Source organism: Pseudomonas sp. BJa5 (assembly GCF_030272875.2).
Classification (GTDB): domain Bacteria; phylum Pseudomonadota; class Gammaproteobacteria; order Pseudomonadales; family Pseudomonadaceae; genus Aquipseudomonas.
This window is the reverse complement of sequence record NZ_JALRNG020000001.1, coordinates 56285-112409: the sequence shown is the minus strand read 5'-3', so window position 1 is coordinate 112409 and position 56125 is coordinate 56285. Positions and strand designations below refer to the sequence as shown.

The 56125-nt window shown below is 59.5% G+C and carries 53 protein-coding genes and 2 pseudogenes (2 of these 55 cut by a window edge); 26 read left to right on the top strand and 29 right to left on the bottom strand.

Annotated features, from left to right (window positions below):
* Both M2D63_RS00540 and M2D63_RS00535 read right to left on the bottom strand, forming a co-directional pair.
* Positions 1–323, bottom strand: the 5' portion of a protein-coding gene (locus tag M2D63_RS00540) for a phage major capsid protein, P2 family (RefSeq protein ID WP_285860726.1). The gene continues 685 nt to the left of window position 1, outside the view; the window shows 323 of its 1008 coding nt (coding positions 1–323); it begins with the start codon at positions 321–323; the stop codon falls past the left edge of the window.
* Positions 324–353: 30 nt separating this feature from the next.
* A complete protein-coding gene (locus M2D63_RS00535; RefSeq protein WP_285860725.1) occupies positions 354–1208 on the bottom strand; it encodes a GPO family capsid scaffolding protein in 855 nt (284 codons plus the stop codon).
* Between the two features lie 151 nt (positions 1209–1359).
* Here M2D63_RS00535 and M2D63_RS00530 point away from each other — a divergent pair, with 151 nt between their 5' ends.
* Positions 1360–3114, top strand: coding sequence for a terminase ATPase subunit family protein (locus M2D63_RS00530; RefSeq protein ID WP_285860724.1), 1755 nt, complete (start codon positions 1360–1362; stop codon positions 3112–3114).
* Positions 3114–4148, top strand: coding sequence for a phage portal protein (locus tag M2D63_RS00525; protein ID WP_285860723.1), 1035 nt, complete (start codon positions 3114–3116; stop codon positions 4146–4148). The genes M2D63_RS00530 and M2D63_RS00525 overlap by 1 nt, the downstream gene beginning before the upstream one ends.
* 2 nt (positions 4149–4150) lie before the next feature.
* On the opposite strand, the gene M2D63_RS00520 is transcribed toward M2D63_RS00525, so the two are convergent.
* From M2D63_RS00520 to M2D63_RS00505, 4 genes are all read right to left on the bottom strand, one after another.
* Entirely contained in the window at positions 4151–5059 is a 909-nt protein-coding gene (locus tag M2D63_RS00520) for a DUF6236 family protein (RefSeq protein ID WP_285860722.1), read from the bottom strand.
* A 41-nt stretch (positions 5060–5100) separates the two neighbouring features.
* Entirely contained in the window at positions 5101–6336 is a 1236-nt protein-coding gene (locus M2D63_RS00515) for a hypothetical protein (protein WP_285860721.1), read from the bottom strand.
* Between the two features lie 227 nt (positions 6337–6563).
* A complete protein-coding gene (locus M2D63_RS00510; RefSeq protein ID WP_285860720.1) occupies positions 6564–7361 on the bottom strand; it encodes a BRO family protein in 798 nt (265 codons plus the stop codon).
* Positions 7362–7598: 237 nt separating this feature from the next.
* Positions 7599–7817, bottom strand: a complete 219-nt coding sequence (locus M2D63_RS00505) for a hypothetical protein (RefSeq protein ID WP_285860718.1) — start codon at positions 7815–7817, stop codon at positions 7599–7601.
* 724 nt (positions 7818–8541) lie between these two features.
* Between M2D63_RS00505 and M2D63_RS00500 the strand changes: the two genes are divergently transcribed.
* Positions 8542–8964 carry a hypothetical protein gene (locus M2D63_RS00500; RefSeq protein WP_285860717.1) on the top strand — a complete coding sequence of 141 codons (423 nt, stop codon included), beginning with the start codon at positions 8542–8544 and terminating at the stop codon, positions 8962–8964.
* Positions 8965–9002: 38 nt separating this feature from the next.
* On the opposite strand, the gene M2D63_RS00495 is transcribed toward M2D63_RS00500, so the two are convergent.
* A complete protein-coding gene (locus M2D63_RS00495; RefSeq protein WP_285860716.1) occupies positions 9003–12695 on the bottom strand; it encodes a hypothetical protein in 3693 nt (1230 codons plus the stop codon).
* A 509-nt stretch (positions 12696–13204) separates the two neighbouring features.
* Here M2D63_RS00495 and M2D63_RS00490 point away from each other — a divergent pair.
* The gene (locus M2D63_RS00490; RefSeq protein WP_285860887.1) at positions 13205–13543 is read left to right on the top strand and encodes a hypothetical protein; all 339 of its coding nucleotides are present in this window, start codon (positions 13205–13207) and stop codon (positions 13541–13543) included.
* A gap of 78 nt (positions 13544–13621) precedes the next feature.
* Here M2D63_RS00490 and M2D63_RS00485 read toward each other — a convergent pair whose 3' ends face one another.
* A complete protein-coding gene (locus M2D63_RS00485; protein ID WP_285860715.1) occupies positions 13622–13954 on the bottom strand; it encodes a YceK/YidQ family lipoprotein in 333 nt (110 codons plus the stop codon).
* Positions 13955–14075: 121 nt separating this feature from the next.
* Here M2D63_RS00485 and M2D63_RS00480 point away from each other — a divergent pair, with 121 nt between their 5' ends.
* Positions 14076–14489: an MAPEG family protein gene (locus tag M2D63_RS00480; RefSeq protein WP_285860714.1), complete on the top strand. Its 414-nt coding sequence runs from the start codon at positions 14076–14078 to the stop codon at positions 14487–14489.
* Here the strand turns inward: M2D63_RS00480 and M2D63_RS00475 are convergent.
* Entirely contained in the window at positions 14475–15392 is a 918-nt protein-coding gene (locus tag M2D63_RS00475; RefSeq protein WP_285860713.1) for a LysR substrate-binding domain-containing protein, read from the bottom strand. The two genes, M2D63_RS00480 and M2D63_RS00475, sit on opposite strands and share 15 nt — an antisense overlap.
* 147 nt (positions 15393–15539) lie before the next feature.
* Between M2D63_RS00475 and M2D63_RS00470 the strand changes: the two genes are divergently transcribed.
* Genes M2D63_RS00470 through M2D63_RS00445 form a run of 6 tightly spaced genes read left to right on the top strand, consistent with a single transcriptional unit; the run spans position 15540 to position 19932 of the window.
* Positions 15540–16664, top strand: a complete 1125-nt coding sequence (locus M2D63_RS00470; RefSeq protein ID WP_285860712.1) for an FAD-binding oxidoreductase — start codon at positions 15540–15542, stop codon at positions 16662–16664.
* Complete coding sequence (locus M2D63_RS00465; protein ID WP_285860711.1) at positions 16654–16995, top strand: (2Fe-2S)-binding protein; 342 nt, start codon at positions 16654–16656, stop codon at positions 16993–16995. The genes M2D63_RS00470 and M2D63_RS00465 overlap by 11 nt, the downstream gene beginning before the upstream one ends.
* Complete coding sequence (locus M2D63_RS00460) at positions 16985–18391, top strand: FAD/NAD(P)-binding oxidoreductase (protein WP_285860710.1); 1407 nt, start codon at positions 16985–16987, stop codon at positions 18389–18391. Before M2D63_RS00465 ends, M2D63_RS00460 begins: the two co-directional genes overlap by 11 nt.
* Positions 18388–18762 (top strand): RidA family protein, encoded by a 375-nt coding sequence (locus M2D63_RS00455; protein WP_285860709.1) that lies wholly within the window; start codon positions 18388–18390, stop codon positions 18760–18762. Before M2D63_RS00460 ends, M2D63_RS00455 begins: the two co-directional genes overlap by 4 nt.
* Before the next feature lie 22 nt (positions 18763–18784).
* Positions 18785–19570: a transporter substrate-binding domain-containing protein gene (locus M2D63_RS00450; protein WP_285860708.1), complete on the top strand. Its 786-nt coding sequence runs from the start codon at positions 18785–18787 to the stop codon at positions 19568–19570.
* A 17-nt stretch (positions 19571–19587) separates the two neighbouring features.
* Positions 19588–19932, top strand: a complete 345-nt coding sequence (locus tag M2D63_RS00445; protein ID WP_285860707.1) for a hypothetical protein — start codon at positions 19588–19590, stop codon at positions 19930–19932.
* A gap of 9 nt (positions 19933–19941) precedes the next feature.
* Here the strand turns inward: M2D63_RS00445 and yghU are convergent, their stop codons facing one another.
* Positions 19942–20781, bottom strand: a complete 840-nt coding sequence (gene yghU, locus M2D63_RS00440; protein WP_285860706.1) for a glutathione-dependent disulfide-bond oxidoreductase — start codon at positions 20779–20781, stop codon at positions 19942–19944.
* A gap of 33 nt (positions 20782–20814) precedes the next feature.
* On the opposite strand from yghU, the gene M2D63_RS00435 reads away from it, so the two are divergent.
* Positions 20815–21234 (top strand): VOC family protein, encoded by a 420-nt coding sequence (locus M2D63_RS00435; RefSeq protein ID WP_285860705.1) that lies wholly within the window; start codon positions 20815–20817, stop codon positions 21232–21234.
* 162 nt (positions 21235–21396) lie between these two features.
* Positions 21397–22845, top strand: a complete 1449-nt coding sequence (locus M2D63_RS00430; RefSeq protein WP_285860704.1) for a HAMP domain-containing sensor histidine kinase — start codon at positions 21397–21399, stop codon at positions 22843–22845.
* Between the two features lie 62 nt (positions 22846–22907).
* On the opposite strand, the gene M2D63_RS00425 is transcribed toward M2D63_RS00430, so the two are convergent.
* Genes M2D63_RS00425 through M2D63_RS00410 form a run of 4 tightly spaced genes read right to left on the bottom strand, consistent with a single transcriptional unit; the run spans position 22908 to position 27112 of the window.
* Positions 22908–24017: an agmatine/peptidylarginine deiminase gene (locus tag M2D63_RS00425; RefSeq protein WP_285860703.1), complete on the bottom strand. Its 1110-nt coding sequence runs from the start codon at positions 24015–24017 to the stop codon at positions 22908–22910.
* 32 nt (positions 24018–24049) lie between these two features.
* Positions 24050–25147, bottom strand: coding sequence for an extracellular solute-binding protein (locus M2D63_RS00420; RefSeq protein ID WP_285860702.1), 1098 nt, complete (start codon positions 25145–25147; stop codon positions 24050–24052).
* A gap of 1 nt (position 25148) precedes the next feature.
* Positions 25149–26054, bottom strand: a complete 906-nt coding sequence (gene aguB / locus M2D63_RS00415; protein ID WP_285860701.1) for an N-carbamoylputrescine amidase — start codon at positions 26052–26054, stop codon at positions 25149–25151.
* A complete protein-coding gene (locus tag M2D63_RS00410; protein ID WP_285860700.1) occupies positions 26051–27112 on the bottom strand; it encodes an agmatine/peptidylarginine deiminase in 1062 nt (353 codons plus the stop codon). The genes aguB and M2D63_RS00410 overlap by 4 nt, the downstream gene beginning before the upstream one ends.
* Before the next feature lie 137 nt (positions 27113–27249).
* On the opposite strand from M2D63_RS00410, the gene M2D63_RS00405 reads away from it, so the two are divergent.
* Positions 27250–28125, top strand: a complete 876-nt coding sequence (locus M2D63_RS00405) for a LysR substrate-binding domain-containing protein (RefSeq protein ID WP_285860699.1) — start codon at positions 27250–27252, stop codon at positions 28123–28125.
* On the opposite strand, the gene M2D63_RS00400 is transcribed toward M2D63_RS00405, so the two are convergent.
* The 6 genes from M2D63_RS00400 to M2D63_RS00375 all read right to left on the bottom strand — a co-directional run bounded on the left by M2D63_RS00400 (position 28097) and on the right by M2D63_RS00375 (position 33809).
* A complete protein-coding gene (locus tag M2D63_RS00400; protein ID WP_285860698.1) occupies positions 28097–28771 on the bottom strand; it encodes a polysaccharide lyase family 7 protein in 675 nt (224 codons plus the stop codon). The genes M2D63_RS00405 and M2D63_RS00400 overlap by 29 nt on opposite strands.
* Positions 28772–29308: 537 nt before the next feature.
* The gene (locus tag M2D63_RS00395; protein ID WP_285860697.1) at positions 29309–30661 is read right to left on the bottom strand and encodes a glutamine synthetase family protein; all 1353 of its coding nucleotides are present in this window, start codon (positions 30659–30661) and stop codon (positions 29309–29311) included.
* Positions 30662–30684: 23 nt separating this feature from the next.
* On the bottom strand, positions 30685–31242 hold the full coding sequence (locus tag M2D63_RS00390) for a helix-turn-helix domain-containing protein (protein ID WP_285860696.1): 558 nt from the start codon (positions 31240–31242) through the stop codon (positions 30685–30687).
* 12 nt (positions 31243–31254) lie between these two features.
* Positions 31255–32544, bottom strand: coding sequence for an FAD-binding oxidoreductase (locus tag M2D63_RS00385; protein WP_285860695.1), 1290 nt, complete (start codon positions 32542–32544; stop codon positions 31255–31257).
* A gap of 80 nt (positions 32545–32624) precedes the next feature.
* Entirely contained in the window at positions 32625–33290 is a 666-nt protein-coding gene (locus M2D63_RS00380; RefSeq protein ID WP_285860694.1) for a S24 family peptidase, read from the bottom strand.
* A gap of 69 nt (positions 33291–33359) precedes the next feature.
* Positions 33360–33809, bottom strand: a complete 450-nt coding sequence (locus tag M2D63_RS00375; protein WP_285860693.1) for a multidrug/biocide efflux PACE transporter — start codon at positions 33807–33809, stop codon at positions 33360–33362.
* Positions 33810–34300: 491 nt separating this feature from the next.
* Between M2D63_RS00375 and M2D63_RS00370 the strand changes: the two genes are divergently transcribed.
* Positions 34301–36586: a restriction endonuclease gene (locus M2D63_RS00370; RefSeq protein ID WP_285860692.1), complete on the top strand. Its 2286-nt coding sequence runs from the start codon at positions 34301–34303 to the stop codon at positions 36584–36586.
* 130 nt (positions 36587–36716) lie between these two features.
* Here M2D63_RS00370 and M2D63_RS00365 read toward each other — a convergent pair whose 3' ends face one another.
* The 4 genes from M2D63_RS00365 to M2D63_RS00350 all read right to left on the bottom strand — a co-directional run bounded on the left by M2D63_RS00365 (position 36717) and on the right by M2D63_RS00350 (position 40890).
* Positions 36717–37979: a hypothetical protein gene (locus M2D63_RS00365; protein WP_285860691.1), complete on the bottom strand. Its 1263-nt coding sequence runs from the start codon at positions 37977–37979 to the stop codon at positions 36717–36719.
* A 3-nt stretch (positions 37980–37982) separates the two neighbouring features.
* Positions 37983–39116: a nucleoid-associated protein gene (locus M2D63_RS00360; RefSeq protein WP_285860690.1), complete on the bottom strand. Its 1134-nt coding sequence runs from the start codon at positions 39114–39116 to the stop codon at positions 37983–37985.
* Positions 39117–39569: 453 nt separating this feature from the next.
* Positions 39570–39911 carry a DUF6124 family protein gene (locus tag M2D63_RS00355; RefSeq protein ID WP_285860689.1) on the bottom strand — a complete coding sequence of 114 codons (342 nt, stop codon included), beginning with the start codon at positions 39909–39911 and terminating at the stop codon, positions 39570–39572.
* A gap of 319 nt (positions 39912–40230) precedes the next feature.
* A complete protein-coding gene (locus tag M2D63_RS00350) occupies positions 40231–40890 on the bottom strand; it encodes a TetR/AcrR family transcriptional regulator (protein WP_285860688.1) in 660 nt (219 codons plus the stop codon).
* Between the two features lie 47 nt (positions 40891–40937).
* On the opposite strand from M2D63_RS00350, the gene M2D63_RS00345 reads away from it, so the two are divergent.
* A complete protein-coding gene (locus tag M2D63_RS00345; RefSeq protein WP_285860687.1) occupies positions 40938–42011 on the top strand; it encodes a sugar phosphate isomerase/epimerase in 1074 nt (357 codons plus the stop codon).
* Positions 42008–42898 carry an alpha/beta fold hydrolase gene (locus M2D63_RS00340; RefSeq protein ID WP_285860685.1) on the top strand — a complete coding sequence of 297 codons (891 nt, stop codon included), beginning with the start codon at positions 42008–42010 and terminating at the stop codon, positions 42896–42898. Before M2D63_RS00345 ends, M2D63_RS00340 begins: the two co-directional genes overlap by 4 nt.
* Before the next feature lie 64 nt (positions 42899–42962).
* Here the strand turns inward: M2D63_RS00340 and M2D63_RS00335 are convergent, their stop codons facing one another.
* Positions 42963–43220: a hypothetical protein gene (locus M2D63_RS00335; protein WP_285860683.1), complete on the bottom strand. Its 258-nt coding sequence runs from the start codon at positions 43218–43220 to the stop codon at positions 42963–42965.
* A 117-nt stretch (positions 43221–43337) separates the two neighbouring features.
* On the opposite strand from M2D63_RS00335, the gene M2D63_RS00330 reads away from it, so the two are divergent.
* The 3 genes from M2D63_RS00330 to M2D63_RS00320 all read left to right on the top strand — a co-directional run bounded on the left by M2D63_RS00330 (position 43338) and on the right by M2D63_RS00320 (position 47018).
* The gene (locus M2D63_RS00330) at positions 43338–44210 is read left to right on the top strand and encodes a WYL domain-containing protein (RefSeq protein WP_285860682.1); all 873 of its coding nucleotides are present in this window, start codon (positions 43338–43340) and stop codon (positions 44208–44210) included.
* A gap of 132 nt (positions 44211–44342) precedes the next feature.
* Positions 44343–45407 carry a hypothetical protein gene (locus M2D63_RS00325; RefSeq protein ID WP_285860680.1) on the top strand — a complete coding sequence of 355 codons (1065 nt, stop codon included), beginning with the start codon at positions 44343–44345 and terminating at the stop codon, positions 45405–45407.
* 12 nt (positions 45408–45419) lie between these two features.
* Positions 45420–47018, top strand: a complete 1599-nt coding sequence (locus tag M2D63_RS00320) for a hypothetical protein (RefSeq protein ID WP_285860679.1) — start codon at positions 45420–45422, stop codon at positions 47016–47018.
* Positions 47019–47026: 8 nt separating this feature from the next.
* Here the strand turns inward: M2D63_RS00320 and M2D63_RS00315 are convergent, their stop codons facing one another.
* Entirely contained in the window at positions 47027–47791 is a 765-nt protein-coding gene (locus tag M2D63_RS00315) for a hypothetical protein (protein WP_285860678.1), read from the bottom strand.
* A 140-nt stretch (positions 47792–47931) separates the two neighbouring features.
* Between M2D63_RS00315 and M2D63_RS00310 the strand changes: the two genes are divergently transcribed.
* The 4 genes and pseudogenes from M2D63_RS00310 (at position 47932) to M2D63_RS00295 (ending at position 51273) form a co-directional block, all read left to right on the top strand.
* A complete protein-coding gene (locus M2D63_RS00310; RefSeq protein ID WP_285860677.1) occupies positions 47932–48390 on the top strand; it encodes a GNAT family N-acetyltransferase in 459 nt (152 codons plus the stop codon).
* Positions 48391–49186: 796 nt separating this feature from the next.
* Entirely contained in the window at positions 49187–49693 is a 507-nt protein-coding gene (locus tag M2D63_RS00305) for a CAP domain-containing protein (protein WP_285860675.1), read from the top strand.
* A gap of 145 nt (positions 49694–49838) precedes the next feature.
* A pseudogene (locus M2D63_RS00300) lies at positions 49839–50165 on the top strand (sterol desaturase family protein); the annotation flags it as partial.
* A gap of 379 nt (positions 50166–50544) precedes the next feature.
* The gene (locus M2D63_RS00295) at positions 50545–51273 is read left to right on the top strand and encodes a lytic transglycosylase domain-containing protein (RefSeq protein ID WP_285860674.1); all 729 of its coding nucleotides are present in this window, start codon (positions 50545–50547) and stop codon (positions 51271–51273) included.
* A gap of 11 nt (positions 51274–51284) precedes the next feature.
* Here M2D63_RS00295 and M2D63_RS00290 read toward each other — a convergent pair.
* The 3 genes and pseudogenes from M2D63_RS00290 to M2D63_RS00280 form a co-directional block, all read right to left on the bottom strand.
* Positions 51285–52205: pseudogene (locus M2D63_RS00290) on the bottom strand (pyridoxamine 5'-phosphate oxidase family protein); the annotation flags it as partial.
* A gap of 52 nt (positions 52206–52257) precedes the next feature.
* Positions 52258–52884: a glutathione S-transferase family protein gene (locus M2D63_RS00285; RefSeq protein ID WP_285860673.1), complete on the bottom strand. Its 627-nt coding sequence runs from the start codon at positions 52882–52884 to the stop codon at positions 52258–52260.
* A 95-nt stretch (positions 52885–52979) separates the two neighbouring features.
* Positions 52980–53882 (bottom strand): LysR family transcriptional regulator, encoded by a 903-nt coding sequence (locus M2D63_RS00280; protein ID WP_285860672.1) that lies wholly within the window; start codon positions 53880–53882, stop codon positions 52980–52982.
* A 135-nt stretch (positions 53883–54017) separates the two neighbouring features.
* Between M2D63_RS00280 and M2D63_RS00275 the strand changes: the two genes are divergently transcribed.
* Positions 54018–55226, top strand: a complete 1209-nt coding sequence (locus M2D63_RS00275) for an MFS transporter (RefSeq protein WP_285860671.1) — start codon at positions 54018–54020, stop codon at positions 55224–55226.
* A 156-nt stretch (positions 55227–55382) separates the two neighbouring features.
* Positions 55383–56125, top strand: partial view of a patatin-like phospholipase family protein gene (locus M2D63_RS00270; RefSeq protein ID WP_285860670.1) — the 5' portion only. 454 nt of this gene lie beyond the right edge of the window; only the first 743 of its 1197 coding nucleotides appear in the window; it begins with the start codon at positions 55383–55385; its stop codon lies beyond the right edge, outside the window.

Below are 56125 nucleotides of genomic sequence, written 5' to 3'. Positions count from 1 at the left end.
GTGTCAAAGTCGGTCTTCTTGCAGCTGTAGGTGTCCTTTTTCAGGTTGGCCACGTTTGCCGGATTGCGGCGGTTGCCGCCGGCGGTGTTGGTGCGGCTGGCAGTCGGGCCATTTACGCCCAGGGCAATGGCTTCGCCCTCCTGGTCGTTAACGCCGATGATGTTGATGCGCTTGAGGAAGTCGCTGGACTCCTGAATTGCCGTCTCCAGTTTCTGCTGGACGGACGGGGTAACACTGAAGCTCTCGGCAGCATTGGGCACGCTGTTCAGCTTGGCGATGTGGGCCAGCAGGCCGTTGTAGACGAGGCGAGTTTCGTTACGCATGGGTAATTCTCCGGTGATCGGTCGGGCGGGTTAGAAGGAAGACAGCACGGCACCATCGCCGCCCGTTGCCGGCGGTCGTTGCGTCTGGCTGTGGTCTTCGGTGTCACCCAGGCGCTTGACCAGATCGCTGAACTTGGATTCGAGCTGCTCGAACTTGGTTTGCAGTTCCTGGCGGGCTTTCTGCTCGGCAGCGAAGGCGGCGGCTTGCTCGCTGCCGTGAGTGGCCAGGCTTTCGATCATTTCGCCCAAGGCGGCGAAGCTGGCGGCGTCCTTGCCATCTTTTTCCTTGCTCTTGCCGAGGAGCTCGCCAACTTTGTCTTTTAGCGCGGCGAACATGCCGGGGGTGTCGGCGACCTCCTCAAACGCCAGGGCCGTTTCTTCCGCAGCGGTAAACAGGTTGTCTTTGTCCTGTTTGCGGCCGGTCAGGGTGCCGTGCTGCGCACTGAAGGACAGCGCCTCGGTTCCGAGGCTGGCCGGGGTGTCGGTGATGGCGAGGCCGACCAGGTAGGCCTTGCCGCTGTCGGCGAACTTCGGCTGAACTTCGATCGAGGTGTAGATCTTCTGGCCGGCCTTGTTCAGGGCGAGCAGGGCATCGTTGGGTTGGAGTTGACCGAACAGGGCCAGCTTCTTGACGCCGGCAATTTCGACTTCTTCAGCCTTCAGCGCTAGGACGTCGCCATAGGCACCAAACTCGCCACCGGGCCAGTAGCCCTTGATGTGCTCGCAGTTGATCCGGGCGCCGTAGGTGTTGGGGCTGTAGGTGCTGGCCATGTCCTCGATCCAGCTGCGCTCGATGTTGCGTCCGTCGGTGGTGGCGCCTTCAACGGCGATTCGGGTCCATTTGGAGCGGTACTTCTTGGCTGGAGTGTCGGTCTTGCCGGCCATGCTGGGAGTCCTCATTGCGGTGGCGTTGTGCCTGGCGATGAGGGCATGGTCGGCATCGCGCGATGGCGCGGCAATGCGGTGGAGTTGTAGCGGGGCGGTCTACAGGGCACGGCGATAGGGCTCCGCGCGCGCGAACGGCAGCATCTGCGGCATGAACGCTATCTGCGAATTGCCAACCGACCACCGCCGCCACGCCAAGCATCTGTATTGGCAGGGATACCGTGTGTGCGAGATCGCCGAGCTCATCGGCGAGAAGGAGAAGACCCTTCACAGCTGGAAGGCCCGCGACGAATGGGACCGGGCCACGCCGCTGCAGCGCATCCAGGCGGCTACCGAGACGCGCCTGGTGCAGCTGCTCCTCAAGGACCCCAAGTCTGGCGCGGACTTCAAGGAAATCGACCTGCTGCACCGGCAACTGGAGCGGCAGGCCCGAATCCAGCGTTACCAGGAGGGCGGTACCGAGACGGATCTCAACCCTGAGCTGGCCAAGCGCAACGCCGGGGAGAAGCGTAAGCCCAAACGCAACGATATCCCAGAGGAACTGGTCGAGAAGCTGGTAGAGGCGTTTCTAGACGGGTGCTTTGACTACCAGAAAGACTGGTACCGGGCGGGCAATCAGCGCACCCGTGCGATTCTGAAAAGCCGGCAGATCGGTGCAACCTTCTACTTTGCCCGGGAGGCCTTGATCGACGCGCTGACTACCGGGCGCAACCAGATTTTCCTGTCGGCCAGCAAGGCCCAGGCGCATATCTTCAAGGCCTACATCCAGGCGTTTGCCCGTGACACGGTGGGCGTCGAGCTCACCGGTGACCCGATCATCCTGCCGAACGGCGCTGAACTGCACTTCCTCGGTACCAATGCCCGGACTGCCCAGGGCTACCACGGCAATTTCTACTTCGACGAATTCTTCTGGACCTTCAAGTTCAACGAACTGAACAAGGTCGCGTCCGGCATGGCGATGCAGAAACAGTACCGCCGGACCTACTTCTCGACGCCGAGCTCGATGGCGCATGAGGCCTACACCTTCTGGACCGGTGAGCGGTTCAACAAGGGTAAGCCCAGCGCCCAGCACCTGAAGCTGGATGTCCGCCACGATGTGCTGCAGCAAGGCAAGCTCTGCGACGACCGGATCTGGCGGCAGATCGTCACCATCCTGGACGCGGAAGAGCGGGGCTGCGACTTATTCGACATCGACGAGTTGCGGCTGGAGTACGACGCGGCGGCATTCCAGAACCTGCTGATGTGCCAGTTCGTCGACGACGGCGCGAGCATCTTCCCGCTGAACATGCTGCAGCCCTGCATGGTGGACAGTTGGTCGGTCTGGGAGGACTACAAGCCATTCGCGGCCAGACCCTTTGCCGATCGGCAGGTCTGGGTGGGGTATGACCCTGCTGAGACGGGCGACACAGCCGGACTCATCGTAGTGGCGCCACCGCTGGTGCCGGGTGGCAAGTTCAGGATCCTGGAGCGGCACCAGTTCCGAGGGATGGACTTCACCGCCCAGGCCGAGACGATTCGCCAGGTCACGCTGCGATACTGGGTGACCTACATCGGGATCGACACCACCGGACTGGGCAGTGCCGTGGCGCAGCTGGTGCGCCCGTTCTTCCCAGCGTTGCGCACCTTCTCCTACAACCCGGAGGTCAAGACCCGCCTGGTGATGAAGGCCTGGGACGTCATCAGCAAGGGACGGCTGGAGTTCGATGCCGGTTGGACTGACGTGGCGCAATCGCTGATGGCCATCCGTAAGACCGTCACCCCAGGCGGGCGTCAATTCACCTACACCGCCGGGCGCAACGACACAACCGGTCACGCCGATCTGGCGTGGGCACTCTTTCATGCACTGCACAACGAGCCGCTGGAGGGCCAGACCGTGGCCAACACCGGCATCATGGAGATCTACTGATGAACAGCCCCCTTGAACAGCCCATCACCCAGCCGCCAACTGAAGGTGATCTCCTGGTCAAGACCGGAGGCGGTCAGCCAATGGCGTTCACCTTCGGCGACCCTGTACCGGTGCTCGATGGCCGGGAGATCCTCGACTACCTGGAGTGCTGGTCCAACGGACGTTGGTACGAGCCCCCGGTTTCGCTGGATGGCCTGGCGAAGTCCTCGAAGGCGAGCGTCTATCTGCAGTCGGGACTGATCTTCAAGCGCAACGCATTGGCTCGCACGTTCATTCCCCACAAGCTACTCAGCCGGCAGGCGTTCGAGCAAATCGTCATGGACTGGGGCTGGTCAGGTAATCTGTACCTGGAGAAGCGCGACAACATGCTGCGCCAGGCTATTGGCCTGCAGCCATGCCTGGCCAAGTACATGCGCCGAGGCAATGACCTGGTCACCTACTATCAGGTGCGGGGCTGGAAGGATGAGCACGTATTCAAGTCCGGTAGCGTGTGCCACCTGCGGGTGGCCGATATCAACCAGGAGATCTACGGCCTACCCGAGTGGCTACCGACCCTGCAGAGCGCGTTGCTGAACGAGAGCGCCACTCTGTTCCGTCGCAAGTACTACCAGAACGGCAGCCATGCCGGTTTCATCATGTACATGACCGATGCGGCCCAGAACGAGGATTTTGTGAACGATCTACGCACCGCGATGAAGAACAGCAAAGGGCCAGGCAACTTCCGCAACCTGTTCATGTACGCACCGGGTGGCAAGAAGGATGGACTGCAGCTGATACCGATCAGCGAGGTTGCAGCGAAGGACGACTTCGGGGCGATCAAGAACATCAGTCGCGACGACCAGTTGGCTATGTTGCGTATCCCACCTCAGTTGATGGGGGTGGTGCCACAGAACGCAGGGGGCTTCGGTTCGATCCGTGATGCGGCTGATGTATGGGCTGTCAACGAGCTGGAGCCTGAACAGGCCAGGCTGTTGCAGATTAACGATTGGTTGGGGGAGGAAGTGGTGAGGTTCCAACCCCTTGCCGACTTATAATATTAACCTAGCTCTCGCGTGACCTGATAAAGGTATTTAAATGGTGAGGCGGGTCTTTTGATTTTTTGAAAGCTTACATCTGCGTTGATTTTAAAATTACTCGCCACACCAGCCGCCACTGCTGCAATAGCCTTCTCTGTATTGTCGAGATTAAAGGAGTCTGCATTTTTCCAGGCCGTGACGGCAGCGGACGCAGAGGTAGCCAAATTAAAGTTCATTGAGGCTTTTACATTGGCTAATTTGACAGGGAATTGCCACTCGCGAGTAACTTTTATTAGGTCCGAGCACGCGGCGTCTAAGTCCTTGAGCGCTATTCCCAAAGAGTCGACGCTGTCGCCTGCGCTCGATATTTCTTTTGCCATTGCGTCGAGATGGGCGCGAAAAATAAGTAGCTCTGCTCTTCTTCGATCTTTAAAGTCAAGTATTTCGACCAGCGGTACATCTGCGCTAGGAACTGGTAGTGCATTGTAAAGTGAAAGTCCTGTGCCCGAGTGTGACTTGGGTGGTGCCGTATTATTGTTTACGAAGGAGTTGATTCCTTCTCCTGCGCTCCATATTCCAGGTGCTTGATTCTCGAAGTATGTCAATGCGTATTCATGCGCAGCTGTCATGACGTCTTCAACTGCTCCGCCGCCACTTAGTGGCAGTGTAGGAGTCTGCATTACTCCTATGCGTACCAATTCGTCGATTTCAGCCGTGTTGGGAGTGTAAATAAAATTGTTCTTCGGCCATGCTAGTTTGTCCCAGTACAATAGAGATGATCGCAGTTCTTGCTGGTCTAAGTTGGTGCTAGCTAAGTTGAAAGAATTCCCCGTGACCGATGATGGGCTAAAAACAATGAGCCCCCTCGGTTTTGATGAGTATTTTCCATAGTTCGGGTCGCTAGCTTTGCGCTGTTTGGCTTGGCCCATCATAATCTCCATGTTTGTCGGGGTGGTGTTTTTTTTCTTGCTTATTTCGTGATTTTTTTGATCCGCGGATGAGTGTAAAAATTATGCATGCCGAACGCAGCACCTCTCTTCATTCGCGCCTCTTGCTGCTTAAGCTGCCGGAGTTGGGGTATGTATTCCTTGGCTTTGTCGAGCGCCCAATATCCTCCAGCAACTACTGTTCCGAAAGCTCCGACGAAAGGTGACTCCAATTGAGAAATTATTCCTTCCGCACCCGTCAAGCTTAGAGCAGCTTTGCCCAGATCGCATTTTATTTGAAATTTTAGGTTTTTGCGTTCGAGAGATAAGTCTTCTGAGGTTTTCTTGTAATTCGATATGAGCTCTCTTGCGGTTGTTTCAAAGTTGCTACTGCGAGAGTTTTCGTTTGCAAGCTCGAATACTGATGAGAACAATTCTTCACGGGACTTGGCTTGGCGACCCCATGCAGATGTCCGAAGTTTAATTACTTCTCTGATGCTAATATTTTGAAGTGCGGCGTCATCGATGAATTCATCGTGGCAAAGCTCTAGTACCCTGCCTGCGCGTATTAGCTCGCCATCTTCGTCAGCTATTCTAAGGGCGGCTGAGGCATTGCTGAGTAGTTGAGAGGCAATACCGCCATAAATATTCGAGTCAAACACGGGGACGATTTCCTTGGCCTCGCAATATCCCGCATACTTGATAAATGCGGCAAGTCTAGATCTCGCTAGTATCGTTGATTCCTCATACTGATCAAACAAAGGAAGTTCTGGTAGGTCATTTATGCCCCGGTCGCCACTGCCGGGGAGAGAAATGTTGGCAGATTGTGATAGTAGGTCTTGAACATCGGCTCTGTCTTGAACTGCAGATGCCAAAAAATCTTGATTGGACGCCATTGCTCTATAGATCCAATAAACTGAACTCGGATCTATAGGGTAACCACCTAAAGGCACCCCGCCAATCGTCACTTTTCCTGATTTGTGTGGCTGATAAGTTGAGCAAACTTCAATAAGCCCTTGCTTAACCGCTTCGCTGGCGCCGTCTATGACTCTCTCAAATCGCTCGTCATAGTCCTGTACTTTGCCCATGGGGCGAACATCCCCCATGCTCATTCCGAATAATGGCATGCCCATTAATACGCTAGCTAATGAATTTGATGGGATTAGATCGCGGTCATTAGGATCAATTATTAATACTTTTTCGTAGGTTAATAATGCTCTCTTGATTTCCAGCGAGGAGTTTGGGCTTTCATGGGGGGCAAGAAGAGCGGTGTAAATCATCGGGAGACTCCTGTCTTGATCGTTAATATGTATAGAAGGCTATGAAATCTGGTGAATGCACGCACTGATAAGGCGACATATCAGCATCCGTGTTTTTACTTTCACAACTGAGTTTCCTCTGCTCGCACACCTGTGTGACAGCCGGCAAGTTTATGCTCACCCGGCGTGCGCCCTTGTCCGCCCGCCACGCCTGCCGGCTAAATGTGTCGAGTTTTCTGCGTCCATCTTCATTCCGTCAGCCGCTCAAACACCCAGCATCTGATGGTATTTCCGGTTAGTCGACTGTGAACTGCGTGGTTTTTGTGCAGGCAGCGTGGTGAGTGACTTTGCCACATGGCCTCGCGTAGGGCCGTGTCGAATCGAAGAGATTGGCCATTTTCTCTGAGCAAGCGGACGAGCTCTCGCAAATTGACCGCCAGAACGTTGGAGCGGGTGGAGTGGTTATAGTCCACTCCTTTGCCGTCGAGATAAGCCAAAGCCTCCCAGAAAGACTTTAGGATGTCCGGCGCTACGGGCGCGGTGCGACCTAAACTGTCGATCTCCGGGGTAGGTAGGCCCAATGCACTGGACACATCAGCCAGCTGCTGGTGGATGAGCGTGCGTAGCGCTGGGTCTCGGGTGCGATAAAGCTCTTTGCCTAAACCTAGGCGAAGTCGGTGGTTAGCAATACGGGCGGCTGCAGTCGAGCGGTTTTCCAACTGATAACCGCCGGTCTTGCGCAAAGCTGGCAATACTTCATCGCAGACCCACGACTCGAAACGCTTGGCCTCTTCCTTCCGACTCCTGATGATTAGGCGGTAGAGATTGCCCTCATCGATGAACTGCAGTTCTTGCTTACCTTGTTCAGTGAGGGTGTATCGTTTAGATACACCTTTCTCGCGGCAGTGGTCAGCAATTGACTGTCTTGAGTTGGAGTAGCCAAGGATTGCACAGACGTCCTTGGAGCAGAACCAATGCTCCCCACCTTCTCCGGTCATCACCCGTATCGGCAACGCTTCAAACTCAAACAGTACAGGTATGGTCATCGACGCGTTCCTTGCGAAGTCTTGTCCAGGGGGCTCTGTGTTGAGCAGTTTGCCCAGCCTAGCTAGAGTCGGCAACCCGATCTGCACCTGGCGCGCGCCCTCGTCCCCCCGCCACGCCGGCGGGCTAAATGTGTCGAAATTTCCGCATCCCTTCGATGTCTTCGCTGCCGCCCAGGTTCTGGGCTGGTGCGGATCTAGGATGCGGTAGAAAGCCTGCGATTCCCTGCGGGGAGGCTGCTATTGAAGGGGAGGGGCTGCGCCGCCAAGTGCTCTGAGTTGATATGCGCTGACAGCTTGGAATAAGGACTCAGCTTCGAGGCGTAGCAACTCAACCTGATCATTAGGGAGCACACCTTTTGCCTTGTGATATTTGCGAAGAGCGTCCATCGCCTGGTTCATCAGAGTTTCACCCTGAGCCAGCAGTTCGTGCAGTCGCTTTCCATCGAGATCGTCCATGGGACCTCCTAAGGCATCCCGGAATTGTAGGTGCTCAGTCGATGCACTACTGGTGTCTTTTCAGGATGGCCATCAAAAACAGGTAATTTCGGTCAGGTGGGTGGTCAAATCATGCTCTAGGCCTTGATTTACAAGGTTTTGAGCGATTACCTCACAAGGTAATTTGAGGTAAGTGGAGAGGTAATTTTTTATTAACTAGCTGATTTTAAAGGGTTTTATTTTCTCGGCTTCCAACCCTGCTTGGAGGTAATTCGATTACCTTTCAATTACCTAAAAATTACCTCTTACTAAAACTCTCCAGCCCTTGAGCTACGTGGCCTCCAGAGGATTTTCGAAACTCAATTACCAAAATTACCTCATTTTGATGGGTCAACCTGAAACGGCGTTCTCCCCCTGTTGGCGAGGTCCTACGGCTGACGTACACTCCAACTCTGGGAACACTCTGGGAACAAAAACGCTCAAAATCGCACGCTGCACCCCACGTAAATCAAGGCCTGCAGCCCGGTCGGCGCAATTTCGTTGAGTTCGAATCTCTACGCTTCCGCCATTTCCAAAGCCCTGATTAGTCAGGGCTTTTTGCGTTTCTGGGCTACCCAGAATCCCTGTCGGGTGTAACATCCAATACGCACTGGCACCCCTCACGGAAGACCAAATGTTCAAACGCTCTGCTGCACTTGTCCTCCTGGCAATGACACTGTCTGCCTGCCAGCCGAAATGGAAGCAGATGACGGAAGAAGAGGCCCAGCAGCAGCGGGAGTTCGCCGAAGCACTGTGGGCCAAGGACAGGGCCAGGAACCCCAGCATTGAAGAATGGCTCGGCGACCAGATCAGTCCCGACCGTACGGCCGAGCAGAACGTGGTGCAGTTGATGTCCAGATCCCTTGAACGCTGCCTGAGCAACCGATCCGACCTGTCGCCGATCGGTTGCAGCAAACGTTCGGTGCCCATCGTCGACAGCTACTACTTCGACCACTACTACACCTCCAGCAAGAAACCACCGGCAGGTTACCTGACGGTCAGTCATGCCTACCTGAAGTGGTCCTCGGCGATGGAGGCCATCGCACTTCCAGCCTCCTGGGATGTGGTCTCCGATCGCGCCCTGCAAGCGCGTGAGGCGATTCAGCGGGCTTCCTTCCCAGGCCTTTAAGGAGGCCTGGCGCGGGGCAGGTCGCCGCCCCGCACGCCTCAGAACTTGGAGAAATTGATCGCATCGGCAATGATCGAGCCGCCAATACCGGTCAACGACAGCAGCAACGCCCGCACCAGGGGTTCTTCGGAGTAGCGCGAGAACGCGCCGGTATTGAGCGCTGCGATGCGGGCGCGGATCATTTCCAGCTTTTCCCGGTTCAGCTTGTCGTCCGCGGGGAGCAACAGGTAGTTGTCGATACGCTGCAAGGCTGTGCGGCGCGCTTTCTCCGCCGCGCGGCGCAGCGAGATCGCCGAGCTGAGCAATATCACTGCCGTGAGCAGAAAGGTAATGACGATGCTGGGCGGGGTCGGCCAGTTATCGAAATAGCTGTTGCGTGAGGCAAGCATGATCAGCAGGACGACGGTCGGCGCATAGATCAGGCGGTTGACGGCCGAGGTACGCTTGGCGATCAGGACCATGTCCATCCAGTCGTCGATGCAGGGGTGCGTGGCGGTTCCGAAGTGCAACTTATGCTCGATCCGCAGGGATTTTGGCCAGATGCCATGATGCGTGCTCAATTGGCGGATGAAGCGCGTGAGCAGCCGGTTGGCGTCCACCACCCAGAACACCAGCAGCTGGAAAAACAAGTATGACAGTAGCCAACTCCACAGCCAGATTGGCGAGCCACCCCGGACCGGGATTCCTTCCATGGGCCACACCACCATCAGTACGCTGGTGACGACGACGAAAAACCAGGTCGCAAGCGCCGCCCGTACCAGGCGCGCGGTGAAGGTGCCGCATTCGCAGTGCTCGCGCCAGAAGCGCGAAATGAAAACAAGCTTGCGCTCGTCGCCGCTGGCGGGCAGTTGCAGGGCCAGTCGGGACTTTTCGCTGATGTAGCTGATATCGCTGGCTGACAGCGGGAAGATGATCTTGAACAGCCAATGCCCCAGATGATCGAACCATTGACGCCATGACCATTTTTTACCACGCGGGGTGAACAATGGAAAATGTCGCCACAACCTTGCCCGGTAAATGAGCGGCAAGTGGCTCAGGTGGTAATCGTCGAGGATCTCGTCACGGTTGAGCTGCAGGTTGCGCCAACCCCAGAACAGCGCCGAAATCGAGATCAATGCCGCCAACAGGCGCAGCGCGACAGTGGGCCAGGCGCTGATGCCCTGGAACAGGAACATGGGCTCACCCAGCCCGTCAAAGGTCAGGGGGCGGCGAATCTGGTAGGCCCACAACAAGGCCAGGATGAACACCACCAACGGCACCAGGATGTACCACCCCGAGGCGTCGAACAAACCGGCAATGCCGGCAGGGCTGCGTCCGAGCCTTGAAGAGGCTGGCACCGTTCGGCGAATAAGCTCCGCGCAGACGATGCCCAGCAGGATCAGGACGAACGCGATCCACATGAACTCCACCCGCCAATACAAGGTTCCGACCAGAGCGGACAAGGCAGACGCCGTGTAGAGCGACATCGGCATGCTGTGAACCCAGGGCGGGAGCTGGTACAGCGGCGCCTCTGGTTTCTGATCCGGGGAAGGGCGCTGAGCTGGCGTGACGAGGCATCTGCTGGTCCACCACCAGCCAAGAAACAGTGCCAGCAACAGCAAAATCAATGACAACGGCCCAGCCCGAAAGAAAGACAGGATCCCGGCAACGTCTTCGCGCATTGCCGTGGACACTTCGGGGTAGGGTAGTTCTGCGCGATCCTGCAAGCAGCGCAACGCCATGATGTCTTGCGGGCGTACACGGCTGATCTGGCCTGAGCGTCCAGGGTTTGGCGCGGCGCAATCCTCCGGTCGCGACTGGGTCAGTTGGCTTGCCAGGGGGATAAAGCCCTTTATGCCCACCTCATAGATACCGGGTGAGAGTAGCCCTGACTTGGTGTAGTCGAATTTAGCCCGCTTGGCATCGAAGCCTTGCGGGGCTTGCGCGGTGAGCACGGCGATGAACACGGCGCTCTGCAAGCTGTCGCGAAACGGTGGGACATCCTGCTGCAGGGCGCGGGTCAGGGTCAGGCCATAGGGTGAGGCCAGTACCAGGTTGCGGGTGATTTCGGCCTGGCCGCGTTGCAGCATGCGCGCATCGAGGTCGGTTGAGAAATACAACTTGTTCGGCATGCGCGACTTCAGGGCTTGCAAGGCCAGCAACTTGTCATAGGTGTCGAGCCCCAATATGCCGATGGCACCGATGCCGTCTTCACCATTGCGCCGATAGATGTCGTCTTCATGGGCGATGTGGTCGGCCAGGCGGCGCAGGTAGTCGAGCTGGGAGTTGCCTTCGGCCTTCTCCAGCGGGCTGGTGTCCAGTTCAAGTCCGTCTTTCTTGCTGTCCTTGCCGGCGCTCTTGTCGGCGCTGGCGGCTTCCTCCGGAAGGCGCCCATCCAGGCCGCGCAGGTAGCTGAAGCGCAGGAGCCAGTTATCGACCGAGGCCTTTTCTTCATCGCCCAGGTGGGCACTGGTGGCCACCTGGGTCTTGAAACTTTCGATCAACGCCCGGCTGTAGAAACTGTCCCACTCGGAGATCAGCGCGATGCGGTTCATGCGTCGAAAGCCTGCGCCGCCACAATCGTTGGCGACCCGCATCACAGCGCCCGGCGCACACTGCAGACCGGCGGCGGGGTCAACTCTACGCAGTTTCAGTTCCTCGAGCAGCAGGGTGGTCATGGTGCGGTCGTCGCTGATGGTGCGCAGCAGCTTGAGCGATTGTTTCGGACTTTTTGCGGGCTCTGCGGTCTGCTCCGTGCGGTCCTTGGGCTTTTCGATTCCGCGCATCAGCATGGTTCTGTCGGCGGTGGCCAAGGGTGAGTAGATCTCTATTTTCGGCGACACCTTCTGGCCTTCGTATTCCTCGCGGTACATCTCGCGCAACACGGTCGAGTCGGCAGGCCCGATCACCTTTAGCGTTGTGTCGTCGTTGAACTGGGAGCAGGACAAGGGCGTCCCGCCAACCCTGTTGACCTTGCACGACAAGGTCCGACGCAGTTGTTCAAGCTTGTGCAGCGGAGCGTTGCCCAGGTGGCTCTGTTTGAGCCAGAACAACATGGTGCGGGCAGACGGATGCGGTTTTTCTTCCAGATCGGTCGGCGGGTCGAAAGGGTTGGCGACAAAGGTTTCATAGGGCAGTTCTGCGCGCTTGCCACTGCCCTGTGCATCGCTTGCCGGCGTGGCCGGATCACCTTCCAGGTCGTCTGCCAGGGCCAGGCAGCGGATGTTTTGCTCATCCTCGGGCACCATCCGGGCCGTCTTGAAACCGGCGAGAATGGCGTAGCGCATGCGTCGGCGCAGTTCCACTTCTTCGGCGTAGGGCCCGCCTTCGACCAGAGCGACCATGATGTTGATGGGCTCCGCAGGTGCGCTCGATGCGTTGGTTGCAGCAGACGACTTGTCTGCTGCAACCGTACCTGCTGTTTCTGCCTCGGGGGCGTTTGCCGGCTGAATCCGTTGTTCCGTGCGGGCGGCAGGAACCGTTGATATGTCAAAGAGTTCAGACGTGCATTCAGCGCCAGGCGGCTGGATCTTGTTGTCTTTGAACCGCTTGCGGTAGCGCTCCAGCGCATCGAAAGGGTCCTGCCACAGGCGTGCTTCTATAGGCAGTTGTGTCTGGAACTGCGCACCAAAGGGGCGTTGTTCGAGGAACGGAACACGGGTGAGTGCAAACGTAGAGACAATCAGGCTAAGAATAATTGCACTACCAGGTAGCCAGAATCCGAGGTTGCTCCCTGAGTCGTTGTTGTTCATTTCTCTGGCCCTCAGGTGTCGAACCGACACCAGGAACAAGGTAAAGAACCCAATCGAGGAGCGCGCTTCGTACTAAAGGGCCTTGGCCATCGCTTGAACTCGCCAACAAATGAACCTTGCGGCGAGACCGGTTCCAATCGCTCTGTAACTGCCAGGTGGCCGGTGCTCCTGATAATTGTAGTGCAGTTGGCTAATTATCCAATTTGCCCCGGCAAGGCTGTTAACTAGTGAGTTTGTACTGCGTAGTGGCGAGTTGAAGATTTGCAGGGCTATTGTTGGTGGATTCACTTAATTCACATTTAGCGTAGCGAATATAGCAAACCAGAATATTGCAGGATTGCTAAGCAGGCTAATATTTACAGGCGATACAGGTGTCGATAAGCAGCGTGGGTATATTATTAAAAAGGGTTGTGCTGATCCGTAACTGTCCATGATTGTCTATGGGGGTCGGAGGGTGTCGCATGAACACCTCGGCGCAGGCGGTGGGCTCAAGGCGGGCCGTTACCGGGATGTTGTCTTCGTTTCTGGTCACACTTTTACTTGCAGGATGTGCACAAAATCCTGATATCCGTATAGGGCATGATTACACGTCGGGCACCACTGCGAAGAGTCCGCAACACTATACGGCCTGTGTACAAGAAGAGCTTAGAGGTAGCTCGAAAACGTACATACAAGAGGAAGGTGGCACGCTTAAACTTTATCTAGAGAGCACTGACCCGAACAAGGCAAGCGGCCTTGTTGAAGTCTCCGGTTCAGGGAGCCAGCATCAATTTTTGGCCTATCAACGGGATGCCTGGTATGACAAGGGACGGCTGCTCGATGCTGCGCTTGTCTGTTCAAATACCTGAGTAACCGAAGGGGCGGGTTTATTTTTACTGTTGCTCTAAAAATAAATCCGTTCCCTTTCGCTTGCTGCACTCGACCGGTTATTGCAGTCGCGCCTTCGGAATGTTCCCGCTCTTGTCCTGCAAGTAGATCGAATAGGGCAACAGCACGGTATCGGCAACTCCTGAAAAGGCCATGTCGACAAGCATCAATGGCGCCGACGGCTGGCCTTCAAGGTGGGTGGAGCTACGGGGCTGCGCGTTGAGCTTGCAGAAGTCCAGCGCTACCCCGCTGTACACGCGCGGGATGGACTCGCATCGGGAATCCCAGCGGGCAAGCTTGTCGCTCGCCACGCTGTCATCCCTGAACACGGTATTGACCGTTCCACAGCCGGTTAATGAGATCGATAACAAGAGGGTGCTTGCGAATTTCATTTTGCGTTCCATGCAAGGGGAGATTGCTTACCTTGGCCATTCTGACCGGGTCCGGAAAATTTATCACCCCACCGCAACGCCAGCGGCGGTGTGCACCGCAGCCGTACAGGAGGCAAGCCAAATGACCAGCCCAAGTGCGGTCGCGCTGGCGGGGCTTATCGCCTGGGCCTTGTCACTGCTCATCCTGATGGAGTCGCTTCGAGGTTTTCTGTTGCTGTTCAAAGGCGTCTCGGTCAAAGCGTTTACCCCGGATAACGCTAATCTTTCGCCCTTCATGCAACGTCTGGCGCGTGCTCATGCCAATTGTGTGGAAGGCCTGCCCATCTTTGGCGGGGTGTTGATCCTGGCCTTGCTCACTGGACAAACCGAGCTCACCGATCCGCTGGCTTACATCTTGCTGCTCGCCCGATTGGTGCAGTCGTGCATTCATGTGGCTTCGACTGGCGTTTTGGCGATCTACCTCAGGTTTGCCGCTTTCGCGGTTCAGCTGATCATTGCTGCCTATTGGATGGTCAGGCTGTTATGGGTGATCTAGCCAGGCGCCAGATTGTCCAATCTCGCGACCAACAAAATCCCTGATGTGCTGAAGAAACTGCACCTGGAACCTCGATGGCTTCTTGTTCTGCGGCACCAGCATGCTGAAGTCCATCGCAATGGTGGGCTCGAAAGGGCGGAAGATGACCTTTTCACCGGTGTATTCCAATGCACTGATCGGATCGACCAGCGCTACACCCGCACCCAGTTCGACGAAATGGCACATGGGCATGGAGAGTTGGGTTTCGAGGTTCATGCGCCGTTCGATCCCGTACGCGGCGAAGATGGAGTCGATGTGTTGGCGCGAGGCCACGGCATGAGGATAGGAAATGAAGGGTTCGCCCTCCAGGTCTTCAGGCACGATCACGGCCTTTTCGCACAACCGGTGACCGGTTGGCAGCGCGCACTGTAGTGCCGACTGGATGATCTTCTCGCCCCGGGGGCTCGGGTAGGCGTTGGGCTGGGCGATGAAGCCGACATCGCAGCGCTCTCCGACAATGGCATCCACCACTTCGCCCGAGGACTGCACCATCAGGGTGATGTGCGCGTGCTCGTGCAGGCGCAGGAACGCGCTAATGGCTCGCGGCATGAACGACAGGCCCAGGGCTGGCGCGCAGGCGATATGCAGTGAGCCGCGCTTGAGGTCGCTGATTTCCCGCGCCGTGCGGGCGATGCGCTCGACGCCCAATAGCGAGCGCTCCACTTCCTCGTAAAGCACCAGGGCCTCGGGTGTTGGCTGCAGGCGGCCTTTGCTGCGTTCGAACAAGGCGAACCCGATGTTGTCCTCAAGCGCTGCGATCAGGCGGGTGGCGGCGGGCTGCGAGATATGCAGCATTTCGGCGGCGCGGGTCACGGTCTGGCCGAGCATGACCGCTCTGAAGGCCTCCAGTTGACGAAGATTCATGCTGGGCAATCCCATAACAAAAAGACATGGTCGTCGAAAAATAAAGCATTTTTCAACCGGCTGACAGCGCCATAGGATCATCGCAACTACAAGTGAAGCGCGGATTTACTGGCAGCTACGGGGCTGGTGATCGCCAAAGCAGGTCCTATGCAAAAAACTGATTACACCGTCATTGGTGGTGGCCTGGTGGGCATGGCAAGCGCATACGGGCTTGCCTTGCTGGGGCACAAGGTGGCCGTGGTGGATGAGGGCGACACCGCTTTCCGGGCGGCACGCGGCAACTTCGGGCTGCTCTGGGTACAGGGCAAGGGCCACGGCATGGGCGCCTATGCGCAGTGGACCCAGGCCGCGGTCGGGCTTTGGCCACGCCTGGCGGCCTTGTTGCTCGCTGACACGGGCATCGATGTGCAGCTCAGGCAACCCGGCGGATTTCAACTGTGTCTGTCCGAGGCCGAGCTGGCGGATGAAGCACGCGTACTGCAGGCGATCCAGGCTGCCCAGGACGCCGACTACCCGTTCCAGGTGCTGGACAACCGCGAGCTGCGCAAGCGCCTGCCGGGGATCGGACCGCAGGTGGTCGGAGCCTGCTATTCGCCACTCGATGGTCACGTCAATCCGCTCAAGCTGCTGCATGCTTTGCATGCGGCGTGCAAGCAGCGCAATGTGACGCTGCTCAATGGTGCCAGGGTCGATGACATCCGCCAGGGCGCTGGCGGCTTTGAAATCAGGGCCGGATCCCTTCGCGTGTCGAGCGAGCGCCTGGTGCTGGCGGCAGGGCTGGGCAACCGGGCCCTGGGGGCGATGTTGGGCCATGAGGTTCCCTTGCAGCCCAGCCGTGGGCAGATTCTGGTGACCGAGCGGATCAAGCCTTTCCTTCATTACCCCACGACCTATGTGCGTCAGACCGATGAGGGCACCGTGCAGCTTGGCGACTCCGCCGAGCGGGTGGGCTTCGATGATCGCACCAGTGTTGCGGTGATGTCGCAGATTGCCGCGCGCGCCGTGGCGTGTTTCCCGCAGCTGGCGCAGGTGCGGCTGGTGCGCGCCTGGGGTTCGCTGCGGGTGTTGAGCCCCGACGGCGCACCGATCTACGAAGAACTGGCCAGTGCGCCAGGCTGCTTTGTGGTGTCGTGTCACAGCGGTGTGACCCTGGCCGCTGCCCATGCCCTTTCACTGGCACCCTGGATTGCCGGCACGAAGGCGCTGCCGGAGGTGTCGAGTTTTTCCCTTCAACGTTTCACGTCCATGAACGAGGTGGTCAATGCCCACTAAGCGCCTGTTCACGCCAATGGCCGGCGAACTTCCCGGGTACACCATCGAGTTCGATGGCTGCGCGTTGTCGGTGCCGGGCGGCGTTTCTCTGGCGGCCGCCTTGCTTGCCAGCGGCATCCGCAGCACCCGCACCACGCCTGTAACCGGCCGGCCGCGTGCGCCCTATTGCCTGATGGGGGTGTGTTTCGAGTGCCTGGTGGAGGTCGACGGCGTGCCCAATTGCCAGGCGTGCATGATCGCCGTTCGCGACGGCATGCGTGTGCGCACGCAAAACGGCGCGCGGGCATTGGCTTGTGATGCGCAAGCGAGGAACGATCGCCATGAGTCTTGATCCTGTCGATCTGCTGGTGATCGGTGCCGGGCCTGCGGGCATGAGCGCCGCGGTACAGGCCCGGCACCATGGCCTGAGCGTGCTGGTGCTGGATGAGCAGGCATCACCCGGCGGGCAGATCTATCGCAATGTGCTGGAAAGCGATGCCAGGCGCCTGGACGTGCTCGGCGCGGATTACCTGGCCGGGCGGGCACTGGCACAGGACTTTCTCTGCTGTGGCGCGCAGGTTGTCAGCGGCGCGTCGGTGTGGTGGGTCGGTGACGACAAGCAGGTGCACTATCTGGTCGACGGCCAGGCGCATGTCGCCCAGGCACGAAGCCTGCTGATTGCCGCGGGCGCCTTCGAGCGGCCAATGCCCATCCCCGGCTGGACCTTGCCCGGGGTGATGACGGCGGGGGCCGGGCAGATCCTGCTCAAAAGCGCCGCACTGTTGCCGACCGGCCCGGTGGTATTGGCCGGTTGCGGGCCGTTGCTCTACCTGTTGGCGGTTCAGTACCTGCGGGCCGGGATTGAGTTGGCCGCACTGGTCGACACCTCCAGGCTTCGCGACGGTGTTCGTGCCTGGCGAACCCTTCCCGGCGCGCTGCGCGGCTGGCGCGACCTGCTCAAGGGCGTTTCATTGCTGGCAAGGTTGAAGCGTGCTGGCGTGCGACATTATCGCGGTGCCCGGGCGCTGCGCATCGAGGGCGACGACCAGGCGCGGGCGTTGACCTTCGAGCACGGCGGTGTCCGCCAACGCATCGCCTGCGCGTTGATCCTGCTTCACCAGGGCGTGGTGCCCAACACCCAGATCAGTTGGGCGCTGCGCCTTGAGCATCGGTGGAGCGCTGCGCAACTGTGCTGGAGCGCCGAGCGCGATGCCTGGGGAGAAACCAGCCAGCCCGGCGTTTTCATCGCCGGCGATGGCGGCGCCATCGGCGGTGCGCTGGCGGCGCAGCTCCAGGGCAGGCTTGCCGCGATGCGGGTTGCTGACCAGTTGCAGCGTCTTGGCGTGGGAGCGCTCGCCTGCTACGCAGCACCCTTGCAAAAGGTGTTACGCCAGCGATTGGCGGCGCGGCCTTTCATCGATGCCCTGTATCGCCCGCTGGAGGAGTGCCGCATGCCGGCCGATGAGGTAACGCTGTGTCGCTGCGAAGAGGTCAGCGCCGGCGATGTGCGCCGCTACGTCGACCTGGGATGCCAGGGCCCCAATCAGACCAAAGCCTTCGGCCGTTGCGGCATGGGCCCGTGCCAGGGGCGACTGTGCGGCCTGAGCGTGACCGAAGTGATCGCCGAGCGCCGGCAAGTGCCGCCGCAGCAGGTGGGCTACTACCGCATTCGCCCGCCCATCAAGCCCATAACCCTTGGCCAACTGGCCACGGAGTCTGTCCCCCAACGTTCCCGGGAGTCTGCATGAACGACATCGAACGCATTGAAAGCAATCCACGGCTCAGCCGGGCCGTCGTCCATAACGGCGTTGTCTGGTTGAGCGGCATCGTCGCGGCCGACTGCAGCGTGGGCATCGCCGAGCAGACGCGCCAGGTGCTGGCGCAACTGGAGCAGTGGCTGGAGCGCGCCGGCAGCTGCCGTTCGCGAATCCTCAGTGCACAACTGTGGATGAAGGACATGAAGGCTGATTTCGACGGCATGAATGCGGAGTGGGGGCAGTGGTTCGCCGCGGGCGAAACACCGGCCCGGGCCACGGCCCAGGTCGCGTTCGATGATGAGCAGATCCGCCTGGAGCTCATGGTTGTCGCTGCGCAGAAGTGTGATGGGTTCACCCAATAAAACAATAAGGTGAGAGAAAAGCATGAAGATCAAGTCGAGCGTCAAACCGCTGGTGTTGGCCGCAGTGTTTGCACTCAGCGGCATGGCGCAAGCCAGTGAAAGAGTGTTGCGTATTGGTGTCGAGGCGGCCTATCCACCCTTTGCCTTCAAGACCGCCGACAACCAGCTGGTGGGGTTTGATTACGACATTGGCCAGGCGTTGTGCACCAGGCTTGAAGCAACGTGCAAATGGATCGAGATAGAGTTCGATGGGCTCATTCCGTCGCTCAAGGTGCGCAAGATCGATGCGGCGATTTCCTCGGTTTCAATTACCCAGGAGCGCCTGAAGTCCGTGGACTTCACCACCAGCTACTACCGCTTGCCCGCCAAGCTGGTCACGCGCAAGGACAGCGGAATCGGCGCGGTACCCGGTGACCTGGCCGGCAAACGGATCGGTGTGCAGCGCGCCACGAACTTCGATCGCTATGCGACCGAGAACTTTGAACCAGCGGGCGCACAGATCATCAAGTACGGCAGCCAGAACGAAGTCTTTCTCGACCTGGTGGCCGGGCGCCTGGACGCTTCGCTCGCAGGCTCGGTGGCCATCGATGAAGGCTTGTTGAAGACGCCCAGCGGTGCGGCGTTTCATATGTTGAGCGACAACTTTACCGACGAGCAGTACTTCGGCACCGGCGCCGGTATTGCAGTGCGCAAGCATGATCCCTTGGCCCAGGAACTGGACGCGGCACTGGCCGGCCTGAAAGCGGACGGCACCTATGAGCGGATTCGCAAGAAATACTTCGAGTACGACATCTCGGGGGACAACTGAGGCTTGCGGAGGTCGGTGTGCAACTCGACGAGGTAGAACTGTTCGCCTTGAACCAGCTCTTCAATGCGCACGGTAGCCCGGACGAATCCGTCCAGGCATTTCACTATGCGGTCCAGCAGCGGTGCATCACCGCTGCCGGATTCTTTTCCATCATCAAGTGCCTGCATCCTTCAGCGCACATCCAGCCCCGGCAAGAGATCAGCAAGTCGTTCAGCCATCCGCAACTGAAGAAAGGTGGCATGTTCGTTTGCTGGGTCGAGCCTGATATGACGCTGTGCCTGGAGGGCACCGCGGCCCATCGAAACTGGCCTGTCGCGTTGGTGCCGCAGGCATTGCAGGCGTCCGTCGAGGGGCAGCGCTGATCGTGGGGGTCAGTCCAGGTCCCGCGCCTCATGCCGCTCCGCCACCTGGTCCGCCTCATCGCCCCAGGTGCGGTTCACCCGTCGCCCGCGGATCACCGCCGGTCGCTCGGCAATTTCCCTGGCCCAGCGTTGCACATGGCTGTAGTCCTGCACCGAGAGGAACACCCCGGCCGCGTACAGGTTGCCCAGCGCCAGTTGCCCATACCAGGACCACACGGCGATATCGGCAATGCTGTAGTCGTTGCCCGCCAGGAAGCGGCTTTCGGCCAGGCGTCGATCCAGCACGTCCAGTTGGCGTTTGGTTTCCATGGCAAAGCGGTTGATCGGGTATTCGAGCTTGTCCGGCGCATAGGCATAGAAGTGTCCGAAGCCGCCACCCAGGTACGGGGCCGCGCCCATCTGCCAGAACAGCCAGTTCAGGGTTTCGGTGCGACCGGCCAGGTCGGTGGGCAGGAAACAGCCGAATTTTTCCGCCAGGTACAGCAGGATCGAACCAGACTCGAAGACCCGAAGGGGTGGCTGCACGCTGTGGTCCGACAGTGCCGGGATCTTTGAGTTGGGGTTGACCTCGACAAAGCCGCTGGAGAATTGATCGCCGTCGTTGATGCGGATCAGCCAGGCATCGTATTCGGCGCCGCTGTGCCCCAGCGCCAGCAGTTCTTCCAGCAGGATGGTGACTTTGATCCCGTTGGGTGTGGCCAGTGAGTAGAGTTGCAACGGGTGCTTGCCCACCGGCAGTGCCTTGTCGTGGGTAGGGCCGGCGACGGGGCGGTTGATGTTGGCGAACTCGCCGCCTGACGGCGCGTCATGGCGCCACACCTTGGGTGGGACGTAGGATGCTTTACTCATGAGTCGAACCTGCTCAATGGAAGGGACGCAACTATGTTCAAGATGAATGCCCTGGTACCCGAGTTGATCGTTTCCGATCTGAGGCAAAGCCTGAGTTTCTACTGTGACGTGCTGGGCTTCAAGGTCGAATACTGGCGAGAAGAAGACAAGTTCGCCTTTATCTCCCTCGGCCACAGCCAGATCATGCTGGAGCAGGACTGGCACAGTGAGTCGCCCTGGCGGGTCGGGCCGCTGGAGCCGCCGTACGGGCGGGGGATGAACCTGTCGATCAAATGCCTGGATGTGCTGGCGCTGGTGTCTGCCTTGCAGGCGGCAGGCTGGGCGATCAGGCAAGGTATCGAAGAACGCTGGTATCGCCAGGATGACCAGCAGGTTGGCCAACGCAATTTCCTGGTGCTCGATCCGGATGGTTACTTGCTGCGATTTGCCGAAGCTATCGGCACAAGGCTGTAGGAGCGGGCTTGCCCCGCGATGCGGTTGTGCAATCGCGGGGCAAGCCCGCTCCCACAATGCAGGCCAAATGATGTCGAGCTAGAGTGAAGGCAAGGTGGGTGAGGCTTTGCGGGTTCCAGCCGTAACGCACTGTGCGATCACCAATTCCGGCGAGCCTCTCCTATGAATGCAGCGTCATCCTGGACCCTTCATCTGCCGTTTCGCGTGCTCAAGCCAGCAGCGGCCCTTGGCCAGTTCAACCTGCTGCGCTGGTTCTCGATCATCAGTTTCATGATCATCGGCGCCGTGGCCATTGGCCTGGGCTCGCTGTCCACGCGCTTTTTGATGAACGAAAGCCTGGAGCGCGATGCGCTGTTGTCCGCCCAGTTCATCCAGGCGGTGGCCATCGGCGAGATTCGCCACCACGATCTGTCCGGCATGCAGATGGGCGACATACTGACGTCAACAGCGTTCGGCATGTTGAAAGAGGAGACCCTGCACAACCGGGCGCGGGCGCGCTTGGAGTTCCTCGATCACCTGGCCCACCTGCCCGATTCGCTGCTGGCCACCATCTATTCGCCCGATCGGGTGGTGTTGTGGTCGACCAATCCGGTGCTGATCGGGCGCAAGATCTTCGGCGACCAGGCCCTGGAGGCGGCGTTCAGCTCCCGGGGGCGGGTGTCGGCGAAGTACACCGAGGTGCAGAAAGGGCGGATCGAGCAGCAGTTCATGCAGGCGCCACGGGCGTTCTTTATCGAGAACTACATTCCCCTGAATGACAGGCACGGCAACGTGCTGGCGATGGTGGAGATCTACAAGGAGTCGATGGACCTGATCGAGCGGGTCAACCGTGGTTTTCGCTTGATCTGGATGGCCACGGCCCTGGGCGGCCTGGCGATTTACTTCGGCCTGTTCTGGATCGTCTGGCGGGCGTCGAAGCTGCTGGCCTCGCAGCAGGACCAGCTGGTCGCCAACAAGACCTACGGCGGGCTGGTGGAGATGTCCACCGCCGTGGCCCACAGAATGCGCAATCCACTGGCGAGCATCCGCACCAGTGCCGAACTGGCGCTGGGCACGGCCGGGCAGCCGGCGGGCAAGAACATTGCCGACATCGTCAACCAGGTCGATCGCATGTCGAGTTGGGTGCGGGATCTGTTGTTGTGCCTGCGGCCCTTGCGCGGCGAGGCGGAGCCAGTGGATCTGGTCGGCGCCGTGCATGCCACCTTGAGTTCCTTCGAGCAGCCTCTGGCCCTTGCGAAAATCCAGGTCGCCTTCGACGCCACGCCCATGCCGCTGGTGGTCAGCCACCAGTTGCTGCTGGCCCAGGTGCTCAACAGTGTGATCGCCAATGCCATCGAAGCAATGCCCGAAGGCGGTCGCCTGGCGATCGACACCTCCTTGTCCGCCGATGGGCGCCAGGTCCAGCTGTGTATCCATGACACCGGCAAGGGCCTGACACGCCAGCAGGAAATGCTGGCCTTCAAGTCAATCTACACCACCCGCCAGGGTGGGCTGGGTATTGGTTTGATCATGGTCAGGCAGATCATGGAGCGCTTTGGCGGGGAGGTCAGCCTCAGCAGTCGCGAGCAGGGAGGTACCCGGGTTTGCCTGTATTTCAAGGTCAGTGGCTAGAGATCCATCGCGGCGCAAGGCCGCTCCCACAGGGTGGGAGCGGCCTTGCGCCATGATGGGGTTCACTGACTGGACGGCATGTTCTTGCTGACGCAATGAATCCCGCCGCCCCCCGCAGCGATCGGGTCGATGTTCAACTGCTCGATCGTGCGTCCCGGGTACAACTTGCCCAGCAGCTCCTTGCAGTACGCGTCCGCCTCAGGATCGCCAAACTCGGGGGCGATGATCGCGCCGTTGACCACCAGGTAGTTGATGTAGCCGGCGGCGAATTCATCGTTGTCACGGGTGAAGCGGTTGCTGCGCAGTTTGCTCGGCGGCGGCAGCAGGTGCACGGTCAGGCGCCGGCCATCGGCGTCGGTGGCCTGCTTGAGGATCTCCAGGTGCTTGCGCGTGACCTTGTAGTCGTAAGAGTCCGGGTCGTTGTCGAGGTTGGCGATCACCACGCCCGGGGCAACGAAGCGTGCGTAGAAGTCCACATGGGCGTCGGTGATGTCGCGGTTCTTGATGCCCGGCAGCCAGATGATCTTGCGCAGGCCGAGGTTGTCCTTGAGCTCGGCTTCCACCTCGCTGCGACTCCACTGGCGGTTGCGGTTGTCATTGACCCAGCAGCTTTCGGTGATGATCGCCGTGCCATGGCCATCCACCTCGATGCCGCCGCCTTCGCCGGTCAGTTCGCTGCGCAGCAGCGGCAGGCCGGTGGCCTTGCTCAGCGCCTTGGCCACTTCGCGATCGCGACTGTGGCGCTGCTTGGCGCCCCAGCCGTTGAAGTTGAAGTCCACCAGGGCGCTGTTGCCCTCGTCGTCGATGACAAAGCAGCCGCCGTAGTCGCGTACCCAAATGTCGTCCAGCGGCACCACCAGGAACGAGGTGTTGTGGGTGCCGCATTGGCGTTTGGCCTGCTCCAGGTCGTTGGCGCGGCACAGCACGGTGACCGGCTGGTACTTGGCCACGGTCCTGGCCAGCTGCGCGATGCACTGGTTGACGGCTGCGGCCTGGTCCTCCCAGATCGCTTCGGAGGCGGCGAAAGCGACGAACAGCTGGCGCTGGGGCAGGTCTTCCTCGGGCATGTACCAGTCGCTGTCGGCTGCCGAAACGAAGCGCAGCGGGCCGGCCAGGCAGCCCATGCCGGCGAGCAGTGAAAGGGACTTGATCAGGGTACGACGGGGCATCATCTACAAAGGCTCTCTTTACGGTGGCAACGTCTTCAGTTGGCCTGGGACGTCTTGAAGGTGGTCCAGGCGCGCATCCGCGCGCGCATGTCGCGCTGGCTGATGTCCTTGCCCGGAATCAGGCGGGCGTAGGTCGCGTCGCTGACATAGATGTCCGGGTTGTCACGCATCTGCGGGTCGACCAGGGCGCGTGCCTTGGCGCTGGAGGTGGGGTAGCCGGTGAACGAACTGATCGCCGCCATCTGCTGCGGCTGCATGACGAAGTTGATGAAAGTGTAGGCATAGTCCGGGTGGGCGGCGTCGGCGGGGATCGCCATGCTGTCCATCCAGATCGTCGTGCCTTCCACCGGGATGTGGTAACGGAACTCGATGGCCTTGCCCGCCGAGTCGGCGGTGCGTTGTGCCTGGATCATATCGCCGCTGTAGCCGAGCGACACGCAGGTGTCGCCGTTGACCAGCTGGGTTACCGGTTGCGACTGGAACTTGCGCACGTACGGCTTGATACCGTCGAGCAACTGCCGGGCGGCGAGCAGGTCTTCGGCCTTGCCGCTGCGCGGGTCCTTGCCCAGGTAGTTGAGCACCACGGCCAGCACCTCGTCGGGGGAGTCGATCATCGAGATCCCGCAGTCGGCCAGCAGCACCGCGTTTTCTGGCTTGAACAGCAGGTCGAGGCTGTTGACCGGGGCGTTGGCGATGCGTTTTTCGATGGCGGCGCGGTTGTAGGTCAGGCCGATGCTGCCCCAGGTGTAGGGCACGGTGCTGTCACGGGAGTTGGGGTAGCGGTCGTGCAGGCGCTTGAGGCCCGGCTCGATGTCGCCCAGGTGTTCGAGCTTGCCCGGGTCGAGCTTTTGCAGGGCGCCGGCACGGGCCAGGCGCTCGGCCACGGTGTCGCCGGGGAAGATCAGGTCGTAGCCGCTGTGGCCCGAAAGCAGCTTGGCCTCCAGGGTCTCGCTGCTGTCCATGACGTCGTAGATGACCTTGATGCCGGTCTGGGCGGTGAAGCTTTTCAGGGTGTCTTCGGCGAAGTAGTCGGCCCAGTTGTACAGGCGCAGGACTTTCTCTTCGGCGCAGGCCACACCCGAGACAAGGAACAGGCTCAGGCTGGTGGCGAGCAGGGTACGTTTTGCGCGCATGTCAGGCTCCTTGTTTGAAGGTCGAGTGTGGGTGCTTGCCGTCGAGGGTCAACAGGGTGGCGTACATCTCCGGACGACGGTCGCGGTAGATGCCCCAGGTCAGGCGCTCGTCACGCATGTGCGCCAGGTCCAGCTCGGCCAGCAGCACGGCGCTGCCGCTGCGATCGGCTTCGGCCAGCAGGCGGCCCTTGTGGTCGGTGATGAACGACGAACCATAGAAGTCCATGGACAGGGCCGGGTCCTGGCTTGCCACTTCATGGCCGACGCGGTTGGCGGCAATCACCGGCAGGATGTTGGCGGCGGCATGGCCGCGCTGGGTCAGTTGCCAGTGGTCGCGCGAGTCCAGGTCGGCGGCGCCGGGTTCCGAGCCGATGGCGGTGGGGAACAGCAGCACCTCGGCACCTTGCAGGGCCAGGCAGCGGGCGGTTTCCGGGAACCACTGGTCCCAGCAGATGGCCACGCCGATGCGCCCGACCGCGGTGTCCCAGACGCGGAAACCGGTGTCGCCGGGGCTGAAGTATTCCTTTTCCTGGTAGCCGATGGCGTTGGGGATGTGGGTCTTGCGGTACACCTCAAGCAAGCGGCCGTCGGCATCGGCCACGGTCAGCGAGTTGAAGCAGGCATTGCCGGCGCGCTCGTACCAGCTCAGCGGCAGCACCACCGACAGCTCCCGGGCCAGCGCGGCGAAGCGTTGCAGCAGCGGGCTGTGTTCGAAGGTTTCGGCCAGGGCCAGGTGGCCATGATGCTGCTCGATGCAGAAGTACGGGGTGGCGAACAACTCGGGCAGCAGGATCAGCCGGGCGCCGGAGGCGGCCGCCTGGCGCACCAGGCGCTCGGCCTGGTCGAGGTTGGCGGCCAGGTCCCAACTGCAGGCCATTTGCAGGGTGGCGACGGTCAAGGTGCTCATCGTGCGCCTCCCACCAGCGGCCAGGCCGGCTGTTGCTGGGTAATGCAGTGCACGCCACCGCCGCCGTGGGCCAGCTGGTTGATGCGCACCGGGGCGATTTCGCGGTCGGGGAAGGCCTGCTGCAGGGTGGCGGCGGCGTCCTGGTCGGCTTTGATGCCGTAGGCCGGCATGATGATCGCGTTGTTGCAGATGTAGAAGTTGGTGTAGGAGGCGCAGAACACGTCGGCGTTTTCATCCACCGCATCGGTGGCCTCGAACAGGTCGATCAGCTCGAAGCGACGGCCGCGGGCGTCAGTGGCCAGTTCCAGGGCACGGCGGTTTTCCCGCACCACCTGGGCATAGGTGCCGGTAGCATCGCGGGTGGCATCGACCAGCAGGGTGGCGGGGCGGGCGAAGGCGCAGACGCCATCGACATGGCCATCGGTCATGTCACCGGTGATGTAGTCCGGATCGCCCGGCAGCCAGATGACTTTCTCCACACCCAGCAGACGGTCGAATACCTCCTCGATGTCGCGCTTGCTCATGCCCAGGTTGCGGTTGGCGTTGAGCAGCACCGATTCGGTGGTGATCAGCGTGCCTTCACCGTCGACGTGGATGGCGCCGCCTTCATTGGACAGGTGGGTGCCGAAGCAGTCCATGCCCAGGCCGTTGAGGATACGTCGGGCCAGGCCCTCGTCGAGGCCGTGCGCGGACTTGCCGCCCCAGGCGTTGAAACGCCAGCTGACACCGGCCATGCCCAGCTGCGGGTGGCAGACGAAGCTGGGGCCCGAATCGCGGCACCAGCTGTCATCGACGGCGATCTGCACCAGCTCGATATTGGCCCCACACAGTTGCCGGGCACGGTCCACTGCGCTGGGGTCGACCACCATCTTCACCGGCTCGAAATGGGCAATGGTATTGGCCACGCGGGCGAAGTCGATTTGCACCTCGGCCAGGGACACGCCCCAGGTCGATTCCCAGAGAGCCTGGTTATGCGGCCAGACCATCCAGGTGGCAGCGTGAGGTACCCATTCGGCGGGCATGAACCAGCCGGTGTGCGTGGCGTTGTGCTTGTGCATGAAGTTGAGCCTTGAGTTAAGTTTTTGTTTTCAGTGTGTTGGCGAGGTCAAAACTTGATGACTCAATGCTATGGCTGGCTTAATGCATAAACAAACGATGAATTTTCCCTAAAACTGATTAGCGTGGCTTATCGATAATGCTAAAGCACTGGCCCCCCCTGAATACCCTGCGCGGTTTTGAAGCGGCGGCGCGCCTGGGCAGCTTCCACAAGGCGGCCGAGGAGCTGCACCTGACCCAGTCGGCGATCAGCCAGCAGATCCGGGGCCTGGAAAGCTACCTGGAGCAGCCGCTGTTCTACCGCCAGGGGCGCAGCGTGGCCCTCACCGATGCCGGCCACGACCTGCTCAGCACCACCCAGGTGCTGCTGCAGCAACTGGCCGTGGGCATCCGCCGCCTGGAGCAGTACCGCAAACCCAACCAGCTGGTGGTCAACACCACCCCGGCCTTTGCCCGGCACTGGCTGGTGCCGCATCTCGAAGACTTCCACCGCCAGCACCCGCAGGTGGATGTCTGGCTGTTCACCAGCGACGAGATACCGGAGATGAGCGAGCAGACCATCGACATCGCCATCCGCGACGACATCAGCGCCCAGGCCGAATGCGCGTTCCGCGTACTGCTGCACGATCGCCTGTACCCGGCCTGCCACCCACGGGTGCTGGCGCTGTCTGCCGAGTCGCGCACCACCCTGCATGGCGAGCGCGAAATGGACTGGAGCCACTGGCAGTTGCAGGGCGGGGCCGACATCGGTCAGAAGCTGCAAGGGCTGAACTTCTCCGACCCTGGCCTGCTGCTGGACGCAGCCAGCCAGGGCCTGGGCATCGCCCTGGTCAGCGCACTGCTGGCCGGGCGGGCGCGGGAGGAGGGCAGCCTGGTGCCCTTGACCGAGCAGGACGTCAGCGGCCCGAAGTGGGCCTGGCTGGTGCACCGCGACAGCGAAGACAACGCCTTGACCCGCAGCTTCTGCCAGTGGCTGGAAGAGAAGCTCAGGTGTGACGCAGCTGCAGGGTGCTGAGCACGCACACCGAGGCATCGCTGGTGGGGGTGTCGTCGGTGAAGTCGACCTGGTTGTACACCCCGCCGTGGAAGTTGAAGGTGCGGGTGTTCCAGCTGCTGTCCATCTGCAGCACCCCGGTGCTGGCGCTGGCGCCGTTGCACGTGGCGGTGAGGGTCAGCTGGCGGGCGTCGTTGACCTCGATGGTGACGGTGAAGGCGGCGTTCAGCGGCACGTTGGCCAGCAGGGTGACGCTGGCCGGTGATGCCTGGTTGAAGCTCTTGCGAAAGCCGTAGGTGATCTTGCCCTTGTTCCAGAACACCTTGAGCGGTGGGCTGTCGTCGTCCTTCACATGCAACTGTGCGACCACCACCTTTTGCGCGAGGTTGACCTTGGTCAGGGTCATGACCTGGTGGTTGCGGTGCAGGGCGGCGCTGGCGAGCGACCAGTACAGCGGCTCCTTCCATTCGCAGCGGGTACGGTGGGTGCTCTTGCTGGCGGCGCCCTTGGTGGGGGCGGTGAAGCATACCGAACCGTCGGCGAGGGTGGCGATGACTTTGGGGAGTTGCTCCAGGGCTTCGGCCCCGGTGAGCTCAAGGGCGACCGGGTCGGTGCTGGACTTGGGGACGGGGGTGGTGATGATCAGATTGTCGATGTTGACGAACATGGGCGTTCTCCTGAACTGGGGAAGGCGCGACAAAATGTGTCGCGCCTGTCCTTGAACTTAGCTTCAGGGTAAATGATGCGTCAATGCTGGCAGCTAAAGTAATTTAGCTGGCCATACAGCATCGCAAGGCCAGCCCGCGATATCCCGGTTGCGACTGCTGTGCAGTCGATCGCAGGCTTCGCCAGCTCCTACAAGGGTTTCCGGCCTGCCCCGGACGCTGTGGGAGCTGCCGATAGGCTGCGATCGGGCGCGAAGCGGCCGTAAAACCAGACCGCCTCAGTACATCTGACCCAATAAGGTGGCCGGATTGCGACTGCTGCGCAGTCGATCGCAGGCTTCGCCAGCTCCCACAGGGGTTCCCGCCATGCCCCGGCTCTGTGGGAGCTGCCGATAGGCTGCGATCGGGCGCGAAGCGGCCGTAAAACCAGACCGCCTCAGTACACCTGGCCCAATGAGCTGGCCGGATTGCGACTGCTGCGCAGTCGATCGCAGGCTGCGCCAGCTCCCACAAACCCCCGCGATGAACACACAAACCGATCACATGAACCAGCGATACTCCCGCGCACTCACTTCCTGCATGAACGCCAGATGATCCTGGCGCTTGTTCTCGCAATAGACCATCACGAACTCGCTGCCCAGCTGCTGGTTGACCACCGGGTGGTGGTGCATTTCCCTGACCGCCGCCAGCATGTCCTTGGGAAAGTCGATACCGCTGCTGCGATCATCATTGAGCGGCGCAATAGGTTCACGGCCAGCATCCAGCCCATGCTCCATGCCACTGAGAATCGCCGCCAGCACCAGATAAGGGTTGGCATCAGCACCCGCCAGCCGGTGTTCGATGCGCAGGTTGCGCGGATCGGACTCAGGAATGCGAATGCACGCATCGCGATCCTCGAAACCCCAGCTCGCACGGCTGGCCGCATTGACCATGGCGCCATACCGGCGCATGGCATTGTGGTTGGCAGCAAAAATCGGCATGCAGTGCGGCAGCAGTTCCAAACAGCCAGCCACGGCATGGCGCAAAGGCCGCTGGGCATCGGCGGCCAGCAGGTTGTTGCCGTCGCGGTCATACAGGCTCACATGCACATGCATGCCGCTGCCCGGCGCGTCCAGGTAAGGCTTGCTCATGAAGCTGGCGCGCATGCCGTGCTTGAGCGCCACGCCACGGGTGCTGCGGCAGAACAGCGCGGCCCAGTCGGCGGCGCGCAGGCCGTCGTCGCAGTGGCCGAAGTTGATCTCGAACTGGCCAGGGCCGAGTTCGGCGGTGATCACGTTGGCATCCACGCCTTGTTCGTTGGCCGCCTCGACCATCTCCCGCAGCACATCGGAATACCGCGACAGGCGCTCGATGTGCATGTTCGGCTGGTCGTCGGCGTCATCGGTGAACGGATCGCGCGGGAACTGCGGCAGGCCGTCCTTGAGCGCACGGTCGAACAGATAGAACTCCAGCTCGAACGCCACCACTGGCCGAATACCACGCCGCTCCAGACGCTGCAGCACCTGGGCCAGCACTTCCCGCGGCTCGAACTCGATCGGCGCCTGGGTGCCGTCGGAGCTGATCAGCATCTGCGCCAACGGCTGGTTTTCCCAGCGCACCGGCTTGAGGGTGCCGGGGATCAGCCGCCGTGGCGCGTCCGGGTCGCCGTCGCTGAAGCAGTAGTCGCCGATCGGGAACAGGCCACCCTGGACCCCCAGCAACACGCAGTTCTGCGGCAGCTTCAGGGGGCTGCCGGCGGCGACCTTTTCCAGCATGTCGATCGGGTAGCGCTTGCCGTAGAAATGCCCGGGAATGTCCAGACTGATCAGATCGACATAGCGCACGTCAGGATTGAGGGTGCGGAAATGACGGACTTCACTGAGCAGATCGGGAAAGCTTTTTGTTGTTGTCATCTTATTGCGATCCTGCAGCGTGGTTAACGGAATACCCAGAGCACCCGTGTCGGATGTTCTGTCAGATTGGCGTAGCGAAACTGGCTGTGCGGCGGTAGCTGAAAACTGTCGTTGGGGCCCAGGGTGACCGGCTCCGGGTTGTCGTCGAGCCACAGGCTCAGCTCACCTTCGAGTACGAAGCCGCCTTGCTCGGAGCTGTCGTCCAGATGGCCTTCACCACTGGTGGCGCCCGGCGCCAGGTGGCTTTCGAGCATGGAAAAGCCGCCGGTGAGCTTGGGCGAGACCAGCACGTCGGTGATGCCGCCGGCGTAGTACAGGGTGCGGCGCTCGCCCGGGCGGGTGACCCAGTCGATTTGCCGGGGCTTGCTCAGGTTGTAGAAGTAGGTGGTGGGCACATCCAGGCTTTCGCTGATGGCGGTCAGGTCCGCCACGGTGGGGCGCGACAGGCCGCGCTCGACCTGGGACAAGAAGCCCACCGAGCGGTCGATGCGCTGGGCCAGCTCGCCCAGGGTCAGGTTGCGGTGCTTGCGCAAGTCACGGATCAGGATCGCCAAGCCTTCGATTTCATCCTGCATATCCATGGTGCTGTCCTCTCAAATAGTGTCGCGCAGGCGGTACCAGGCCTTGGCCGCCGCTTCCAGCGGTGCGGCGAGCAGGTCGCCGCCGGGGAAGCGGCCATTGTCGATGGCCTGGTACAACGCCAGCAGTTCGGAGTCGCCGAGAATGGCATCGCTGACGGCACGGGCGCCGGCCAGGGTCGGCAGTACGCCATGCCCGGAAAAGCCCTGCAACCAGTAGCGCTGCCCGGCGCGGCCGATATCCGGCGTGCGCTTGAGGCTGCAATCCAGGTGCCCGCCCCAGGCATGCTCGATCGCCACCCCGCGCAGTTGCGGAAAGGCGCGCTCCAGCACCGGCCGGGTAGCCGCCGCGACATCGCGGGGAATACCGCCCAGGTAGGTGCAGCCGCCGCCGAACAGCAGGCGGTGATCCGGGGTCAGGCGGAAATAGTCGGGCACGAACTGGTTGTCGATCACACAGCTGTTGCGCGGCAGCAGCGAATGGGCCAGGGCCGGGTCCAGCGGCACGGTCGCCACCTGGTAGGAACCCACCGGCAACAGCCGCCGCGACAGTTGCCGGTCGAGGCTGTCGATATAGGCATTGCAGGCCAGCACCAGCACATCGCTGCGCACCTCGCCGTGCTCGGTGCGGGCGACGAAGCCGTTGGCGGTTTCCCGGTAGTCGAGCACCCGGGTCTGCTCATACAGGCGTCCGCCGGCTGCCTCGATGGCCGAAGCCAGGCCCTGGGCCAGCTTCAGCGGATTGAGGTGGGCGCCTTCGGGGTCATACAGCGCCGCCTGGTAACGCGGGCTGTCGATCCACTCGGGCAGCTCGTGGCGTTCGATCACCCGCAGCTGGTCGTAACCCCACTTGTGCGAAGCCTCATGCTGGGCCTCATGCAGCATACCGACCCGCCGTGGCAGTACCGCCGTCCACAGGCTGCCGGGCCGATAATCGATATTGAAGCCATGCCGGCGCGGCAATTCACGCAGCTCGGCGGCGGCCCAGCGCATGCTGTCCCACAACCGCCGGGCGCGCTCGACGCCCAGGGCGTTTTCCAGCGGCGCCATATCGCACGACCAGCCCAGCAGCGCCTGCCCGCCATTGCGCCCGGACGCCGCCCAGGCCACCCGACTGGCTTCCACCAGCGTCACCCGCTTGCCGGCCAGGGCCAGGCGCAGCGCCGTGTGCAGGCCACTGAAACCGGCGCCGACGATCAGCACCTCAGTGTCGATGGACGCATGCAGGGAAGGGCGCAGCGGGATCGGAGCAGGGAAGGTACGGGCGTAATAGCTGGCGACATGCTGGGCGGATTGCTTGAACATGGCGGGTCTCGTGAATTTTTATTGGTATATTTTCATGAAAAACTACCAGATAAATTTCACGAGGCCAACCCCGTCACCGGTCACAATCGACGGGCGTTCCACACCAGCAGCACCCGCGCCTGGATATGCAGCTTGTCCAGCGCGGCGCCTTCGATCAGCAGGGGCGGGTACAGCGGATTGTCGGAAATCATCCGCAAGGCCCCGTCGGTGAGCCGTTGCAGCCGCTTGATAAACAGATCGCCATCGAGGCTGAACACATAGATAGCGTCGGTACGCACCTCAGTGATGCCCCGGTCCACCAGCAGCGCGTCACCGTCATTGAAGGTGCCGGCCATGCTGTCGCCGTCGCCGGCAATCACCGCCAGGTTGTGCAGGCTGGAATAGCAAACGCCCTGGCTGCGCAGCCAGTCCTGGTGCACCGTCAGGTCGCGGATCACCTCGACCTGGCTCGGCGGCGTCTGGCCTCGGCCCATGGAGGCGCGGATATCGAAGTGGGGGATAGTGACGAAGCCCGGCGTGGGCGGTGCGACGGCCTGGTCCTGCAGCACATCCATCCAGCCGCCTTCCAGGCCTTCGGCGGCCTCGATGCGCCGGGCGACTTCGTCGCCGAGGTTCTTCTCGGTCTTGTGCGAAAGCACCTGACTCAAATGCGCCGGGCTCATGCCCCAGCGCTCGGCGCAACTGGCCTTGCGCTGGGTACCGATCAGCCGGAGCAGGTTGGACTTGCGGATATCGTGAATGTTCATGGGCGTCCAGTGCCAGTCTTTAGCTATGTGCTAAAGGCTAAACCATAAACGCCCTGATACCCAATAGCCTTACTGCACCTGCAGCCCGCCGATCCGGCCTTTGAGCAGCCGCTGGCGCAGCAAGTCGTAGGCCCAGTTGTAGGCCATGGTGTAGGGCAGCATAAAGGCGAAGAAACCGATCTCCAGCACGAACGCCTGCACCAGCGACAGATTGAGCATCAACGCCGCGATCGGCACCCCGATCACCACGAACCCGATCTCGAAGCCCGCCGCATGCAGCGCCCGCACCTTGACCCCACGGGCCACCCGCTCGACCGGCCAGAGGTGGTCGAAAACGGTGTTGTAGAGCATGTTCCAGAGCATCGCCACGGTCGACAACACCAGCGCCAGGGCACCCACCTCCAGTACCGAACGGTTCAGCAACCAGGCACCGATGGGTGCACAGATCAGCACGGCAATGGCCTCGAAGCCTACGGCGTGGACGATACGCTCGGTGAGGGATTTGTGGGACGTGAGCATGACAACACCTGAGTGGTTGGGTTTGATGGGGGGGATTGTCATCGGTTTTTTGGGGAGGGGGAAAATGGGTTGTATCGGGAAAAGCGATGGGTGGTGTGCTTTCGCTTTTTCGGAACCTGAGGCAAGTTACGATCTGAAGTAGGTGGAAAATTGATTGCATGGGGAAGCTGCAAGGCAGGACCTAGTTGGTAGATTTCGACCAAAAGTGGATCATCAGGACTTTAAGGCATGATCTTGCTGATCAGCGCCATTTGCGGTCCTTCTTCGAGATGTGAATAGGTAGCCAAGCCCCCTATTTAACAAAGCTCGCAGGATCATGGTGGCACTGTGTCCCCACTCAAATACCCCTGCTGTGACGGTGGTGATATGCTTGGAGCTAGAGTGTTGGACTGGAGCTATAGAAATTTTCATTTCTAGTAAACGAAGGTTGTACTCAAGATATAATGTCAATATTCGCAATGCGAATAAGCCCGGCTGGACGGACGCTAATAATGCCTAGCTATGATTTCAAACAGCTTTCCCCTAATGACTTTGAGGAGCTTGCTCGAGACCTCATCCAGGCACGGGATCAGATAATTTTAGAATCTTTTAAGTCTGGAAGAGATGGCGGGATTGACTTCCGTATCGCACACGCGTCCCTGAATACAATAGTGCAATGCAAACACTACAGCGGCACTGGATTTACGGGGCTGTTGAGCAGCCTTAGCAAAGAAAGCATAAAAGCTCAAAAATTAAATCCGACGCGCTACATTTTAGTAACTTCAGTTGGGTTGACTCCGGAAAATAAGCTAAGCATCGCGAAACTATTCGACCCATTACTTTCCTCTGCTGACATTGTCGGTCGAGACGATTTGAATAACCTCCTCACTATTTTTCCCAGTGTCGAGATGACGCACTACAAGCTGTGGCTGGCAAGTAAAGTTGTTCTAGATCGCGTCATCCACAACGCCTCTCTAACGCAAAGCGAGTTCGATGCGCAACGTGTTCACAGGGATATACAGCGTTATGTAAGCAGTGCCGCATTCCCTAGAGCTTTGAAAATGTTGGATAAAGAGCATGTCGCAATCATTTCCGGTGCGCCCGGAGTTGGAAAAACCAGCTTGGCTAAAATGCTGCTATTCAATTACCTTGAGCAGGGTTACGAAGTAGTATCAATCGTGGATGGCTTCCGGAGTGGCCGAGAGCGCTATCAAAAAGGCAAAAAGCAGATTTTTTACTATGATGATTTCATAGGAGCCACATTCCTTGGCGAGAGCGGCTCATCTTTTACACGAAATGAAGACAGAGAGATTCTGGACTTTATTGAATTAGTGCAGAGCTCCCCGAATTCAGTTCTTATACTGACCACTCGCGAACATATCCTGAGGCAAGCGATAGCAATTTCTGAGAAGCTTAAGCACTCTACCATTATCGACAGGCACTGCGTTCTCGAGATATCTGATTACACTCAGCATCAGCGGGCGCTAATTTTATATAATCACATATATTTTAGTGAGCTGCCGAAAGATTATGTGTCAGCCTTGCTAAAAGATCGCTTCTACACAACAATCGTAGAGCATGCCAAATTTAATCCTCGGCTTATAGAATGGCTGTCGTCCTATCATAGAGTTAAATCGGCTCCCTCGGAGAAATATCAAGACTTCGTAAAAAACTTGTTAGAAAATCCTGCTGAGATATGGTCGCACGCGTATGAAAACCAGATTAGTGACGCAGCTAGAAGCGTGCTTTTAGCGCTATATCTATGCGGCGGTAAAACTGATCTGAGGAATTTGGAGAGGTCTTACAATACCCTTCACGGCATTCGATCAGACCATTATGGATTCCGCACCCAGCCGTCTGATTGGCGCAAGGCTTTAGCGGAGGTGAATGGGTCTTTTATAAGGCCGGGCGCTAAGCTGGAGTTTATTAATCCCTCTGTTCTAGATATGCTGAACGAAGTAGTTCGACAGGATACTTCCAATTTAATAGACCTAATAGATGCCGCTGAATATTTCCCTCAACTCCGACGCATCTGGGTGTTTGCTAAAGCAGAAGAAAGTACAAGGATTTTTGATTGTCTTTTACGCGAATCTGATCGGCTAGCACAAACAGTCGAAAGACTGCTTAAGGCCCCTGCGGCTGTTACGTACAACTCTGAGCCTTTCTATTACTACTCTAACTCCCTGGAAAGTCGAACCGACACAGTATTACAAATAGCGTCATCTATAGTTTCCCAGCGCATGCAAGCGATTGCGCTGGAAGCCCTTGAAGTGCTATCAAGCTCATGGGTGCAATCGGTACCAAATATTGTTAGCGGGACAGATGTATTCAAGCAGCTTTACAAAGGTAATGCCATTTCCGCCAAGGATAAAGAGTTTTATCTGGACTTCATCATCGACACTTTATTAAATCATTCATTGAATGGTGCTCGATCAAATGAACTGTGTTCGCTTTTAAGCATTATTGATAAGCGCCCTAGCGCCTCCCGCTCAGAGTTGCTTGCAAGGGCGATAGAACAATACCTAGATGACAGTTTCAGAGAAGAGCTATCTGAAATGGGCTCAGTATCTGAATGCGAATCTTTAGAGCAAGATGTACTTGCTTTAAGCGAAGCAATAGAGGTCGATGTGTCTTCGGAGTGCGCATGGATTGCAGAGAAAATTGGTGAGCTTGAGGCTTATCATGACGAGCAGTCCGCACATGCGTATGAAATCTGGAAAGAAAGTAGAGGCGCAGGCTATGAGGCCGGCCCCTCTATTGATGAACTGTTCAATACACTAATCAGCTCGTATCAATAAGTTAACCTTAGTAGGGAGGCCTCTGCTGGAGCGAATTTCTAAAACACAGCTAGTCCATGAATTGTCGCTAAGTTAGATCGTAGCGGGGTTTCCGTTGATGCATGCATGAGATGCCATGCGCAGGCCTCGCCTATGGACTTAGAAAAATAGGATCAATATAAGGGGCTGCGGAAATTGCCGAAATAGCAGTCACAGCAACCCATAGCAGCGAGTCCCAATATTTTATGAGAGCCAATAGCGCCGCCCCGGCCCCGGGTAATAATGCCAGTCCCTGCAATAACAGAAAGGTGCGCCGCAAAGTACGCCCCTGCGTTTCGACTTGCTCAATTGTAATTTTGAGCAGGCCTTGAAGCTTGGGGGGATAGGTTTTGATTTTGTCTTTGAAGTCGTCGAAAACAACATTGAAGCTATGTAATAAGCGGTTCGTCTGTAGCGTCTGATTGTGCAGGATTGCGAGTAGGACCAGCGACACGACAATCAAACCAAGTACCAAAACGAATCCTTCAAACGGAGAAGTGCTGTTGTTCAGGGCTACCCATCCAGCAAAAGAGATCGGGAGCGCCAGCATTTTTCCGGCAATGTCCCCCAGCACGCCGCTGAGCTTGGTCCCGTAGTCAATTTCCGCCTGTGCCAATTCACGTCGAGCCTTCTCGAATGAGAAACTGTAGACGTATGTTTGCAAGTTGGCACGGTAGGTAGCTAGGACCTCATTCCATTCGCGAACAATTACGAGGAAGTGATTTGGCTCGCTTTCAAACTTCTCAATTACACTGGCAATTGCCATCCGAATCATGAGCTTGCGTTCTGAGAGGTGAGCCTTGTTTTCATTTTTACGGTTGAGGATCTCCTCTAGCAGACTCACGTGTCTGAGCTCATGCCCAAGTACATTTTCATCAACCACAGTCGGCAGAAGAAACGTCCTGGGCGGTTTTGCGCCATCGGGAGGCAAAGCGAAGAACAAATTATAGGTGTCTGGACTGCTGTCCTTGTCTACCCCGATTGCTAACAACGCCAAAAGTTCGATCAGCCTACAGACCCGTCTGAGCCCTTTAATTTGTGTCGGTTCGCCACCGTCGAAATCGGCCCAATCTAAGTCAACTACGTATACATTCTGTGGAAACTGCCCTTTCCCCAGTGAGCCATTACGTGCCAAATCGCTCACGTTCGCGTAAAATCGGCCAGATTCATTCGTGGGTAGGCGGAGTTCGATCTCTACTGCACCACCTTCAACTATTTCATGATGCTGGATTTTGCCAAACTCGGGCTGCAAATCCTTGCATCCCTGCAGCGCGGCCGTGATGTCGGGAGTGAGCGGTCCATCATAGGAGGCTACACCACCTTCGATGGCTGGTGCTCCCATTGCCCGGTACAGGGCCACGACATTGGAGAACATGGTTTACCCAACCCTGGCCTGAAGCTCTTTCTCAATCAAATCGACCAGCTCCTGGTTCATGTTAGATAGGGTTAGCTTCTTACGACCCTCATCATAATAAACATCGGAATTTGGCTCCTTCCCCAAAGCACCACGTTCAAATTGAAGTGACCAGCTCGCAGCTTCGCCTTTAATCCTGGTCTTCTCTTTCAGCGATTTTGGATTGACGGTGAAATCCTCAGGAACTCGATGTTTTTCGTCGTTGAGATAGTCTTTCAGCCCTGCGATCTCATCGACCAGATCAGGTGGAACGTGCTGAATTGCCGCATGGCAGATCGCATCCAGCCGAGCAGATTTGCCATCCGCCAGCCGGTCCTGCAAGTACCGGACAACCGCCTCTTTCGCCTTGTAGGCAAAGGGCTTGAGTTGTTTATTGTTGCGGAAGAAACGACCAACGTAATCAATGGCATTTTTGGTTGCCCGGCCGGATGCCACGCCTTTGGCACATCCCAAGGCGGAGATAAAATAGTCAGACGCCTGGCTGTCTCGGCCACGGCTGATAAAGCAAAGATAGGTCGTATCAACCTCTTCTGCGTCCGCAGCATCTACAACTGCGTTGCCTTCAGCAGCAAGCATGGCGGCGGCAGTGACCGTCGCGAATTTCACCAAGTTGATCCTGGCTGCCTGCTGAACAGTCTTCAGGTCCACTTCCTGGATAGCTTTGGGCACATAGTTCTCATCGAGCTGAATGCCCCCACGCTGCTTGATACTGGCGACTAGAAAGAAGTCAGAAGCTCCTGAGGTGTACTGCGCGCAGAGAATATGACCGCCGGTAGCCAAGGTTTGATCCTTCGCCTGCTCGACCAGTTGATCCATGGCCAAATGGGTTAAAGCGATAAATTCAGCCTCATCATCACAGACATCGACGAATGCACTAAACCGATCGGGAAATGGGCCTTGGCGACCGTCGTCTGCAAATTGTCCGTAGACCACACTGTTCCCTTCTTTACCAATCAGGCCGTTGATGCCTTCGACAAGGGACTCTAACGCTGGGTTTCGTGTATCGAGGACAACGTCCTTTTTCACCACGTCAGAAACGAGATCTGTATGAACAATTTTCTTGAAGCTGTGGATGATGGCGGTTTTTAGCGTGATCACAGATCGACTTCCGTTTCAGTAATATCAATGTGAGATTACGAGACTCAGAGGTGGCCTGCAAATGGCCATTGGTCTGCCGCCCGTTTTCCCCGAACGGTCAACAGAGCCATTGAGAGTGATCGATACCTTTACTGTATGCATAGCCAGTATTTTTGTCGAGCTCAAATTACATTGACTGCTACAGAACGACCGCTCCCTTGTCGAAAGATTGCTGCCGGTCATGACGGGCAGCAAAAAAGGAAAACGTTCCATCCAGGGCGCAATAGACGGTCCAGATTTGTGCTTCACACGGAACTGCATCGCGAACTCGCAGCCGCTGTCGCCAGTCTGCAATCGCTAGCAACCCAGGCGCAAAGCAACACCCAGCCCTCCCACCCAACGCCGGACACCAGCTCAAATCGCCATTCCATATCGATAGGCCGCACCTGCGGCCCTTGGCACAACCTTCAACAATCACTCAACTGAAGCGTGATCCACCTGCCCAGCACGACGCACTAACGCCGCCGTCGTGGATCGCGCCTCCACCTCATCCAGCAACGCCTCCACCAGCGCCAGGCTCATTTCCAGCGAATGCTGGGTAGCCCAGAGCAGCCCACGAACATCAGGCTCGACCTTCTCACAGGCCTGTGCATTGGTCTGGTAAGCGCTTCTCAGCAAGACACTGGCATGGACCAGGGCGTCTTCGGACGAGACTCCGGTGCGGACGGCAAACAATGGGGCATGGCTGCTGTTACAGGAGCCGAAAGTAGTGCTGGTTTTGGTGACAAACGGGGGATCGGGGACAGGCTTTGTCATTGTGGTGCTCCTTCGTAGTTAAAGGATCCGCCACCGACTGCCGCCAAGCAGGGAAGGGTGACGGACTACGCAAGGTTGGCGGACCGGTACGAAGGAACCGGCACTTCCGAAGAAGTCCATGCGCAGCCCGCCATAAAGCAGCATCGCGGGCACAAAAAAAGCGCCTGCGATGGTGAAAATGGGGCGCTTTGCGCCTTCGTCCCGGGCCGCCAAGCCCGAGTCGCTGGATTTACAGCGACAGGAGGAGGGTAGCGAGGTTGGAGTGCAGATTCAAGGGGAGGGGCCTAGGCAGAACCGACCACAGCCCCCTGAACACCAGCTATCGCCGATCACTCTCCGGCAACACTGCCAATGCACACTTGCAGGCACTACGCAGCGCATCCGCCGACACCCCATCCCGCGCCTGCACCGAGATCCCGTGCAGGAACGTGGCATAGAAATGCCCCAATGCCTCAACGTCCGCATCGGTAGGCAACTGGCCGTCAGCGCGGGCCTTGTGCAGCCGCGAAATGATCGACTCGGTCCGCTGCAGACGATGCCCGGACAACCAGGTAAGAACCCCGGTATTTTCCGGCGCCACACCACTGGCCGCGCTCACCACCAAACAGCCACGCGGTTCACCGGCCCGAGTGTAGGTGCCGATAGCCGCATCGAGCATCTGCGCCAACGCCTGACGAATATCCGGCATCTCCAGGGCGCGATCGGCGAAGCCACCTTCAGCCGATTCATACAGCGCCACAGCCTCTTCGAACAACTGCTGCTTGCTGCCAAACGCCGCATAGATCCGCGCCGACGCGATGCCCAGCGCGGACACCAACATCGACATCGACGTGCCTTCATAGCCGTGTTCCCAGAACAACCGCATCGCCTTGCGCAACGCTTCCTGTTTGTCGAACTCCCTGGGACGTCCTGCCATCGCCTGCCTGCCTTGAATGGGGTGGGCGACCATTCTATCCAACTCGGGGTTGACGGCCAGCATTGATCGATCCTATTGTTTGTCGATCGACAAACAATAGGATCGATCGTATGAGAACCCTCAAAGGCCCCAGTCTCCATCTCGCCCAGTTCAGTGGTGACCAACCTCCGTTCAACAGCCTGGACAGCATCGCCGACTGGGCCAGCGGCCTGGGCTTCAAGGCCCTGCAGGTGCCGGCCTGGGACGCGCGTCTGTTCGATGTCGCGCAAGCGGCGCAAAGCCACGGTTACTGTGAAGACATCAAGGGCAGGCTGGCCGAGCGCGGCTTGCAGATCAGTGAGCTGAGCACCCATATGTTCGGTCAGTTGGTCGCGGTGCATCCCGCCTACGACGCGATGTGCGATGCCTTTGCCCCCGCGGCCTTGCGCGGGCACCCTGCAGAACGCAGCGCCTGGGCCATCGAGCAGGTGAAGCTGGCGGCGCGGGCCAGTCGCAACCTCGGCCTGGAAGACATGGGCACCTTCTCCGGTTCGCTGGCCTGGCCGTATCTGTTCCCGTTTCCGCAGCGCCCTGAAGGGCTGATCGAGACGGCCTTCGAGGAACTGGCGCGGCGCTGGCGGCCGATCCTCGATGTGTGTGACGAGCAGGGCGTCAACCTGTGCTACGAGATCCATCCCGCCGAAGACCTGCACGACGGCACCAGCTTCGAACGCTTCCACGCCCTGGTGGGTGAGCACGAGCGCTGCCGGATCCTCTTCGACCCCAGCCACTTCGTGCTCCAGCAACTGGACTACCTCGGCTACCTGGACCTCTATCACCCGTTCATTCGCATGTTCCACGTCAAGGACGCCGAGTTTTATCCCAGCGCCCGCCAGGGGGTGTATGGCGGCTACAGCGGCTGGGCCGATCGGGCCGGGCGGTTCCGCTCGCTGGGCGATGGGCAGGTGGATTTCAAGCGGATCTTTTCCAAGCTGGCGCAGTACGACTATGCCGGCTGGGCGACGCTGGAGTGGGAGTGCTGCCTGAAAGACCAGGAGGACGGCGCCCGCGAAGGCGTGGCATTCATCAACCGCCACATCATCCGGGTGACCGAGCAGGTGTTCGACGATTTTGCCGGCGCGCCGGTCGACGCCGGGCAGATTCGCCGGATGCTCGGCGTGCACACGCAGGAGGCAGGCGCATGACGGTACCTCTCGATTCTTCGGTCAATGGGTTCACCCATTCCTATATGCAGGTGGACGGCCTGCGTATCCATTGCGTGGTGGCGGGCGAGGGCGAGCCGGTGCTGCTGGTGCCGGGCTGGCCGCAGACCTGGTATGCCTGGCGCCATGTGATGCAGGCGCTGGCCGGGCGCGGCTTCATGGCCATCGCCGTCGATCCGCCGGGCCTGGGTGACTCCGATCGCCCGGCCCAGGGCTATGACACCGGCACTATCGCCCGGCTGCTGCACCAGGCCATGGCTCAGCTCGGCCACGACCGCTACCACCTGGTCGGCCATGACGTGGGCATGTGGGTAGCCTATGCGCTGGCCAGCGACCAGCCGCAGGCGGTGAGGAGCCTGGCGGTGGCCGAAGCCGTGATTCCCGGCTTGGCCGCGGCGCCGCCGATCTTCGTTGCGCCGCAGGAGAACATCTTCCTTTGGCACTTCCTGTTCAACCAGCTGCGCGACTTGCCGGAGTTCCTGATTGCCGGCCGTGAGGAGGGCTATCTGAACTTCATGTTCGACCTCTGGGCTGTGCGCCGTCACAGCGTGGCGTCGGACGTCTACATCCGCGCCTATTCGACGCCGGGTGGCCTGCGGGGTGGCTTCGAGTATTACCGGGCGATCCCCGAAACCATCCGCCAGAACACAGAGCGCGCCCAGCGCGAACTGGAGATGCCGGTACTGGCGATCGGGGCGCAGCATGCCACGGGCGATGCGCCGTTGCAGACGCTGAAGGGGCGCGCACGATCGCTGCGCGGGGTGGTCATCCCTGAGTGCGGGCACTTCGTGATGGAGGAAGCGCCGCAGGCATTCAACGAGCATCTGCTGGCGTTCCTGCAGGAGGTGCAGGCCGGGTCGGTGGACTGACTTCAATTCCCTACATGCTCAGGGCCGGGAGTGCCAGCCTTGAGCCTGCACCCGCGGGCAGTATTCATTTGCCTTCGGGCAACAACTCCTCCAGCAACGTCACCTTCCTCTGCAACTGGTCCACATGCGCCCGCTCAGCACGCAGTGCCGACCGAAGCGCCTTGTTCTCCGACGCATGAATGCGCGCCCAGCGCAACGTCGTACGGCAACTGACAATGGTGTCCCACAGCTTTTGCAACTTCAGATAGTGGGCCAGCAGCAACACAGCAATCACCACCATCATCGCCAGGGCAACTGCCGAAATCACATCCGTCGTAGTCATGTTCAGTCCTTTCGCTAAGTCGTTTGTTACGAAGACAGCCAAAGGATATGTAGTGATTTATTACACGTATAGATTGTAGACTTGTACAGGTAAACAAACCACGCACATGGACAGGCCATGAAACGCACACAAGAGATCGACCAGGTCCGCTGGGACCTGGCACTTCGCTATCGCTTGATCGAAACGGTGGCCTGGTGGGAAGGCCGCCTCACCACGGGCCACCTGATGCAGAGCTTCGGCATCAGCCGCCAGCAAGCGTCCAAGGACATCAACACCTACATCACCGAGCATGCGCCTGAAAACCTTACATATGACAAGCAGCTGAAGGGTTATGTACCGGGCAAGCACTTCACCCCGCTGTTCATCGAGGACAGTGCCAATGCCTATCTGCAGCTGCTGAACCAGACCCACTCGCGGGCACCGCATGTGGAGGGGTTGGCACTGGCTTATGCGCATACCAAGGTACTGGAGGTGCCGGACCGCACGATTCGTCCCCAAGTGCTGCGGCCACTGCTCAAGGCTTGCCGAAATGGCGAGGTCATCGCCATCGAGTATGTGTCGCTGTCCAACCCCGTGCCGGAGATGCGGCTGATAGCGCCGCACACCCTGGTCTACACGGGTATGCGTTGGCATGTGCGGGCGTATTGCGAGAAGAATCGCAAGTATCGGGATTTTGTCTTGAGCCGCTTCCGCGGGGCGCCGGAGTTCGAGCGGATGAGCGAGCACCTGATCGACGAGGATGAGGAGTGGAACACCCTGGTCGATGTGGTCATCGAGCCGGACTCGCGTTTGAAGCCCGAGCAAAAGGCGATCATCGAGGTCGACTTCGGGATGGAGCACGGTGAGCTGGTGATACCGACGCGGTGTGCGCTGGTGGGTTATGTGTTGCAGCGCTACCAGATCGATCCGAAGAAGCTTGAGCCCAAGGCCTCGGCACAGCAGATTGTGGTGAAAAACCTGGAGGCGTTGAAGCCCTGGCTGTATGAGTAGGTACCCGGCCAATGGCGGGGCCCTTGTGTCGCATGAGCAGTGGCATTCTAAAATGCCACTACAGGCATATTGACATCACTCGCACCCTATGGAGAATCGCAGGCACTTTTGTCCACCACGGATGGCCTGCTCATGTATCGACGTATCTTCCTGCAATCGACTCAAGGTTTCGGTGCCAACCTGGTTAGCCATGAGTGCGAACCGATGGCCCGCGACGCAGTGGGCTGCACCTTTATTTTCTCGTCTATCGGCGACGCCCTGTCTCGCGCTTACGACTCGGCAAAAGACGCCGTCAGCGATGTGGCTGACAAAGTGGCCGATACCGTCTCCGATGCGTATGACGCCACCCGCGAAACGGTCGGCAATGTGGCCGAGACAGTGTCCGAAACAGCCTCCAATATCTACAGCTCCACTGCCGAGACGCTGTCCGACGCGGCAGAAACAGTGGGTTACGCTGTGTCCGACGCTTACGACGCGACTCGCGAAACCGTCTCCAACGGCTACGACGCCACGCGCGATTACGTAGGCGACGTGGTCTCCGGCGAGAAGGAAATTGACTACCTGAAAGTGCTCGGTGGTGCCGCGATCGGCGTGGGGGCCGTCGCCGCAGCGCCCTTTACCGGCGGCGGATCGCTGATCGGTGGCGCCAGCCTGCTGGGCTCACTGGCCGGTGCTGGCACTATCGCTGCTGCCGTGGGCGCTGGCGTTGCCGGTGCCGTGGTGGCCGCGAACATGGACGGCGACGAGGAAGCACGCAAGGCCGGGTTCGATGCTGGCGTCAAGCAAGCCAAGGCCGAGCAGCTGGCTGAGATCACGATGCTCAAAGAGCGCCTGGAAAAAGCCATGGAAAGCCTCAAGGCAGCCGGCGAACACTTCAATGCAATCATCGCCCTGAACGCCGTGGCTGTCGCGACCGCCCAATGCGACGGCGATATCACCGCAGACGAACGGGCCAACATCGAGCTGTTCATCACCGGCCTCGCCGCCGGCGCCATTCCAGAGGCGATCAAAGCCAAAATCGAGTCGCTCTACCAGCAGCCGCCAACCGTGAAGGAAGCCTTTGAGCTGGCGAAAAAATCGGGCATGAGCCTGTCCATTTTCGACGACATCATCAACCTGGTCGTGCACTCGGACGATGCCGTGCACCCGCAGGAAGCGGCCTTCATGCAAGCCTGGAACAGCCTGAAATCCGCGTAAGGAAGCCGCCCGATGAGCAAGCTCGAACAGTTCAGAAAACAACAGGCCCTGCGCGAGCAACTGGCCAACCGCCCGCTGCTTCACGCCGCTGCCGCCCCTGAAGAGGTCGCGGCGCTGCTGGCCAGGCCGACCGACAGCGCACGTCTCGCCAGCCTGGACTATCACGCCTCGTTGAGCTTCACGCTGCAGGCCGCCCCCCAGGATGCTCGCGAGCTGCTCGGCGAGCTTGAGCAGGAATTCGACCAGGCCCGGGTGAACGAGCTGTTGTCCAAGGCGCAGCGCGACATTATCGGCGCCATTGCCGGTCCACTGGGGCTGGGTAAGTTCCTGGCGGTGTACGACAAGCAGGGGGGTAATGTGACCACCGTTCACAATGCCAGGCAGGACATCTATGCCAATCCTGACGAAGAAAAATACAACCGCGATCACTATGACAGGGGGGCGAACAGCCAAGGCAAGCGATTCGCTGGGGGCGGTGATAAATCGGTGGGTTCGACGTTTACCCGTGGCCAACTGGACAAAGAACAGAATCTGCGTGATGGCTACACCGGTGAAACGGTCAAAGGCGATCAGACCAGCCCCGACCACATCATTCCGCTGAAGAAATACCACCAGAACGGTGGCTACATGCAGTCTAAAACCCAGCGCGCCGATTTCGGGACGGATACCGAGAACCTAATATCCACTCAGCGCCACATCAATAGCTCGATGAATGATGATGAAAAGCTGGTGTGGCTGGATAAGCAATCGAGCGGTCGCAAAGTTACCAACGAAGAATATTACGGTATCGATCGCAAGCGTGTAGAGGCTGCAGTGGAGCGCGGCCAGGCGGCTGCCGACCGCCACGCCCCCAGCACCTCGGAAAAAGCCGCCTACTACACCGCCCACGCCGCCCAGACTGGCATGAACGAAGGCTTGAAGATGGGCAGCCAGCAGGCCTTCGGCATGCTCATGGTCGAACTGTTCAGCGGCGCCCTGGACGAGGTCAAGGACCTGTTCCGCAACGGCCGCCAGAGCGACACCATCCTTGCCGAACTGGGCGAGCGCCTCAAGCGTGTGGGCGTCAAGGTAGCGGGGCGATGGGAGCAAATGCTGCACGGTTTCAGCGGCGGCTTCATTTCCGGCTTCGTGTCCAATGCCGTGACCGTGATGATCAACCTGTTCGTCACCACCGGCAAACGTGCGGTACGGATGATCCGCGAAGGGATCTTCTCGTTGCTCAAGGCACTCAAGACCTTCTTGTTCCCGCCCAAGGACATGACCTTCGCCCAGGCGGCACATGAAGCCTTGAAGTTGCTCGCTGCGGGCGGCGTCGTGGTGGGTGGCGTGGCCCTGGAAGAGGTGGTCGAGAAGCTTATTCTCGGGGTCCCCCTGTTTGCACCCTTTGCCGCTGTGCTGACGGCTGTGCTGGTGGGGGCCGCGACCGCGCTGAGCATGACCTTTGTCTGCTACCTGCTCGACAAGATCGATCTGTTCGGCGTGGTCCGTGCTGAGCGAGACAAGCAGATGATCGGGACGCTGGATACGCGTATCGATGCACAGATGACGCTGTCGATGAGCGTGATCGAAGAGCTGGACGGGTACCTGCTGACGGCGCCTTCCCCGGCCTGAAGCAACCGCTACCGTGCAGCCAGCAACCTGGCGAGCATGAATGTCATCACTACGGCCAGCATGACGGCCGTAGTGATGGACAGCACGGCGCCCCATTGCAGAATCGAAACCTTGACGGTCAGATAGAAGCCCACCACACCAACAGCCCCGATCGCATTGCCGCGCACGATTGCGCCCAGCTCGTGATGCCCGCCCTGCACATGGGCGAAGACGGCAAGCGGCCAGGCGATCACCGGTATCGGCGCCAGCAACCCGCTGGCCACCGGCCCAAGCCACTCAGCGCTTGCCGTGATTGCCAGGAGCAGCAGGGTGGCCGTCACCATGCGCATCGGGATGACCCAGCGGGGCAGGGGGACATACTGCGCTGCCTTTGTCTGTGCTTGTTTCGACGTGACCACAATGATCACCGCGACCAGCAGCAGCGTGGCGATGATAGAGAGTGCCAGCCACCCCAAACGACTCATCGCGAACGCAGTCGAGCCGTAGAAAACCAGCGCCGCACAACATCCGCTAAACGCAGAAGTGCGTCGGGTGACCAGGAAGTAAAACAGGTAGGTCGCCTGGATCGCAGCCAGCCCGGCCAGGGCGCCGGGTACGGCCATGGAGGCAAAGGTCTCTCCCTGCTCCAGGCTGAGAAACAGCATGACCAGCGCCGAGGTGAGGGGCAGCCCCGACAGCAGCCCGCCGATCTGGGCGCCCCAGCGCTTTCCAGCCAAGGAGATCAACAGCATCAGTGCAGGTGTGATGAACAGCTTGAGGTAGAAGGCAGTCATGAGAGATACGTCATGTTAAATCGCATGAAGGAGCGTGCTCTCAGGCAGTCTTTGCCTGGCGTCCCATGCTAGTTGAAGTGAGTATTTGGCTGCCAGCGGCGGTTACTATCGGCGGGAAAAACAGACAAGGAGTGTTGCAAATGCTGCGAGTGGATTGGCTCGATACACAAATGGACCAGTGCGGCGTCATGGCCGAATGGCTTTATCAAGAATTCCGTTATGAATTTGCCCAGCAATCGCTTTCAAGCTGGCAACAGGAGTTCGCCGATGGACAGCGTGATGGCCGCTGGAAGTGCCTGATCGCAACGGAGCGAGGCGAGTTGCTGGGTGGCGCTTCGCTTGCCAGTAACGACCTGGCTGACCGGCCGGATCTGGGCCCGTGGCTTGCGTGTGTCTTCATCAAACCTGAAGCGCGAAGGCGAGGGCTTGCGGCGCAGTTGATCGAAGGTATCTGTGACCATGCAAGAAGCGCTGGCTTCACGACCTTGTACTTGCACACTCACAACCAGAGCGCTTATTACGCCACGCTTGGTTGGGAAGTGCTGGATCGCTTTGAGGCTTGGGGGAAAGAGCAATACCTTATGTCACGGCGGTTATAGTCAAAATCGACTTCATATTTGCGCCGCTTGCTTTCTATAAGCAGCAATCCGCTGACGTGTCTGGGGTATCACAAAGCCAGGGCCAGAAGCTGCCTTTCACGGTAGGCGGTGAACGACCCTGGGCATGCTGATACGCGACCCGTGCCTGGATTTCTCTATCCGGACAGTGCGCGCTGCGGCCCGACGCAAGGATCTGAAAATTATTACGGAGTTGGGGGGCCTTCTGCAGTAAGCCACGCGCTCACCATTGGTGGCCGCAGAAGCGGTGGTTGCGTTGCTGACGTTTGACTCAGACGATGCGAGACAGATTCTCGACGCCTATCGATCGGCGGATAGTACCCGCCTGTCGCACCGGGAGGCATCGGCCGTGAAGCAAGTGTCGCGCTAGGATTTGTTTAACTCGAGCGGCGGCGATTCATATCACTCCATATGTTGGCGCTGATACGATGTGAGGGCTCAGCAAAAGATGACCTTGCGCGGGATTTCATAAGTTATGTATTGGTCAGTAAAAATGCGTAGCCAGGTCAAAATCGTATCAGTACCAACAACCAGGCTCAGGAGGCCATTTTAAGGGTTTCCTTAAATTACTAAATGCTATGTAGTTTATGTTGAAATATTCTTGATCCTGGCCTTTTTCATGATAGGAATGCGTGGTAGTTCTGAATTTATATTTGCTGGATGCTTGCTGGATATTGTGTTAGTAGTTCGACCTCTCAGGTTGTCCGGCCAATATTATAGGGCCTGATTAGGTGTCCCGCCCTCACCCTATAAGCGTTGCAGAAAAGGAGGGCAGAAAATGCGAGGCCAGATTATTAAGCTGATGTTTCTCCCCGTAATAGTAGTAACAGTGGCGGGGATGGGCTGTCCGCAGGGTGGGACGAGTAATGGGCCAGCAGATCGAATTCTCTCGCTAATCAACCAAAAACGCGTTGCTGCGGGTTGTAAAGAAGTTTTTGGAAATGGGCAGCTTTGGACAGCCGCCGATCGGCATGCAAATGACATGGCATATAAAAAAGCCCACCTGCAGACTGGCACGGATGGTCATACTGGGACTGACGGTAGTAGGCCGGAGCAACGAATAACCCAAGCTGGCTATACACCGTACTCCCGTATTGGCGAGATTATATATTGGAAGGATAATAATCTCTCTCAAAATGAAGAAGTGGCAACTGTTGATTGGTGGATGAATAGTCCGCCACATAGAGCTATTATGCTCGATTGTCAATTTACAGATGCGGGTGTGGCGCTTTATTACCCAGGAGGTACAAGTTGGTATACCACAGTTGATTTCGGGAAGAAGTAGTTTTGCTGGTGGAGTAGGGCGGATAATCGCGTTGCGGTTATCCGCATTTTTCGTTTGGTGGCGGTTAAGGCTATGAATCGCCCCTGGTTTCGTACACTCCTTTGAGTCACAGCATTTTGGCCGAATGCAGCCCTTCGCGATAGATAGCCATGTCTGGCTGTCGTTCGGCCCACGGCTCGAGCATGTGTTGAACAGCACGGCCCAGCACCAGATCCATCACAGTGACGCCCCGCGCCATTTCAACCGCAACTTCGGCACCAACCTGTCCCTCTGGGACTGGACGTTCGGCACGCTCTATGTCACCACATCAACGCCTGAAAACATCCGCTTCGGCACCGGAGAGCAAGACCACCAGCGTTACCTGACGGTCTATAGCCTGATCGTCACGCCCTTTGTCGAAACAGCCCGTAAGCTCCTGGTGAAACGCCGTCGCAAGGCTGTGCTCGGGGCGTCCGAGGGGCCCTATCTATAGCACTATTGATTCATGTCGACGCAGCATCTGTGTGAGAGGAATTTCCCGGATGCCGAAAGCGGCCTTAGCCAGAATCGCGGGGCAAGCCCGCTCCCACCGAGCTTCTATGCACCTCGGCCGAGAGCAGTCTTTCGCGAATGCCAGCTGACATCGAAAGAGCCCGGCCGAAACCGGGCTTTTTCATGTCCGTGCCTCAGGTCTGGAACTGCAGCACCGAACGCTGCAGGTTGCGCGCTGTCGGCCAGGACCTCGCGGCCTCCCGTACGTCAACGCAAGTTCCAGGGCCGGTTACAAGGGGTATAACTATCAGTACAAAAGGCGGGTCACCCAGATAGGCAACGCTCGGGCCTGATCGGCGCCTGCGGCGCGGAGCGATGTGATGAGTTGCAGAGCATGGCGATCGGCTCGCAAGAGCCTTCTTGGCGGCATCGGGCTGGCCTTGCTGGTCGCGCCACTGTGCGCCAGCGTCACGTTCAAGTGCCAGGCCAGTGACGGCGCCAAGGCAATGGCCCAGCCTCGGCTTGTGCGGGTCGACACCCCAGGCGCGATGCGGATCCGGGTGTACACCTTCATGCACAGGGGTGTTCGTCAATATGTGAGCCGGCGCCCGGTCGGGATCTCCGCACGGGTCGATGTCCTTGAGCTCTATTACATCAAGGGCTGCTACCTGTGCATGGCGCCGAAGGATTTCAAGGTCGCTTCACTGCGCCTGGACACCCGTTCCTATCGGCGCGAAATCGAAGCCGCTGCGGGTCGATATGGGGTCGACAGGGCGCTGGTCCGCGCCGTGATCCATGCCGAATCGGCGTTTCGCCCCAACGTCATTTCCTCCGCCGGCGCCCAGGGGCTGATGCAGTTAATGCCCGCCACCGCCGAGCGCTTCGCCGTGAGCGATCCGTTCGACGCACGCCAGAACATCCATGGCGGCGTGCGCTACCTGGCCTGGCTGCTCAAGCGCTTCAACGGCAACCAGAGGCTGGCCTTGGCAGGTTACAACGCTGGCGAAGCCTCCGTGGTCGAGTACAACGGGGTGCCGCCCTACGCCGAGACGCAATCCTACGTCACCCTGGTGCAGTCCTTGACCGAGCGCTATCGCAAGCAGCCATGAACGGTCGTTCACGCCATTTCTTGTAGATTCCAGCGGATCGACAGCGCGCGCCGCCGAAGTACGGCACGCTGTACATCGAGGGTCCAGAGGCGTTCGGCACCCTCGAAGGCGCTGATCATCGGGCTGTCGAAAACCAGCTCCGTGGTGCCGCTCAGTTGCAGGACATCGCCGCTGGCGAAGTCGACAAATAGCAGCCCGGCGACCGGGTTGAGCTGAAGGTTGCCCAGGGTGTTGAAGTGCAAGTTGCCGGCGTAGTCCGGGATGGTCAAACGATTCGCGGTGACTTGAATGAAGCCGGGACGACCGCCGCGGTGAGAGACATCCACCGAGCGTTGGCCGTCATCGTGCTCGATGTAGCTGGCGACGAAGAAGGTGTCAGCCTTGCGGATCATCGCTATCAGCGGCGCGTCCAGCGAAGCGAAGTCCTCACGGGCGAACTGTGCTCCACGGACCGTCGGCTCGCGGGTGTACAGGCGCTTCTGGATGTACTTCGGGCAGTTGCCGAAGGCCTGCTCGACGGCGACTTCCAGTCTGTCTGCTGTGACCTGCTCAAGGATGCCGTTCATGCGGTTGCGCCGCCGTGTGTGCAACTCGATGCCCAGCAGGCCGACGGCACTGCCGGCAGCAAGCCCGCTGGCGGCCGGGTCTTGCGGGTCCCGCTCGGTGGCGAGTACCAGGCGCCATGGGTCGGGCGAGGTGACGAAGCCTTCCGGCCCTTCCAGCAGCGTCGCCCAGGGCCGGCCCTGGGTATCCACCGCGCCGACGATCATGAAGGGCAGTTGGTGATAGAAGTCACGGTGCTGGTCGGGCATGTAGTCGCGGATCGCCCGGCGACCGTAGGTTTCGATATCTCCGGTTACGCCGACGCGTTCGTGCATGGCCTTTTCGCCGGCGTGCCAGGGAGAAGGTCGTTGATCGCTTGGAGGGTTCATCGCCAATACCTCGCTGGAAGGCTGCCGGGCCGACCGGCAGCGGGTTGCGCGTTCAGCCGGCCTGCAAGCCGACAGCAGAGCGCTGCATGGGCACGAAGCCGGGCAGCGCCTCGATGCGGGCCAGCCAGGCGCGAAGGTTCGGGTAGTCCGCCAACGAAACGTTGCCCTCGGGCGCGAGGGCGATGGAGGTGTAGTTGGCGATGTCGGCGATGGTCACCTCATTGCCGGTGAGGAAGGGGGCCTTGGCCAGCTCGCCTTCCATGACCTGGAACAGCGCATGGGCACGGGCAATGACATCCTCGGCATTGTAGCGCGCGCCGAATACCGTGATCAGCCGCGCGGCGGCCGGGCCGAAGGCGACCTGACCGGCGGCCACTGACAGCCAGCGTTGCACGCGCGCCTCGCCCAGCGGGTCTGCTGGCAGCCAGCGGCCGTTGCCATACTTTTTTGCCAGGTAGACGAGGATGGCGTTGGAGTCGCTGACGATGGCGCCGTCATCGTCAATGACCGGCACCTGCCCGAAGCTGTTGAGGGCGAGGAATTCGGGTTGCTTGTGGGCGCGCTTGGCAAGGTCGACGAAGACCCGCTCGGTGGGCAGCGCCAGCAGCGAAAGCAGCAACTCGACGCGGTGGGCGTGTGCGGACAGCGGGTAGCGATAGAGTTTGATAGCGCGGGTCATCGTGCTGGCTCCGTAACTCATTAAATCGATATTGATGGTTACATTCTGGGTTGAGTATGAACCCGCTATGTAACCTGTCAATAGTATTTTGCTGGTTACTCACTTGCGCGCAGCACGTGTGCCAGTCGGTTGGCCGCCAGCGCCAGGAAGCAACGGGTCTTGGCCGGTAGCCTGCCCTGGTTTGCATAGAGCAGGTTCACGGGGGAGGGCGTGGGCTCGTACTCCCTCAACAGGCGGACCAGTGAGCGCTGGGCAAACTGGGACGCGGCCTGGTAGCACAGCACCCGGGTGATGCCGAGGTCGCTCGTGGCGGCGGCCACCGCCGCATCGGCGGTGTTGACGGTCAAGCGCGATCGAATCGGTACCCGCGTCGTGCCCTTCGCGCCGACAAACGACCACGCGTGCGGTGAGGAAAGTCCCGTGAAGGTCACGCACTCATGGTTGCGCAGATCGGACGGGGTCTTTGGCGTCCCATGCTGCTCAAGGTACGCAGGGCTGGCGCACACGACCCGGGTGATCTCGCCCACCTGCCTGGCGGTCAAGCCGCTGTCGGGAAGCGCCCCGATGCGCACGGCCACATCGATGTTCTCTTCGAGCAGGTTGGCATTGGTATCACTGAGCACCAGGCGCACGTTGACATCGTCGGACTGACTCAGGAGTTCCTTGATAACGGGCAGCACGTGATAGCGGCCAAACACCAACGGCGCGGCGATGACCAGTTCGCCCCGCGGATTCATGTTGCCGCCGATCGCCGTGCGTTCGGCTTCAGCCACACGATCGAGGATCTCGCGGGAGGCGATCAGGTAGTCACGGCCCGCATCGGTCAAGGTCATTTGCCGCGTTGACCGGTTCATCAGCCTCACCCCCAGGTGAGCCTCCAGGTCGGCAAGCTTTCTGCTGACCGTTGGCAGTGGCATCTGCAGTCGCCGCCCGGCGGCTGAAAGGCTCCCTTCATCGACAACAGCGATGAAAACAGCCATGGCTTCTATACGGTCCATATTCTCATTTTCCGAGAGACTGACTCTTGAAGCGGCAGTCTAGTTCTCGATGTTGAGAGTGTCTACATTGCCCGGGCCGTGAATCTCCCGGCATCGCTGCTCTTCCGACGGCGTGGAAATCCTGGAACTATTTCAATGACAGACAAAACATTGCAGCTTGAGGGTGATGGGCTGGACCTCAATACCGCAGCGCCAGACCGGTGGAGCCCGGCGACCTGGTTTGCGGTCCTTTCGATGGCGGCAACCAGCTTTGCCCTGGTGTCCGCCGAGTTCCTGCCGGCGGGCCTGTTGACGCCAATGGCAAGCGATCTGGGCATCAGCGAGGGCACGGCGGGGCAGGTCGTCACGGCCACGGCTTCGGTGGGCGCCGTCATGGCCCTGTTGAGCAATGTGCTGATCGGCAGATTGAACCGCAAGACTGTGCTGATGGGGCTCAGTGCCTTGGCGATCCTCTCCAACCTCCTTGCCGCCGTGGGCACCGAGTTTTGGCAAGTCTTGTTGGGGCGGGCCGGGCTGGGCATCGCCCTCAGTGGCTTCTGGGCGCTGTCATTTGCTGTGGTAGCGAGGCTGGTGGGGCACCATGCGACAGGCCGGGGCATGTCTATCGTCACCCTCGGTGTCTCGCTCGCTACCATTGCTGCACCGTCGATGGGGGCAGTGATCAGCGACTGGCTGGGCTGGCGCAGCGCCATGGCCATGACCGCGGGGCTGGCCGCGCTGGCCATGTTGTTGCAGTGGCTTGCCCTGCCGGCGTTGCCTGCTACTACCAGCAACAGTCTTGCCGATGTCCTGCGGCTGACGCGCCGGCACGGCATTCAACTCGGCATGCTGGCCATTCTTTTGCTGATGACGGGGCATTTTGCCGGCTCGGTCTATCTGCGTCCCTTCCTCGAACAGGTCACCCACCTTGCAACCGGGCCGATAGCCCTGGCGCTGCTCGGTTTTGGTGTCGCCGCGGTGATCGGTAATGTTGTCGGTGGCCGTATGGCCGACGCCAATATCCATATGGCCGTCACCACCACCGCGGTGTTGATGGCGTTTGCGGCGCTCGCGCTGGTGCTGTGGGGCGTGCGCTTCGACATTGCCTTGGGCTTTGCAGCAGTGTGGGGGCTGGCATTTGGCATGGCGCCAGTGGTGCTGCCGATCAATCTGTCCCGGGCGGCGCCCGACGCGCTGGAGGCAGCGGGGAGCCTGATGATCACGTCCTTCCAGGTGGCCATCACGATCGGTGCGGTGGTGGGCGGTTATATCGTGGATACCTATGGCGCCATGGGCCCGTTGACGCTTACCGCCATCCTTGCTGCGTCGACGGTGGTGCTGGCGCTACTACAACCCCGCCGCTAGTTTTTTAATCAGGTAAAGGAGCGCAAAATGAACAGCCTGGCGTTCGAGTGACGTGCCGCAGGCGGCTGGCGTGTTGTCATCCCGGGCACCGGGTAGCGACTTTCTCGGGGACGATGAGCGCCCTTGCTGTTGATGGCAAGGGCCTGGAGAGGTGTCTTGAAACCATTCCCGCTCACACCTGGTGCCTCTTTGGACATGTTTCTCCAAGCGTGTCTGCCTCGCCGTGACGCTGTTCCGCCAACCTTGACGGAAAAAGCGGTCATCCCGGGGATTGCCGATGCGCGCTACAGGCTGGACCACGACCTGACGCCGTTCATTGAGGATGCGGTTCAGTCCAACAAACGTGAGAGCGAGGTGCTCGCCAGGGCCGGGAAGCCGAACGATATTCTCCCGCTGGCCAATATGCTGGCGGTTTCCGGTGGCGGCGATGCGGGCGCCTTCGCCGCGGGACTGATTGCCGGATGGACCACACATGGGACTCGCCCGATGTTCAAGATGGTCACAGGTATCAGCGCGGGCGCCCTGGTCGCCCCGTTCGCATACCTTGGGGCCGAATACGACGGCGTGATTCGCTATGTCTCCAATGCAATCGGTCCAAAAGACATTTTTCATTCGCGAAGCGTACTGACCCGTCTTGCCAGTGACGGTATCGCGGACAGCAAGCCACTGTCGCGGCTCATCGCAAAATACGTTACAGCACAGATTCTTGCGGCGATCGCAATGGAGTACGCCAAGGGACGAATTCTGCTGATCGGCACCACCGACCTTGATTCGGGACGGCCGGTCACCTGGAACATGGGCGCGATTGCCGCAAGCCAGGCACCGGGCGCGCTCGACCTGTTTCGCAACATCATGCTCGCTTCAATGAGTATTCCAGGTGCGGTTTCACCCGTGATGAT

What these genes read in the sequence shown, in the direction of transcription:
- M2D63_RS00535 (WP_285860725.1), bottom strand. Translation starts at nt 1,208, where the DNA reads ATGGCCGGCAAGACCGACACTCCAGCCAAGAAGTACCGCTCCAAATGG.
- M2D63_RS00530 (WP_285860724.1), top strand. Translation starts at nt 1,360, where the DNA reads ATGAACGCTATCTGCGAATTGCCAACCGACCACCGCCGCCACGCCAAG.
- M2D63_RS00525 (WP_285860723.1), top strand. Translation starts at nt 3,114, where the DNA reads ATGAACAGCCCCCTTGAACAGCCCATCACCCAGCCGCCAACTGAAGGT.
- M2D63_RS00520 (WP_285860722.1), bottom strand. Translation starts at nt 5,059, where the DNA reads ATGGGCCAAGCCAAACAGCGCAAAGCTAGCGACCCGAACTATGGAAAA.
- M2D63_RS00515 (WP_285860721.1), bottom strand. Translation starts at nt 6,336, where the DNA reads ATGATTTACACCGCTCTTCTTGCCCCCCATGAAAGCCCAAACTCCTCG.
- M2D63_RS00510 (WP_285860720.1), bottom strand. Translation starts at nt 7,361, where the DNA reads ATGACCATACCTGTACTGTTTGAGTTTGAAGCGTTGCCGATACGGGTG.
- M2D63_RS00505 (WP_285860718.1), bottom strand. Translation starts at nt 7,817, where the DNA reads ATGGACGATCTCGATGGAAAGCGACTGCACGAACTGCTGGCTCAGGGT.
- M2D63_RS00500 (WP_285860717.1), top strand. Translation starts at nt 8,542, where the DNA reads ATGACGGAAGAAGAGGCCCAGCAGCAGCGGGAGTTCGCCGAAGCACTG.
- M2D63_RS00495 (WP_285860716.1), bottom strand. Translation starts at nt 12,695, where the DNA reads ATGAACAACAACGACTCAGGGAGCAACCTCGGATTCTGGCTACCTGGT.
- M2D63_RS00490 (WP_285860887.1), top strand. Translation starts at nt 13,205, where the DNA reads ATGTTGTCTTCGTTTCTGGTCACACTTTTACTTGCAGGATGTGCACAA.
- M2D63_RS00485 (WP_285860715.1), bottom strand. Translation starts at nt 13,954, where the DNA reads ATGAAATTCGCAAGCACCCTCTTGTTATCGATCTCATTAACCGGCTGT.
- M2D63_RS00480 (WP_285860714.1), top strand. Translation starts at nt 14,076, where the DNA reads ATGACCAGCCCAAGTGCGGTCGCGCTGGCGGGGCTTATCGCCTGGGCC.
- M2D63_RS00475 (WP_285860713.1), bottom strand. Translation starts at nt 15,392, where the DNA reads ATGAATCTTCGTCAACTGGAGGCCTTCAGAGCGGTCATGCTCGGCCAG.
- M2D63_RS00470 (WP_285860712.1), top strand. Translation starts at nt 15,540, where the DNA reads ATGCAAAAAACTGATTACACCGTCATTGGTGGTGGCCTGGTGGGCATG.
- M2D63_RS00465 (WP_285860711.1), top strand. Translation starts at nt 16,654, where the DNA reads ATGCCCACTAAGCGCCTGTTCACGCCAATGGCCGGCGAACTTCCCGGG.
- M2D63_RS00460 (WP_285860710.1), top strand. Translation starts at nt 16,985, where the DNA reads ATGAGTCTTGATCCTGTCGATCTGCTGGTGATCGGTGCCGGGCCTGCG.
- M2D63_RS00455 (WP_285860709.1), top strand. Translation starts at nt 18,388, where the DNA reads ATGAACGACATCGAACGCATTGAAAGCAATCCACGGCTCAGCCGGGCC.
- M2D63_RS00450 (WP_285860708.1), top strand. Translation starts at nt 18,785, where the DNA reads ATGAAGATCAAGTCGAGCGTCAAACCGCTGGTGTTGGCCGCAGTGTTT.
- yghU (WP_285860706.1), bottom strand. Translation starts at nt 20,781, where the DNA reads ATGAGTAAAGCATCCTACGTCCCACCCAAGGTGTGGCGCCATGACGCG.
- M2D63_RS00435 (WP_285860705.1), top strand. Translation starts at nt 20,815, where the DNA reads ATGTTCAAGATGAATGCCCTGGTACCCGAGTTGATCGTTTCCGATCTG.
- M2D63_RS00430 (WP_285860704.1), top strand. Translation starts at nt 21,397, where the DNA reads ATGAATGCAGCGTCATCCTGGACCCTTCATCTGCCGTTTCGCGTGCTC.
- M2D63_RS00425 (WP_285860703.1), bottom strand. Translation starts at nt 24,017, where the DNA reads ATGATGCCCCGTCGTACCCTGATCAAGTCCCTTTCACTGCTCGCCGGC.
- M2D63_RS00420 (WP_285860702.1), bottom strand. Translation starts at nt 25,147, where the DNA reads ATGCGCGCAAAACGTACCCTGCTCGCCACCAGCCTGAGCCTGTTCCTT.
- aguB (WP_285860701.1), bottom strand. Translation starts at nt 26,054, where the DNA reads ATGAGCACCTTGACCGTCGCCACCCTGCAAATGGCCTGCAGTTGGGAC.
- M2D63_RS00410 (WP_285860700.1), bottom strand. Translation starts at nt 27,112, where the DNA reads ATGCACAAGCACAACGCCACGCACACCGGCTGGTTCATGCCCGCCGAA.
- M2D63_RS00405 (WP_285860699.1), top strand. Translation starts at nt 27,250, where the DNA reads ATGCTAAAGCACTGGCCCCCCCTGAATACCCTGCGCGGTTTTGAAGCG.
- M2D63_RS00400 (WP_285860698.1), bottom strand. Translation starts at nt 28,771, where the DNA reads ATGTTCGTCAACATCGACAATCTGATCATCACCACCCCCGTCCCCAAG.
- M2D63_RS00395 (WP_285860697.1), bottom strand. Translation starts at nt 30,661, where the DNA reads ATGACAACAACAAAAAGCTTTCCCGATCTGCTCAGTGAAGTCCGTCAT.
- M2D63_RS00390 (WP_285860696.1), bottom strand. Translation starts at nt 31,242, where the DNA reads ATGGATATGCAGGATGAAATCGAAGGCTTGGCGATCCTGATCCGTGAC.
- M2D63_RS00385 (WP_285860695.1), bottom strand. Translation starts at nt 32,544, where the DNA reads ATGTTCAAGCAATCCGCCCAGCATGTCGCCAGCTATTACGCCCGTACC.
- M2D63_RS00380 (WP_285860694.1), bottom strand. Translation starts at nt 33,290, where the DNA reads ATGAACATTCACGATATCCGCAAGTCCAACCTGCTCCGGCTGATCGGT.
- M2D63_RS00375 (WP_285860693.1), bottom strand. Translation starts at nt 33,809, where the DNA reads ATGCTCACGTCCCACAAATCCCTCACCGAGCGTATCGTCCACGCCGTA.
- M2D63_RS00370 (WP_285860692.1), top strand. Translation starts at nt 34,301, where the DNA reads ATGCCTAGCTATGATTTCAAACAGCTTTCCCCTAATGACTTTGAGGAG.
- M2D63_RS00365 (WP_285860691.1), bottom strand. Translation starts at nt 37,979, where the DNA reads ATGTTCTCCAATGTCGTGGCCCTGTACCGGGCAATGGGAGCACCAGCC.
- M2D63_RS00355 (WP_285860689.1), bottom strand. Translation starts at nt 39,911, where the DNA reads ATGACAAAGCCTGTCCCCGATCCCCCGTTTGTCACCAAAACCAGCACT.
- M2D63_RS00350 (WP_285860688.1), bottom strand. Translation starts at nt 40,890, where the DNA reads ATGCTGGCCGTCAACCCCGAGTTGGATAGAATGGTCGCCCACCCCATT.
- M2D63_RS00345 (WP_285860687.1), top strand. Translation starts at nt 40,938, where the DNA reads ATGAGAACCCTCAAAGGCCCCAGTCTCCATCTCGCCCAGTTCAGTGGT.
- M2D63_RS00340 (WP_285860685.1), top strand. Translation starts at nt 42,008, where the DNA reads ATGACGGTACCTCTCGATTCTTCGGTCAATGGGTTCACCCATTCCTAT.
- M2D63_RS00335 (WP_285860683.1), bottom strand. Translation starts at nt 43,220, where the DNA reads ATGACTACGACGGATGTGATTTCGGCAGTTGCCCTGGCGATGATGGTG.
- M2D63_RS00330 (WP_285860682.1), top strand. Translation starts at nt 43,338, where the DNA reads ATGAAACGCACACAAGAGATCGACCAGGTCCGCTGGGACCTGGCACTT.
- M2D63_RS00325 (WP_285860680.1), top strand. Translation starts at nt 44,343, where the DNA reads ATGTATCGACGTATCTTCCTGCAATCGACTCAAGGTTTCGGTGCCAAC.
- M2D63_RS00320 (WP_285860679.1), top strand. Translation starts at nt 45,420, where the DNA reads ATGAGCAAGCTCGAACAGTTCAGAAAACAACAGGCCCTGCGCGAGCAA.
- M2D63_RS00315 (WP_285860678.1), bottom strand. Translation starts at nt 47,791, where the DNA reads ATGACTGCCTTCTACCTCAAGCTGTTCATCACACCTGCACTGATGCTG.
- M2D63_RS00310 (WP_285860677.1), top strand. Translation starts at nt 47,932, where the DNA reads ATGCTGCGAGTGGATTGGCTCGATACACAAATGGACCAGTGCGGCGTC.
- M2D63_RS00305 (WP_285860675.1), top strand. Translation starts at nt 49,187, where the DNA reads ATGCGAGGCCAGATTATTAAGCTGATGTTTCTCCCCGTAATAGTAGTA.
- M2D63_RS00295 (WP_285860674.1), top strand. Translation starts at nt 50,545, where the DNA reads ATGAGTTGCAGAGCATGGCGATCGGCTCGCAAGAGCCTTCTTGGCGGC.
- M2D63_RS00285 (WP_285860673.1), bottom strand. Translation starts at nt 52,884, where the DNA reads ATGACCCGCGCTATCAAACTCTATCGCTACCCGCTGTCCGCACACGCC.
- M2D63_RS00280 (WP_285860672.1), bottom strand. Translation starts at nt 53,882, where the DNA reads ATGGACCGTATAGAAGCCATGGCTGTTTTCATCGCTGTTGTCGATGAA.
- M2D63_RS00275 (WP_285860671.1), top strand. Translation starts at nt 54,018, where the DNA reads ATGACAGACAAAACATTGCAGCTTGAGGGTGATGGGCTGGACCTCAAT.